This window comes from Streptomyces ovatisporus, from assembly GCF_042653885.1.
Classification (GTDB): Bacteria; Actinomycetota; Actinomycetes; order Streptomycetales; family Streptomycetaceae; genus Streptomyces; species Streptomyces ovatisporus.
The window spans coordinates 57,672-115,104 of record NZ_JBHSFH010000007.1; the positions used below are offsets into that span (position 1 = coordinate 57,672).

The following is a 57,433-nucleotide window of genomic DNA, read 5'->3' on the forward strand; positions in this document are numbered from 1 at the left end:
GTCCGCGTGGTCCGCGCCGTGGAGGCAGCCGCAGACCCGCGGGACGCGGCGTCCGGCCCGGCCGGCGGCACCGGCGGAAGCGCGGGGCGGAACCCGTGAGCCACGGCGCGAGCACCGACATCGAGGCGGTCGAGGCCGCCAACACCGCCCTGTACGACGCGGTGGAACACGCCGACCTCGCCGCGCTGACCGACCTGTGGATGGACGACGGAATCAGCGTCGTCCACCCGGGCTGGCCCACGCTGACCGGCCGCGAAGAGGTGCTGCGCTCGTATGCGCTCATCATGGCCAACACCGACTACGTGCAGTTCTTCCTGACAGACGTGGACGTATCGGTCCACGGGGACACCGCGCTCGTCAGCTGCACCGAGAACATCCTCAGCGGCGGCCCCGCCGAGGACGACGGCTCCGCGGGACCGCTGGTGGGCGGTCTCGTCGTGGCCACCAACGTCTTCCGCCGTGCGGAGGACGGAAGTTGGAAGGTCTGGTCGCACCACGGCTCACCCGTCCTCGTCGAACGCGAGGACGAGGACGACGAGGACGGCCTCGACGACGGGGACGTCCACCTCTGACCTCCGTCCGCTGCCGGCCCGCACTTCCCGGTCCGCACTGCATACGCGTCACCCTGTGTGTGGGCTGTGCCACTCGTTCGCACCAGCCGGGTGGAATCCGCGCGTGACCCGCGACGCTGTCGGGTAGGCACCCGCCCCGGGTCGGCGGTCTTGCGGCTCGCGGGTAGATTCGAGGCGGAATCCGCAGGATGTTCGAGCCGTGACGGCGCATTGTGCGCTCAGGGGCCATGACCAGGACGCAGGACAGGAGGGATTCGCGTGGACCGGGTCTCACTGCGCGGCCTTCGGGTCCGCGGGCATCACGGAGTCTTCGAGCGGGAACGGGAGGAGGGTCAGATCTTCGTCGTGGACGTCGAACTGGGCCTGGACACCCGGCCCGCCGCCGAAGGCGACGATCTGACCAGGACCGTGCATTACGGCGTTCTCGCCGAGGAGATCGTCTCCGTCGTCGAGGGAGACCCCGTCGATTTGATCGAGACCCTCGCCCAGCGGATCGCCGACGTCTGCCTCGCACATACGCCCGTACAGGAAGCAGAGGTGATCGTGCACAAGCCGGACGCACCGATCACCGTGCCCTTCGACGACGTGACCATCACTATCAAGCGGAGCCGCGCATGACGCCGAACAGTGACCCGACCGTACAGCCGGTGCCCGCCTCCGTCGTGCGCCAGGTCGATGCCGCCGACACCACACTCCACAATCCGCAGCCGGCGGTGATCGCCCTCGGCAGCAACGTCGGCAACCGCCTGGAGCGCCTGCAGAGCGCTGTCGACGCGCTCGCCGACACCCCGGGTCTGGCGGTCAAGGCGGTATCGCCCGTCTACGAGACGGAGCCCTGGGGCGTGGAGCCCGGCAGCCAGTCGTCGTACTTCAACGCCGTCGTGCTCGTACGTACGACGCTCCCGCCCGGCTCGCTGCTGGAGCGCGGCCAGGCGATCGAGGAGGCGCTGGAGCGGGTGCGGGACGAGCGCTGGGGACCGCGGACCATCGACGTCGACATCGTCGCCTATCAGGGCGTCGTCTCGGACGATCCCGGCCTGACCCTGCCCCACCCCCGTGTGCACGAGCGCGCCTTCGTCCTCGTGCCGTGGCACGACGTGGATCCGGGCGCCGAGGTACCCGGCCGCGGCACGGTGGCCGAACTCCTGGCCGGGCTGGGACGCGAGGGAGTCGCACCGCGCACGGACCTGGAACTCAGCCTGCCCGAGTAGTCGTTGGGAACCCCGTGAAGGAACTGCGTATCCCTGTCCTGGCAGGTGTCTTCGTCGTCGCCGGGGTACTGGCCTGGGCGGCGGCTCGCCTGTGGAACTCCCTCGGCACCCTGCCCGGCGTCCCCTCCGCCTCGCCGATCGTGCTGGCCGTCATCGCGACGGTCCTGCTGGCCACCGCCCTGTCGCTGCGTTCCAGACTCAAGGCACAGCGCGAGCGGGTGCCCGGCGCCAAGGGCGTCGACCCGATGATGGCGGCGAGGGCCGTCCTCTTCGGCCACGCCAGCGCGCTGGTGGCCGCACTGGTCGCCGGGGTCTACGGCGGGGTCGGCGTCTTCCTGCTGATGGACAGCTCGGAAGCCCCCGCGCGGGAGGACCAGACGGTCTACGCCGGGCTCGCAGTCCTGGCAGGTGCCGCCGTCGTGGCCGCAGCCGTCTTCCTGGAACGGGTCTGCCGCCTCCCCGACGACGATGACGACAACCCCCCGGCCGCCACGGCCGCGTGAGCAGTTCACGGACGGGCCGGCCCCGCCGAGCTGCTTCCCGGCGACCCGCGAGGCGCACGACGGAGCGGGACCAGGCTCAGCGCAGGATCAGGCTCATCGCCTCGGAGCGCGTCGCGGCGTCCCGCAGCTGCCCCCGTACGGCAGAGGTGACGGTCTTCGCACCGGGCTTGCGTATGCCGCGCATGGACATGCACATGTGCTCGCACTCCAGGACGACGATCACGCCGCGCGGTTCCAGTATCCGCATCAGCGACTCGGCGATCTGCGTGGTCAGCCGCTCCTGGACCTGTGGACGCCGCGCGTAGACGTCCACCAGCCGGGCCAGCTTCGACAGCCCGGTGATCTTGCCGTCGACGGACGGGATGTAGCCGACGTGTGCGACGCCGTGGAACGGCACGAGGTGGTGCTCGCACGTGCTGAACACCTCGATGTCCTTGACCAGGACCATCTCGTCGTGGCCCAGGTCGAACGTCGTCGTCAGCACGTGCTCGGGGCGCTGGTGAAGACCGGCGAAGAGCTCCCTGTAGGCACGCGCCACCCGGGCCGGCGTCTCCCTCAGCCCCTCGCGCTCCGGGTCCTCGCCGACCGCGAGCAGAAGTTCACGCACGGCGTCCTGGGCCCGCTTCTCGTCGAAGACGCCTGCCGCGCCCTGGTCCTCTTCACCGAGCATCACCGGGTCGGTCATCTGTCGCCTCGCTCCTGGTACTGGTACAGCAATGAGCCGCGCCCCTCAGGTCGGACAACCCGGGGGGCGCGGCATACATTCCACGGCCCGCTGTGGGCCGTCACACACAGACCGGTCTAGTTCTCCGTGGGGTCCACCGGTTCGACGATGGCGTCCGAATCACGGGGCCCGATCTCCTTGCCGCCGCTCTTCTCGAGACTGGGCGTCGCACCGTTCGCCAGTGCCGGCGAGGAAACCGGAGGCCGCGTGGACGGCGTCCGCCTGGAGGAACCGGTCCATGCGGGACGGCTCGGACGCTTGACCACGGGGGCGAAGACCTCGGCGATCTCCTCCTTGCCGAGCGTCTCCTTCTCCAGCAGCGCGAGCACGAGGTTGTCGAGGACGTCGCGGTTCTCCACCAGGATTTCCCAGGCTTCGTTGTGCGCCGTCTCGATCAGGCTCTTGACCTCCTCGTCCACCAGCCCGGCGACCTCCTCGGAGTAGTCGCGCTGGTGGCCCATCTCCTTGCCCAGGAAGGGCTCGGACTGGTCGGAGCCGAACTTGATCGCGCCGAGCCGCTCGGTCATGCCGTACTGCGTGACCATGGCACGGGCCGTCGCGGTCGCCTTCTCGATGTCGTTGGCCGCGCCCGTCGTCGGGTCGTGGAAGACGAGTTCCTCGGCCGCACGTCCGCCCAGCATGTAGGCGAGCTGGTCGAGCATCTCGTTCCGCGTCGTCGAGTACTTGTCCTCGTCGGGCAGCACCATCGTGTACCCGAGAGCACGGCCTCTGGAGAGAATCGTGATCTTGTGAACGGGGTCGGAGTTCGGCGAGGCCGCCGCCACCAGAGCGTGTCCGCCCTCGTGGTACGCGGTGATCTTCTTCTCCTTGTCGCTCATGATCCGGGTCCGCTTCTGCGGTCCGGCCACGACCCGGTCGATCGCCTCGTCCAGATACTTGTTGTCGATCAGCTTGTGATCGCTGCGCGCGGTGAGCAGCGCGGCCTCGTTCAGCACGTTGCTGAGGTCGGCACCGGTAAAGCCGGGCGTGCGGCGCGCGACGGCACCCAGGTCCACGTCGGGAGCCATCGGCTTGCCCTTCTGGTGGACCTTGAGGATCTCGTGCCTGCCCTGCATGTCCGGACGGTCGACCGCGATCTGCCGGTCGAAGCGGCCCGGACGCAGCAGCGCCGGGTCCAGGATGTCCGGCCGGTTGGTGGCCGCGATCAGGATGACGCCGCCCTTGACGTCGAACCCGTCCATCTCGACCAGCAGTTGGTTCAGCGTCTGCTCGCGCTCGTCGTGACCGCCGCCCATGCCGGCGCCGCGGTGACGGCCGACGGCGTCGATCTCGTCGACGAACACGATCGCCGGAGCGTTCGCCTTGGCCTGCTCGAACAGGTCACGTACCCGGGAGGCGCCCACACCGACGAACATCTCGACGAAGTCGGAACCGGAGATCGAGTAGAAGGGGACCCCCGCCTCACCCGCGACCGCGCGGGCGAGCAGCGTCTTGCCGGTGCCAGGCGGGCCGTAGAGCAGCACGCCCTTGGGGATCTTGGCCCCGACGGCCTGGAACTTGGCCGGCTCCTGCAGGAACTCCTTGATCTCCTGGAGTTCCTCGCACGCCTCGTCCGCCCCCGCGACGTCGGAGAACGTCGTCTTGGGGGTGTCCTTGGTGATCAGCTTGGCCTTGGACTTGCCGAAGTTCATCACCCGGGAGCCGCCGCCCTGCATCTGATTCATCAGGAACAGGAAGACGACGATGATGAGCACGAACGGCAGGAACGAGAGCAGCATCCCGACGAACGGGTTCTGCTGCTGCGGCGCCACCGTGTAGCCCTTGGGGATTTCCCTCTGCTCGTACTTGCTCTGAAGTTTCTTGGCGAGGTCGACACCTTGGTTGTCGATGTAGCTCGCCTTGATCTTGTCGCTGTCTTCGACCTTGGCGCCGTCCTTGAGCTCGAGCTTCACGATCTGCTCATCGCCGGTCGTGAGCTCGGCGGACTTCACCTTGTCCTGGTCGATCGCCTGGACGACCTGTCCCGTGTCCACCGTCTTGTAGCCGCCGGACGAGCCGACGACCTGCATCAACACGACCACGGCGAGGACGGCCAGCACGATCCACATGACCGGCCCGCGGAAGTATCGCTTCACGTCCATCCATACGGAGCGCGCGCGCCCCGTCCCTCCTGCCACAGTGAGTTGAAAACGCTGACCTTCGGACGGTACCTCAGCATTGTCTCAAGGCGCCGCCGAGGACGGCCAACAAGAACCGTCCTGGCTCCTCCAACGGAGCGCGGCCCGGCATGGTTCCCGCCGGGGTCCGCGCGACTCGGCCTCCGTGCGTGCTCAGCCCCCGTAGACGTGCGGCGCGAGCGTCCCGACGAAGGGAAGGTTGCGGTACTTCTCCGCGTAGTCGAGCCCGTAGCCCACGACGAACTCGTTGGGGATGTCGAACCCCGCCCACTTCACGTCGATGTCCACCTTCGCCGCGTCCGGCTTCCGCAGCAGCGTGCAGACGTTCAGCGAAGCCGGCTCGCGCGAACCGAGGTTGGACAGCAGCCACGAGAGCGTCAGCCCGGAGTCGATGATGTCCTCGACGATCAGGACGTGCCTGCCCTTGATGTCGGTGTCGAGGTCCTTCAGGATCCGGACCACACCGGAGGACTGCGTGCCGGCTCCGTAGGAGGACACCGCCATCCAGTCCATGGTGGCCGGGGTCGACACCGCACGCGCCAGGTCCGCCATGACCATCACGGCGCCCTTGAGGACACCGACGAGGAGCAGCTCCCTGCCCGCGTACTCCGCGTCGATCTCCGCGGCCAGCTCCGTGAGCTTCGCGTCGATCTGTTCCTTGGTGATGAGGACCGACTTCAGGTCGGTGCCCATGTCTTTCTCGTCCACCCGTGCCGCTCTCGGTCGAGGTCTCGGCCCACCCTGCCGCCGGCCGGCGACGTCCCCGCGAAGGGAAGGTCAGCCGGTCGGTGCCGGCGGGGTCGGTGAGCAATGCCGAAAGACCAGTCTGCCACCCTGCCTTCCGGCTTCGACACGCCCTGGCAGATTGATGGGCCGCTGGCCCCGCCAGGCTGTGATCAGCCGGTCGACTTCCTCGAGGTGACGTGCGAAGAGCGAGCCCGCCGGCGCACCCGCCGCGATGGCCGCACGGCGCAGCACACGGCGGCGTACGGCGGAGGGCAGCGCGAAGAGCCGGACCGTGTCCAGCTCGACGCCGTCCCAGCCGTCCGTGCCGGGCACGTCGGTGCGTACGGAGCGCTCGGCCTGGAGCGCCCAGCTGTCCAGGGCGTCCGCGTCGTCGCGGGAGAGACGGGCGGTACGGGCGAGTGCCTCGACGACGCCCTTGCCCAAGGCCTTCTCCAGCATGGGCAGGGCTTCGTGACGCACGCGCGAGCGGGTGTAGGCGGGGTCGTCGTTGTGCGGGTCGTCCCAGACCGGGAGCGACTGCGCGAGACAGGCTCTGCGGGTCGTCTGACGGTCGATGGCGAGGAAGGGGCGGCGGTAGCGGTCGCCGGGGCCGGTGACCTCGGCCATGCCCGAGAGCGAGCGCGTCCCGGAACCGCGGGCGAGCCCGAGGAGCACGGTCTCGGCCTGGTCGTCCCTGGTGTGCCCGAGCAGCACGGCTGTGGCACCGCAGCGGTCGGCGGCCTCGTCGAGGGCGGCGTAACGCGCGTCGCGCGCGGCGGCTTCGGGGCCGGTGTTCGTACGTCCGATGGTGACGGCGATGGATTCGACGGGCTTCAGCCGGAGGGCGGTCAGTCGTTCGGTGACTTCCCGCGCGCGGTCCGCCGAGCCGGGCTGCAGGCCGTGGTCGACGGTGACGCCGCCGGCGCGGAGGCCGAGGCGCGGGGCCTCGAAGGCGAGGGCGGAGGCGAGCGCCATGGAGTCGGCGCCGCCGGAGCAGGCGACGAGCACGAGCGGGGGCTCGGGAGGATTCGTGGTGTCGCCGGCCTTTTCGCGGAGAGCAGCTTGTTCGCTGAGTACGTCGTGAAGTGCGCGGCGAACCGCCAGGCGTATTGCAGCAACCGCGGGATGGGGACCCATGTCCGATTCACTTCCTCGAAGAGGTCTTGTCACGCTGAGTGTGTCGATGGTGACAGAGATGGAGGGGTTCCCAGAGCATCGCACGCGGTCCCGTCATTCTCGGTCCCTCGGACGAGTGATTGGCGAAGCTTCCGGGGGTTCGTAAACCTCTCCCCGAGTAGACGGCTGCCCCCCTTGCCCCGCCGTGCGGGCCGCCGATGGCTCTTCGGCACCCGTCCCCCGTCAGGAACGCATCCGCGCGATCCAGTCCGCGGGCTTGCCGATCTCCGCCTTCGTGGGAAGCGTGTTGGGCGAGGTCCAGACGCGGTTGAAGCCGTCCATGCCCAGATCCTCCACCACGGCCCGCACGAAACGCTCCCCCTCGCGGTACTGCCGCAGCTTCGCGTCGAGGCCGAGGAGCTTGCGCAGCGCCTGGTCGAGGCGGCCGGCGCCGGTGGCGCGGCGCTTCTGGAACTTCTCCCGGATCTCCGCGACGGTCGGCACGACCTCGGGGCCGACCCCGTCCATGACGTAGTCCGCGTGCCCCTCCAGAAGGGACATCACCGCAGTGAGACGCCCGAGGATCTCGCGCTGTGCGGGTGTCTGCACCAGTTCGACGATGCTGCCGCGGTCCGTGCCGGCGCCGTCCTCCTCGTCCGTGGCCGGCGTGCGGCTCCCGGTCAGCGACTGCACCGCCTCGCGCAGGCGCTCCAGCAGCGCGGACGGGTCCATGTCGGCCTCGCCGAGGAACGCCTGGATCTCTCCCTGGATGTGGTCCCGGAGCCAGGGGACGGCGGCGAACTGCGTACGGTGCGTCTCCTCGTGCAGGCACACCCAGAGCCGGAAGTCGTGCGGGGCGACCTCCAGTTCGCGCTCGACGTGCACGATGTTGGGGGCGACGAGCAGCAGCCGGCCGCCGCCGTCCGGCCCGCCGGGCAGGTCACGGGTCACGGGCGCGAACGTCTCGTACTGCCCGAGCACCCGGGAGGCGAGGAACGACAGCAGCATGCCGACCTCGACGCCCGTCACCTTGCCGCCGACCGCGCCGAGCACGGCGCCGCCCGGGCCGCTGGTGCGCCGCTCCTGCATCTTGGCCAGCAGCGGCGAGAGGAGCTCTCTGAAGCCGGCGACGTTGGCGCGGACCCAGCCGGGCCGGTCGACGACGAGGACGGGGGTGTCCGATTCCGCGGGACCCTCCGGCTGCATACGGGTGAAGCCCCGCACGTGCTCCTCCGACGCCTTCGCGTGGCGCCGCAACTCGCTCACGACGGCTCGTGCGTCCTCGCGGGTCACTTCGGGACCCGGCCTCACGAGCCGCGTCGCAGTCGTGACCGCGAGATTCCAGTCGACCATCTCCACACCACCGAGGCTCGTCATGGCTTCACGGTACGTTGCGTGGCCGCCGGGCGGGAGGCTGCGCCGGAGCGGTGGGCCGCACCGCCCGTGGCGAGGGGCCGGGACCGGATCAGCCCGCGGAGGGCGAGTCCCGGCAGCCGCAGTCGGCGAGGGCCGAGGCGAGCCCGTCCAGCGTCTCCTGCGCGGCCTTGCCGTCCTTGGTGCCGGAAGCCATGAAGGCGAAGAGCAGGAGCCTGCCGTCGGCGTCGACGACGCTGCCGGCGAGGGCGTTCACGCCGGTCAGGGTCCCGGTCTTCGCCCGTACCAGTCCCGCGCCCGCCTTGCCGCTCCCGCCTGTGTACCTGTCGTCGAGCGTGCCGGTGAAGCGCGCGACGGGCAGGCCCGTCAGGACCGGGCGGAGTTCGGCGTGGCCGGAGTCCGCGGCGCGGACGAGCAGGCTGGTGAGGAGGGCCGGTGAGACCTTGTCGGAGCGGGACAGTCCGCTGCCGTCGGCGAAACGGGAGCCCCCGAGCGGGAGGCCGAGCTTGCCGAGCCGGTCGCGTACGGCCTTGCCGGCGCCTTCGAAGCCGGCCGGTTCGCCGGAGGCGAGCGCGGTCTGGCGCGCGAGCGCCTCGGCGATGTCGTTGTCGCTGTAGGTGAGCATCCGCTCGGCCAGCACGGACAGCGGCGCCGAGCGGTGGACCGCCAGCTCCTTCGCCTTGCGCGGGGCCTTCTCCTCCCCGGGATCGCCCTCGACGTCGGCGCCGTGCTCGCCCAGGGCGTCGGCGAACGCCTCCGCCGCGTCGGACGCGGGATCGGTCGAGCGGGGGGCGGGGCCGTGCAGGGGGCGCTCGGACGTCCCTTCGAGCCGGCCCTCGTCCACCATGAGCGGGGTCACGGGGGCGAGGTTGTCGTTCGCACCGATGGAATGACGTACGGGCCCGCTGTAGCGGGAGGTGTCGTACTTGAGCGAGACCTTGCCGGCGTCCTTCCCGCCCAGCTCGCGGGCCGTGGTGCGTGCCAGGTCGTCGAGTGCGCCGGTGCTGAGCGTCGGGTCGCCGCCGCCGACCAGCACGATCTCGTCCGGGTCGTCGCCGCGCACCACGCGCGTCTCGATCCGGTGGTCGGCGCCGCGTGCCGACAGCGCCGCGGCCGCGGTGGCCAGCTTGACGGTCGAGGCGGGGGTGCCCGCGGTGCGGGGCTTGACGGAGTAGAGCTGCTTCCCGGTGGCTGCGTCGACGACGGAGAGGGCGTGACGCTTGCCCAGTTCGCCGTCCTCGACCAGCGGTTCGAGTGCGTCGGCGAGCGCGTCGGGGCTGGGCGGCGGCGTTCCGGCCCCGCCCGAGCGGGACTTGGCGCCTCCGGCTGCTTCCGGATGCAGTGCCGCGAGTACCTTCGGAGCGTCGGCCAGGGCCGCGCCGCCCGGGTCTTCACCCGTGTGGTTCCCGCCACTTCGGCCTTCCCGGGCCGCGGCCCGGGACCGCTCCGCCGTACGCTGGCCCGAGTCCCACGGTCCTGTCACGGCCACCGCCGTGACCGCGACCGCGAGTCCGAGTGCGGCGGACCCCGCCGCGACTCGCGCGGTCTGCCGCTGATGCGGCGTCGCGGTCCGCCAGTGCTGCCGGATCCGCCGTCCGTACCGCCGGGCACGGGCCCGGGCTCCCCGGTACGCCCGGATCGCGGTGTCACGCACCTCCGCGGCGGTGTCACGCACCTCGATCAGCCCCTTTCGCGACGGTGTACGTGCGTGGGGGACACTTAATCACCAGATACATGTGCTGATCATTGAGGAGCCTCCCTTGGAGTTCGACGTCGTCATCGAGATCCCGAAGGGTTCGCGGAACAAGTACGAGGTGGATCACGAGACCGGACGCATCCGGTTGGACCGACACCTCTTCACCTCGACCGTGTACCCCGCCGACTACGGCTTCGTCGACCACACCCTCGGCGAGGACGGGGACCCGCTCGACGCACTCGTGCTGCTGGACGAGCCGACGTTTCCCGGATGCATCATCAAGTCCCGCGCCATCGGCATGTTCCGCATGACCGACGAGGCCGGCGGTGACGACAAGTTGCTCTGCGTCCCGGCGTCCGATCCTCGTATGGAGCACCTGCGCGACATCCATCACGTGAGCGAGTTCGACAGGCTGGAGATCCAGCACTTCTTCGAGGTCTACAAGGACCTGGAGCCCGGCAAGTCCGTCGAGGGCGCGAACTGGGTCGGCCGCGCCGAAGCGGAAGCCGAGGTCGAAGCGTCCATCAAGCGCCTTGAGGCTCACGGCGACCACTGAAACACCGATTGGTTCCCTCGGCGACACCGCGGAAGCGAGTGGGTGCGTCCCGCAGGGCGGGCGCACCCTCGCCGTTTCGGAACGAACTCGCCGGGGGCGAACCGGAATCCCGCGGACGAGTCGGAGATCCAGCGGAGAAAGAGCCGCGTGGGTCAGAAGCCGCGGGTCCGCTTGGCCGCACGGCGGCCCGGCAGCGGCGTCTCCACACCGGGGCTCTTGATGAACAGCCGCGCGAGTTCACCGCCGAGGTTGACCCCGATCGCGATGGCCAGCGCGAGGGCCGCGGCCCGGGAGAGGTTCAGGAATCCCTCGTCCATCTGGCCCTGGGCGATGTTGAGCAGCCCGAAGTACGTCGCGCTGCCGGGCAGCAGCGGGCCGATCGCCGCGGTGATGTACGGCAGTGAGGACGCGAACTGGTACCGGGACATCAACTGCCCGAACAGGCCCACGAGTCCGGCCGCCACCACCGTCGCCGGCACGGCGTTCACCTCGGCCATGCGCTGCGCGCCGTAGATCAGCCAGGCGACACCGCCGTTGAGGGTGGCCAGCAGGACGGTGTGACGTTCCTGCTGGAGGAGCACGCAGAACGACAGCGCCAGCAGCATCGCCGCGAGCAGCTGCGTCACCGGCGAGACGTCACCGTGCGCACTCTCCGGGGTGAGTTCCGCGCCGAGCTCCGAACCGACGTAGAGGATGACGAGCACGCCGCACACGATGCCCACGATGAGGTAGACGACCTCCAGCAGGCGGGCCGCCGCGGTGATGTAGAAACCGGTCAGCCCGTCGTGCACGGCCGCCACCAGGGCCCGTCCGGGAATCAGGGCGAAGAGGCCACCGGTGATGACGGCCGCGGCCTTCAGCTTGGTCTCGTTCTGATCGTCCATCAGCGCGACGGCCACACCCATCGCCGCGGGCGGCATCGCCGCCGCGGTGAACTGGTAGAACTCCGGCAGCCCGCGCCCCGCGCACATCCACGCGAGCCGGTCGCCGAGCATCGCACCGAGCGCCGCGAGCACGAAGACGAGCCCGTCGCCGCCGACCAGCAGCGAGGCCGCGCCGGAGAGGGAGCCGCTCGCGACCGTCAGCGCGCCCTTGGAGAAGGGGTGCCTGTTACGGCGCATCTCGGCGAGGCGCCGGTAGGACTCCTCGAGGGTGACCTCCCCTTTGGTGATGTCGTCGACGAGCCGGAAGACGGCTGCCAGCCGGGTGTAGTCGGTGCCCCGGCGGCGGACGGTACGGCCGACCGTCACCGGATCGTCGACCAGGGAGGGCTGGTGGGTGATCGAGATGAGGGTGAAGGTCACGGTGGGCTCGCAGCGGTCGAGCCCGTACGCGTGTGCCACCCCGAACATCGCCGCCTCGACGTCCTCGGCGCCCTCGCCACCCGCGAGCAGCAGCTCGCCGATGCGGAGCGTGAGGTCCAGTACGCGCGGGACGGCGGGGCCCGTCTCGGCGTCGTCGGGGCGTCTGGACCGCTCCGGAGCCGGGCGCTCGGCCAGCGGCATGCGGATCATCGTGCGCATCCGGTCCTGCCACGGGACGCCCGGCTTGATCAGGGAGACCTTGGGGATGCCCTCGGGCGGGGTGAAGGCGCTGCTCAACTCGGCAGGCGGAGAGGTCAGGAGACCCTCGGGAACGGCGAATTCGGAGGTGGGGTGCTCACCGTCGGGAGGGGGCGGCAGAGGCACTCCCAGCGGTGGCGTGAACGCGCTGCGCGCGTCCTCGACCAGGGCCTTCGCGTCCTCCGAGCTCTCCCCGTTCTCCGCCGACCGGCCGTTCCGCTTCGGCTCCCCGACCACTTTCTGCCTGCTCCCTCACACGTGCGTTCCGGCCTTCGCCCGATGGTCCGAAGCATAGGGGCGCTTCCGTAACGAGGCCGCGGTCAGGGTGCCCGGGGCGGACGCCCGGCACACGTGCGGGAGCCCGCCCGTGCGGCGGGCCCCCGCGTCTCGTCGGGTGTCCCCGGACGCCGGTATGCGGTCTCGTCCGGTCAGCGGCCCAGCGCCCGGTAGCGGCGGACCGAGAGCACGAAGAACAGCACGGACAGGACGACCGGCCAGCCGACCGCCAGCAGCAAGGCGTGCTCAGTCGCCCAGGAACCGCCGCCTCCCCACACGGGGTTGCCGAACAGCTCCCGCACGGCCTGCGCCGTTGCCGACATCGGATTCCACTCGGCGAGCGCGCCCATCCAGCCCGGCATGGTGTCCGGGGAGGTGAATGCGTTGGAGAGGAACGCGACGGGCCAGATGAGGATCTGCACGGCCTGCACCAGCTCCGGCCTGCCCGCGACCAGGCCCAGGTAGATGCCCGCCCACAGCAGCGAGAAGCGCAGTAGCAGCAGCAGTCCGACCGCGGCGAGCGCCGCGGACCCGGTGCCGTGCCAGCGCCACCCCATCGCGAGACCCACGCCGAGCAGCACCATCAGGCACAGGGCGGAATGCAGCATGTCGAGGACGCTCCGCCCGACGAGCACCGCCGAAGGAGCCATCGGAAGCGAGCGGAAACGGTCGACGACGCCCTTGGTGAGGTCCTGGGTGAGTTCGACCATCGTCGACTCCAGGCCGAAGGCCATGGTCAGCGCGAGCATGCCGGGGACGAGGAACTCGCGGTAGTTCTCGACGCCCATCCCGCCGCCCAGGAAGTACGCGAACATCACCAGCATCAGCACGGGGAAGGCCAGCCCGACGAGCACCTGCACGGGCCGGCGGCGCCAGTGCGAGAGTCCGCGCCGCGTCATCGTCCAGGAGTCGGTCAGCAGGTAGGAACTCATGCGCGCACCTCCGCACGGTCGTCTCCGGCATCGGCATCGGCCCCGCGGGCCCCCTGCGCGCCGGATCCCGCGGAAGATCCCGCTGCGGCGGACGGCCGTTCACCGGTGAGGTGGAGGAAGACCTCGTCCAGGGTGGGACGTCTGAGCGCCACGTCCTCCGCCTCGATCCCGGCCTCGCCCAGGCCCCGCACCGTCTCGGCCAGTGCGCTCATGCGGTTCACCACCGGTGCGCTGACCAGGCGGCGGTAGCGGTCCTGGGTGACGGTCCCCTCCTGGGTGACCCGTCCGTCCCCTGCCGTACCGGCCGTACCGGCGGCCCTGGCCGCCCGCCCGACGACGGCGGCGGCTCCGGCGAGGTCGGCGACGTGGTGCACGACGACGTCGATACGGTCCGCCCCGAGCCGGGACTTGAGCTCGTCCGTGCTGCCCTGGGCCACGACGCGTCCGCTGTCGATCACCGCCACGGAGTCGGCGAGCTGATCGGCCTCCTCCAGGTACTGGGTCGTCAGCAGGACGGTCGCGCCTCCGCCCACGAGGGAGCGGACCGCCTCCCACACCTCGGTGCGCCCGCGGGGGTCGAGACCCGTCGTCGGTTCGTCGAGGAAGAGCACGTCGGGGGCGTGGCCGTCGACGGTGCCCAGCAGTGAGACGGCCAGGTCGAGTCGGCGCCGCATTCCGCCGCTGTACTGCCGGACGGCCTTGCGCCCCGTGTCGTCGAGGCCGAAACGCTCCAGCAGGTCACCGGCCCGCGCGGCGGCCTTCCGCGCGCCGAGGTGGTGGAGCCTGCCGAACATCTCCAGGTTCTCCCGGCCGCTCAACTCCTCGTCGAGTGCCGCATGCTGGCCGAGCAGGCCGATGTGCCGGCGCACCTGGTCCGGCTCGTCCGCCACGTCGAACCCCGCCACGCTCGCCCGTCCGGCGTCGAGCCGCGCGAGGGTGGCGAGGACGCGGACCAGCGTGGTCTTTCCGGCGCCGTTCGGGCCCAGCAGTCCCTGGACCGTGCCGCGCGGCACGGTCAGATCGACTCCCGCGAGGGCCTTCTTGGCGCCGTAGTCCTTGTGCAGCCCCTGGGCCACGATCACATCGTCCGTGTCCATTCCTGTTCCTCTCACGAGGCAGTAATCAAGTTTGACTACGTGCCTCGGCAGGGTAATCGCCCGGAGAGGGCTAGTCAAAGTTGATGAGTGTGCCTACTTCTCCGCGTAGGGATTCCGGGTGCCCGGCGGAAGGACGTTCGGGTCGCGCTCGCCCTCGCCCGCCATGACGTACGCGCCGCTCTCCAGCCGCTCCACGAGGCCGCGCGCCCACTGCGCGCCGCTGTCGGCGTTGTGCACCCAGAGCTTCATGATCTCGCCGATGTGTCCCCACTCCTCCGGGGCGCTCTCGTCCGGCGACCAGTGCTGCGTGACCTCCCGACGCCACTCCTCCAGCGCCTTGATGCGCTGCTCGAGCAGAGCGACGGCCTCCTCGCGCGACAGGTCCACGAGGAAGCCGACGCCGGAGGTCAGCATGTCCTGCTTCTCGTCGATGGCGGTCAGCGCGTGCCGCAGGAGTCTCATGAACTCCGCCTCGCCGGCGTCGGTCAGCTCGTACTCCGTGCGGGGCGGCCCTCCGGCCGTGCTCGGCGCGGTCTCGTGAGCCCGGAGCATGTTCTGCTTCGCCAGCTGCTTGAGCGCGTGGTAGATCGACCCCGGCTTCGCGTTGGACCACTCGTGGGCGCCCCAGAACTCCAGGTCGTTACGGACCATGTAGCCGTGTGCCCGCCCGTGTTGGCGCACCGCGCCCAGCACCAGCAGCCGGATCGCCGACATCGCCCCTCGCCTCCGCCGTCCGCTCTTCGCTCCGCAGCACTCTGCGTCGCCGCAAGCCTAGGCCCTGTCTGACAAATGGCGTCGTCCGCCGCAGGCGGTGCCCGCGACGGATGGTGCGTGCAGCCGCAAGGCGGAGGATCGCCCTCGTAGTGGGCTACTCGGTCGATGCGACAACGCAGCGGATGTGCGTGCCAGTCGTCGCGAGCAAGGCGAGATTTGTCAGACAGGGCCTAGGCTGCGGAAGAGCACGACGGCCGGTCACTGCAGGTGTTCCTGTTCGAACGCCGCCCAGTCCGGTTCCGGCATCGCACCCGTCTCGAAGACGAGGTCGAAGGCGCCCTTCCCGTCGATGCTCTCCCGGATGACGTCCGCGTGACCCGCGTGACGTGCGGTCTCCTCGATCAGGTGCAGCAACGCCCAGCGCCAGGAACGTTTTCCGCCCTCGTCCCACGGGACCTTGGGAGAGTCGAACGTCTCGTCCAGGGACTGCCGCGCCCTTACGGCCTCGTCCGTCTCCCTCGCCACACGGTCGTACAGGCCGAGCAGCGCCTCGACGGTCTCGCCCTCGCCCGGCCGGAAGCTGTCCTCCCACTCCCCCATCGCCGCTGCGAGGTCGTACTCCTCCCCGTCCGCCTGCAGCCGGCGCAGCCAGCCGCGCTCCCCGACCACCACATGCTTCAGGACTCCGGACAGCGACAGGGCGCTGGCCGACGGGACGCTGCGGGCCTGCTCCTCGGTCAGGCCGTGCAGGGCGCGGCGGATGCCGCCGCGCTGGGCGTCCAGGTACGCCAGCAGCGCACCGCGCTCGTCGCCGGGTGTCTCGGGCTTCACCACTACGGGCATGGTCGTCGCCTTCCGCCAGGAGCCGCCGGGTCGGCGTCTCTCGATGACCACACGCTATGAAGCCTTGCGGACAGGAAGTGTCCTCAAGACGGCGGGTCGGGGACGGAAGGCTCGTACGATCTGCGCCTCAGGACTGGAGCGGCGCCGCTGGGCTCAGAACGGGAAGCCGGTGCGGCGGTGCTGAATGGAGATCCACTTCGTCGTGGTGAAGGCGTCGACCGCCTGCTCGCCGTTGAGCCGGCCGAGCCCCGAGTTCTTCTCGCCGCCGAAGGGGACTATCGGCTCGTCGGCCACGGTGGTGTCGTTGATGTGCACCATGCCCGTGTCGATCCGGTGCGCGATCCGCAGGCCGCGTTCGACGTTGCCGGTGTGCACGGCACCACCCAGTCCGTACGGGGTGTCGTTCGCGACCCGGACGGCTTCGTCCTCACCGTCGACCGGGATGACGAGCGCGACCGGCCCGAGGATCTCCACGCGGAGCGCGGGCGAGTCGTCCGGCAGGTCCGTGAGAATCGTCGGCGCGATGACGTTGCCGTTCCTGGCGCCGCGGACGAGCGCGGTCGCACCCTCCGAAAGGCTGCGTTCGATGAGGGTGTTGACCTTCTCCGTCTGTACGGCGTTGATGAGCGGGCCGATGTGGGTCCCGGGGTCGGACGGGTCGCCGACGGTGAGCGCGCTCGCCTTGGCCACGAACTTCTTGGTGAAGGTGTCGAGGACACTGCGGTCGACGATGATGCGGTTCGCCGCCATGCAGGACTGGCCCTGGTGCACGAAGCGGCTGAAGACCGCCGCGTCGACCGCGTAGTCGAGGTCCGCGTCGTCGAGGACGATGAGGGCGCTGTTGCCGCCCAGTTCCAGGACCGTCCGCTTGAAGTGCGACGCGGCGACGGTCGCGACCTGTCGGCCCACGGGCTCCGAGCCGGTGAAGGCGATGACCTTGGGCACCGGGTGCGAGATGAAGGCGTCGCCGATCTCGGCGGTGTCGGTGATCACGACGTTCAGCAGCCCGGGAGGCAGACCGGCCTCCTCCAGCACCTTGGCGACCAGAGAACCGCCGCACACGGGCGAGTGCTGGTGCGGCTTGAGCACGACGCCGTTACCGAGCGCGAGCGCCGGCGTAATCGTCTTCATCGCCAGCAGGAAGGGGAAGTGGAAGGGGGAGACCACGCCGACGACGCCCACCGGGACGCGGTAGACGCGGTTCTCCTTGCCGTCTATCGGCGAGGGGAGGATCCGTCCTTCGGCGCGCAGGGCGAGGTGGATCGACTCCCGCAGGAACTCCTTGGTCTGGTGGAGTTCGATCGCCGTCTTGACGTGCGTACCGCCGACTTCGGTGATCAGCGCCTCGGTGATCTCCTGCTCGTTCTCCTCGATGATGCGGATCGCACGCTCGAAGACCTGACGCCGGGTGTACGGACTGGTCTCGGCCCACTGGCGCTGGTGGTGTTCCGCTGCCCGGTAAGCCCTGTCGATCTCCTCGGCGGTGGCCACCGTGATCGAGGTGAGCTTCTCGTCGTTGAAGGGATCGAAGTCGATGATGTCCCAGGAGCCGCTTCCGGGGCGCCATTCGCCGTCTATGTACTGAAGCGCCAGGTCCGTGAAGTAGGACATGTCATTCCTTCGTGGGGCAGAAACAAGCTGAGCAATGCCACCGCGTCGAGCCGTAGCACAGCACAACCTCGTACTGATAGCCAGTCATCGTACTTGCAACTCAGCCGATTTGGCGGATTCGATTCAGATGATCCCGCGTCCGCGCAGGTGAGAGGCTGTTCTTCACGAGTCTGGCCAACACCTGGTCATAGTGGGCGACTTCATCTTTCTTGTCCAGGTAGAGCGCGCTCGTCAACTGCTCCAGATACACGACATCGTTCAGGTCGGACTCCGGAAAACGCAGCAGCGTGAACGCGCCGCTCTCCGCAGGGTGTCCGCCGAGTTCGAACGGGACGACCTGAACCGTCACATTCGGCGCCTCGGAAACTTCGGCGAGGTGCCGGAGCTGGGCGTCCATGATGGCGTGGCTGCCGAACGGGCGCCGCAATGCCGCCTCGTCCAATATGCACAGGAATTGCGGGGCGTTCTCACCGATGAGCAGTTTCTGGCGCTCGATCCGGAGGGCGACGCGGCGGTCGACCTCTTCCTCGGCGATGTGCTCCCGGTGCCCGGCGGTGACGACCGCGTGAGCATAGTCCTCGGTCTGCAACAGGCCGTGGACGAACTGCACTTCGTAGGTGTTGATGTGCGAGGCGGAGCCTTCGAGGCCGACGTAGGTCTGGAACCAGCCGGGCAGCACGTCGCTGTAGTTGTGCCACCACCCGGCTATGCTCGAATCCCTCGCCAGACCGAGCAGCGGTTCGCGCTCGGCCTCGTCGACCACTCCGTACAGGGTGAGCAGGTCGGCCACATCACGGGCCTTGAAGCTGACCCGGCCCAGTTCCATCCGGCTGATCTTCGATTCGGAAGCACGGATCGAGTAGCCCGCGGCTTCGCGCGTCACACCGCGGGCCTCACGGAGACGACGCAGCTGGGAGCCGAGCAGGATACGTCGCACCATCGACCCGCTCGAGCCACTCGCCCCGATTGCGCCGCCACTCGCACCCATTGCCGGTTGTGTCTCCATTTTGAGAAACCCTTCACCCCTGCCCTGAGGGAAGTGTGCCATCAATGCGCTTCGTTGCGTGCCCGGGTGATTACACACGATCGAAAGTCGTGCGTGCACGTGCATCTGCCCTTGCATCTGCTGTGGGCATTGGCAACCATGGGGATCGCACAAGTGCGCTGCATGTCAGCACAGTTGTGGCATACGGGGTATGGCGAACGAGGAACAGCGAGACCCATCGGGACAGCAAGCCGACCGGATCCACACAGGATCATCACTGCCGCGATAGCCAGGAGTGGCTCGTCATGGGGACCGAAGGATCGACCGTGCTGGAGCCCTTGTGGCGCGGGCTCCCGCAGCTCGACCACTCGACCGTCTCCGGGTCTGCCACCTGCGCGCTGCCACCGCGTTTCGACGCGGTGAAGAGCGCCCGGGACTTCACCCGCGAGACCCTGCAACGCTGGCGGCTGGAGGGTGAGTTCGACACCGTCGCCCTCGTCGTCTCGGAGCTCGTGACCAACGCCCTGCGCCACGGTCTCCCTGCACTGGCCACCTCACCGGAACTGACCTCTCCGGTGAGGCTCGACCTCATGCGCTGGGCGGCGCGGCTGGTGTGCGCCGTACGCGACCCGAGCGGCGCGCCGCCCGAGACGACCACGAACAACTGCACCGAGTATGTGGACTTCACCGCCGAGTCGGGTCGCGGTCTCTGCCTCGTGGAGTCCTTCAGCGACGGCTGGGGCTGGCATCCGCTGACGGGGATGATGCGCGGCAAGGTGGTCTGGGCGCTCTTCCGGATCACGCCGGCGTGAGCACCCCGCGCTGAGCGCGCGCAAGGCGCAGCCTGGCGCAACCGTCCCTTCCCGTCGGCCTGTTCGGGGCACGCGGAAGCCGAGCACCCGAGTGTGCGGGGACGGACTCAACCCTCCGCCGCCCCGCCGGCGTCCTTCGTGACGACCCCGGCGCTGCCCGTGCCGGTGTCAGCGCTGTACGAGTGCCGGTCTCAGCCCTGTACGAGGTGGTCGAACTCGCCGTCCTTGACGCCGAGGAGCATCGCCTCGACCTCGGCGGGCGTGTAGACCAGCGCCGGACCGTCCGGGAAGCGGGAGTTGCGTACTGCTATCTCGCCGCCCGGCAGTTTGGCGAACTCCACACAGGTGCCTTGCGAGTTGCTGTGCCGGCTCTTCTGCCACACGGCCCCGTGCAGGTCCCTGGCGGCCATGCCGTTGTACGGGTGAGGCACTTGGTTCTCCCGGGCTGGTGCGGTGGGGGGTGATCGCACAGTGCGCGGTACGGACACCGTTGTCCTTCAACTGCCTCGGATCATAGCCTCGTTCATGTGCCTATGCATGTGCCGATGCACGTGCACGACCGCCTGTCGCCATGCCATCACAGCCGGTCAAAGCGGGTTGCGGACTGCTGACCGCCCCTCACCCGGAGTCCCGTGCTTCCGCTTCCCCGCGCCCGTCACCGGTCTGCGAGCCCGTCCGCCGCCCCGCCGGGGGCGACGCGGGGAAGCACTCCTTGACTTGAATCGAGCTTCAACTTCTACGGTCGTCCGGTACGCCGCCCACCCGGTACCGGCACCTCAGGAGAGCCCATGAGCATGGAGTCGACAGCGTGGCACGCCCTGTACTCCTCACGCTTCGCCCAGCAGGAGAGACGCCCCGTCTCACGCGCCGCCCTGCTCCGCATCGCGCGCTTCGCCCGCGGCCACCGCCGGCCACTGATCGCGTTCCTCGTCTTCAGCAGCATCCTGGCGCTGCTGACGGTGGCCACCCCGCTGCTCGCCGGCAGGGTCGTCAACGCGATCGAGGACGGTGCCCCGGCACGCACCGTCGCCGTACTCGCGGCCGTGATCGCGGGCATCGCCGTGGCGGAAGCCGCCACGGGACTCCTCACCCGTCGTCTCTCGGCGGGAATCGGCGAGGGCCTCATCTTCGACCTGCGCACCGCCGTCTACGACCATGTGCAGCGGCTCCCCGTGGCGTTCTTCACCCGGACCCGCACCGGCGCTCTCGTCAGCCGCCTCAACAACGACGTCATCGGCGCACAACGCGCGTTCAGCAACACGCTCTCCCAAGTGGTCAGCCAGCTCGTGACGTTGCTGGCGACGCTGGCGGTGATGATGCGGCTGTCGTGGCAGATCACGCTGCTCGCGCTCGTACTGCTGCCGCTGTTCGTGCTTCCCGCGCGGCGAATGGGCGCACGGCTGGCACGGCTGGAGCGTGAACGGGCGGACCACAACGCCGCCATGGGCAACCAGATGACGGAGCGCTTCTCCGCCCCCGGTGCCACGCTCGTCAAGCTGTTCGGACGTCCGCGGGAGGAGTCGGCGGAATTCGCCCGGCGGGCAGGCCGCGTAAGGGACATCGGCGTACGCACGGCCATGGTGCAGCACGTCTTCATCACCTCGCTGACGTTCGTCTCGGCCCTCGCACTGGCGCTCGTCTACGGCCTCGGCGGCTACTACGCCCTGCGCGGCTCCCTCGACTCGGGCGCCGTCGTCTCCCTCGCCCTGCTGCTGACGCGGCTCTACGCGCCGCTGACCGCCCTCGCCGGAGCCAGGGTGGAGGTGATGAGCGCGCTGGTCAGCTTCCAGCGCGTCTTCGAGGTCCTCGACCTGAAGCCGCTCATCGCGGAGAAGCCCGATGCTGCGGCGGTGCAGGACGGCCCGGTCTCCGTCGAGTTCGACGGCGTCCACTTCGCCTATCCGCCCGCCGAGAAGGTGTCACTGGCCTCGCTGGAGGACGTCGCCACACTCGACACCCGCGGCGGCGAGGAAGTGCTGCACGACATCTCCTTCCGGGCCGAACCGGGGCGGATGGTCGCGCTCGTGGGCTCCTCCGGCGCGGGCAAGTCGACCATCGCCGCCCTGGCGCCGCGGCTCTACGACGCCGACAGCGGCACCGTACGCGTGGGCGGCACCGACGTACGCGACCTGAGCGCCGCCTCCCTGCGCCGCACCCTGGGCGTCGTCACCCAGGACGGGCACCTCTTCCACGAGACCATCCGGGCCAACCTGCTGCTGCCGCGTCCCGAGGCCACCGAGGCGGAGGTGTGGGAGGCGCTGCGCCGTGCCCGCCTGCGGGACCTCGTCGCCTCGCTGCCCGACGGCCTGGACACGGTCGTCGGGGAGCGCGGCTACCGCCTCTCCGGCGGCGAGCGCCAGCGGCTGACGATCGCACGGCTGCTGCTGGCCCGGCCCCGGATCGTGATCCTGGACGAGGCGACCGCCCATCTTGACTCCACCTCGGAGGCCGCCGTGCAGGAGGCGCTCGGCGAAGCACTCGCGGGCCGCACATCCCTGGTGATCGCGCACCGGCTGTCGACCGTACGGGCCGCGGATCTCATCCTCGTCCTGGAGAGCGGCCGGATCGTGGAGCGGGGAACCCACGAGGAACTGCTGGCGCTCGGCGGACGCTACGAGCAGCTGTACCGGACGCAGTTCGACCAGTCCCCGTCCGTGCCGGAGCCCGCGGCACCCACCTCCTAGCCGGCCCAGTGCTGCGACCGGGAAGGTCCACCGGCTCGCGACGCCCGGCAACCCTCCCGGCCACAGCACTGACCGCCACCGGGCACTTCACCGGGGCCGGCCGGGAGGTCACCCGGCCGGTCCAGCCCAGCGGGCGTAGCGGGAGGGCCGAGTGCACGCTGAGGAACGGGTCGACGCGCGCGCGGTCCGGCCTCTCCCACGCACCGGCAAGGATGGGACTCACCGTGACCAACCCCCTTGATCAACTGCGCCGCTGCTCGGTCGCCGTCGACATCGGCTCCGCCCGCACCCGTGTACACATCAAGCAGACGGGTCTGGTCGTGGACGAACCGTCGGTCGTCGCCGTGAACACCTTCTCGGGCGCCCTGATCGCCGTGGGTACGGCGGCCGAACGCATGGACGGCAGGACGCCGGGCCACATCCGCGTCGTACGCCCCGTCTGCAACGGCACCGTCGTCGACATCGAGATGGCCCAGCGGATGCTTCGCGCCCTGGTCGGCACGACGGTCCGCCGTGCGTGGCGCCGCCGGGGCGCCATGCAGCGCGCGGCCGTGACCATTCCGCACAACGCGGATCCGCTCGCGCGCAGCGCAGCCGTGGAGACCATGACGGGGGTCGGCGCCAAGCAGGTCGAACTGGTCGACACCCCCACTGCGGCGGGCGTGGGCTGCGGGCTGCCCGTCGAGCAGCCGGAGGCCACGATGATCCTGGTCTGCGGCGCCACCACGACACAGATCGCCGTGCTGTCGCTGGGGGCGATCGTCTCCGCTACGACGGTCCCGCTCGGCGGCGACACCATCCACCACGCCGTGATCCAGCATCTGCGCAACCACCACGAGCTGATCCTGCCGAGCCAGGCCGTACGTCCGCTGCACCTGGCCCTCACCGGCGGGGGCGATCCGGCGGCGGCGACCGAGGTGTGGGGCCGCGACGTGGCCACCGGCATGGCCAGGACCGTGTGCATCAACCCCGACGACGTGCGGGCGGCCATACAGGCTCCGCTGACCGGGCTCTCCGACGCCATCCGTTCCGTCCTGCACAACTGCCCTCCCGACCTTGTCGCGGACCTCGCGGACCGCGGCATGGTGCTGGCGGGCGGAAGTGCCCAGCTGCCCGGGCTCGACGAGCGGCTGCGCACCGGTACCGGGATGCCCGTGCAGATCGCGGACCAGCCCTCGCTCAGCGCGATCAACGGGCTGGCGGCCATGGTGGAGGGGCAGGTGAAACCGCTGGGCGCGGATGTCCACTGAACCGCACCGGTCTCCCCGGCGGTTCCGGCCCTTGCCGGGGGGCTCCGGCTCCGGGATCGCTGCGGTTCGCGGGGCCGCCGGGGCCGCAGGGGCCTCCCGGGCAGGGCCGGACGGGCGTAGCGTCGGAAGCATGTGCAGAAGCATCAAGACCTTGCGCCCCCCGTACACGGAGACCGTGACCTCGGAGGACACCCGAGCGGCAGCACTGCAGTACGTCCGCAAGGTGTCCGGGTTCCGGCAGCCGGCCGCGCACAACGCCGAGGCCTTCGAACTGGCCGTGGAACGCGTGGCCGCTGCGACCGAGGAGCTGCTGGCGTCACTCGTCGTACGCGGCTGACGACAAAGACTTGCCCTGACGGCATGCTGATCAGATAGTCGGGTAGCTGCTCCAGATTCGAGCAAATCCGAGAACTGAAAGGTCCACAGCGTGCCGGATAAACGGGTGGAACGGAACGCGACAGAGGAGCCGCCGGGCGCCTCTGGCGGTCTGAGGGCGTCATCGGCGCCACAGACCGACAGAGTGGTGTTCGGCGTGACAGCCCTGCTGACGCTCGCTTTCATCGTGTGGGGGGCCGTCGCCACAGACTCGCTCGAGAGTGTCTCGTCGACGATGCTCACCAGCACGATGCACAACGGCGGTTGGGCATTCGTGCTCGCCGCTTCGGGATTCGTGGTCTTCTCGCTCTGGCTGGCCTTCAGCCGGTACGGGAAGATCACTCTGGGTAGGGAGGGTGAGCAGCCGGAGTTCCGGACGGTCTCATGGGTCGCGATGATGTTCAGCGCGGGCATGGGCATCGGCCTGATGTTCTACGGCGTCAACGAACCGCTCACGCACTTCGCGACGCCGCCGCCCGGGACGGGAGGCGCCGGAGCGCCCGCGCCCGAGCGTCTGGAAACGGCAATGGCCACGACGCTCTTCCACTGGACGCTGTACCCGTGGGCCATCTACGCGGTCGTCGGCCTGGCCATCGCGTACAGCTGCTTCCGCCGCGGACGGCGGCAGACGATCAGTGCCGTCTTCACCCCGCTCATCGGGGAACGGAACGCCAACGGCGCGTTCGGACGCGTCATCGACATCCTGGCGATCTTCGCCACGCTCTTCGGGTCGGCGGCCTCGCTGGGTCTCGGTGCGCTCCAGATCGGCAGCGGCGTGAAGGAGGTCGACTGGTCCTCCAGCGTCGGCACCCCGATCCTGGTGACCATCATCGCGGTCCTCACCCTGGCGTTCGTGGCCTCCGCGGTCTCCGGCATCGAGAAGGGCATCCAGTGGCTGTCCAACATCAACATGGTGCTGGCCGGCCTGCTGGCCTTCTTCGTCCTCATCGTCGGTCCGACGATCCTCATGCTCAACCTGCTGCCGACGTCCATCGGCTCGTTCATCGGTGAACTGCCGCAGATGGCCGCCCGTACGGACGACACGGCGGGCAAGGGCGTCGCGGACTGGCTGGCCGGCTGGACGGTCTTCTACTGGGCGTGGTGGATCTCCTGGACGCCCTTCGTGGGCATGTTCATCGCCCGCATCAGCCGGGGCCGTACGATCCGCCAGTTCGTCGGCGGCGTCATCCTGGTCCCGAGCGTCGTCAGCCTCGTCTGGTTCGCGATCTTCGGTGGTACGGCGATCAGCCTCGAGCGTGGCGGAGCGAAGATCACGGACGAGTCGACGGCGGAGGGCCAGCTCTTCGCGGTACTGCGCGAGTACCCGATCGCGAGTGTCACCAGCCTTCTGGTGATGATCCTCGTCGGCATCTTCTTCGTCTCCGGTGCCGACGCGGCGTCCATCGTCATGGGGACGCTCTCGCAGAAGGGGACGCTGGAGCCCAGCCGGAACGTCGTCGTCGTCTGGGGTGTGCTGACCGGTGCGGTCGCGGCGATCATGCTGCTGGTCGGAGGTGGCGGAGCCACGGCGCTCAACGGTCTGAAGAACCTGACGATCCTGGTGGCGGTGCCGTTCACGATCGTGATGGTGGGCATGTGCATCGCGCTCACCCGCGACCTGCGGCGTGACCGGGTCATCATCGTCGGCGAGCGTGGCGACGAGGCCGTCGAGACCGCGGTCATCGCAGGTCACGAGAAGTACGGCGGCGACTTCGAGATCCGCATCGGCCCGAGTGAGGGCGACAGCCTGCCGCCTGACGCGGGTCCCGGCCACGGCGACTACGGTCCCGGCTCCGAGGAGGACGGCGAGCCGGCGGACGCGGCTCCCCGCAAGGGCTGATCCGTCTCCGCGTACCCTTCGCGGATTCGCAGCGCCCCGTCACGGCCCGGCCGTGACGGGGCGTTCCCGTGTCCGGCGGGACGCTCCGCGTCAGACGGGGCGCTCCTGTCCGCACGTCCGGCCGCGCTGCCAGGCCCAGAAGAGCTTCTGCGCCAGCAGGGTCAGCGTCCCGGCGAGGAGGATGCCCGCGAGGTTGAGGGCGAGCTGCTGCATCGAGCCGACGGCGTCGGGGACGTCTCCGTAGCTGAGCGCGAGGGCGGCATTGGCCGCCGCCGGCACGGTCGTCACCGAGATCGCGACGCCCACCAGCGCGCCGGACTTGGCGGAGGTGAGGGAGAGGATCCCGCCGACGCCCGCCAGTACGGCCACCACGAACGACATCAGATCGGGATGCCAGACGAACTCGCTGACGGGGTGCGGCTGCCGGTACTGCCGCTCGGAGAAGAGCCCCGCAGCGTCCATGAGAAGGGTGAAGGCTCCGGTCGCGAGCATGGCCACGGGGAAGCCGACCGTCAGTGCGGTCAGCGGACGCCACAGCAGCCGCGCCCTGCGGCGCGCCAGTGCCGTGCACACCCCCGCCAGCGGTCCGAACTCCGGTCCGACGGCCATGGCTCCGACGATCAGGATGGCGCTGTCCAGCATCACACCGCACGCGGCGAGCATCGTGGCCAGGACCAGGAACGCCAGGTACGTCACCGACAGCCGGGACTCCTCGTGCGTCGCATCCGTCAGCGACTCCCACAGCACGGCGTCGACGCCTTCACCCGGGGCGTCCACCTCGGCCTGCTCGGCCCTCGCGGACAGCGACAGGGAGATGTCGTCGACGGTTATCGCGCCGTGGGTGTCCAGGCCGCGCCCTTTCAGCTCGGCGATCAGCCCGTCCGCCGCCTCGCGGGCGACGTCGCACATCACCAGATCCCCCTCGGGATCGCGGGCGGCTCCCGCGAGCACGACGAGGTGGGCGGTGCCGACGGTCGTCCGCAGCAGGGAGACGACGTCCTCCGTGCTTGCCGTCGGGGTGATCACTCGCAGTCGCAGCATGACGGAAGCGTAGAGCCGCCCCGCGCGCACGTTGTGCGGAGGGGGTGCGGCAGGGCATGCCCGGCCAACTCACCGTTCGCGTAACGGAGTTCGCGCTCCAGAAACCCGTACGGACTCCGCCGTGAACACAATGAACACAACGATCATTAAGTTCTTTCGCGCACAGGGGGCGAAACCTCCGCGCACCCCGTGCAGCATGTGGGCCGTCCCCAGCAGGACCTCACACACGGAAGGCGGTGCCCCGCGTGCGCAAGCGCACCCTCATGTCCCTCGTCGGGGCGGCGCTGCTCGTGCTGATCGGCCCCCCGCTGATCACCACGGGCAGTGGTGCCGAGACGGGGACGAACATCCCCGGGCTGCAGTTCATGGTGCCCAACACCCCGGGAGGCGGCTACGACATCACCGCGCGTACGGCCGCCAAGGACGCCGAGGACGCCGGGCTCAACCACAACGTCGAGGTGTACAACCTGCCCGGAGCGGGCGGCACCGTCGGCCTCAGCAGGCTCGTCAACGAGCGCGGCAACGGCAAGCTGGCGATGTCGATGGGCCTCGGCGTGGTCGGAGCCGTACGCACCAACGACTCCCCCTCGACGCTCGCGGACGCGACCCCCATAGCCCGGACCGTCGAGGAGCCGAACATCGTCGTCGTCTCGAAGGACTCCGAGTACACGTCCTTCGAACAGCTGCTCGCCGACTGGAAGAAGAAGCCGGGCAAGCTGCCCGTCGGCGGCGGCTCGTCGGCCGGCGGACCCGACCACCTGGCTCCGATGCTGATGGCGCGGGACGCGGGGATCTCCCCCAAGTCCGTCAACTACGTGCCCTTCGACGGCGGTGGTGAACTGCTCGCCTCGGTGCTCGGCGGCAAGGTCGCCTTCGGCATCTCCGGCATCAGCGAGTACCGGGACCAGATCGAATCCGGTGAGCTGCGGCTGCTCGCCGTCACCGGCAAGGAGCGGATCGAGGGCTTCGACGCCCCGACCCTCAAGGAGGCGGGCATGGACGTGGAGTTCACCAACTGGCGCGGCATCATGGCGCCGCCCGGCCTCTCGGAGACCGAACGCGCCAAGCTCGTCCGCTTCTTCGACGCGCTGCACGACTCTCCGCAGTGGGAGAAGTCGCTCAAGCGGAACGGCTGGGACGACGCCTACCTGACCGGTGAGAAGTACGGCCGCTTCCTGGAGGCGCAGGACGAGCGCGTCCAGTCCGTCCTCAAGGAGGTGGGCGAGGGATGACGACCCCGTCCCCGGCACCCACACCCCCCGGCCGGACGGCGGCGTCCGACACCGCGCCGGACACCCCGGACACGTCGGCTCCCGGCCCGGCGCAAGGCGGTTGGCGTGACCGTCTGCGGGGCCGCTCCGAACTCGGCGTGAGCTTCCTGCTGCTGGCCGTCGGTGTTCTCGTGCTCACCGACACCCTGGGCATGGAGACCGTCGCGAACCAGCGCGGCCCGGTCGGCCCCCGCACCGTCCCCCTGGCGGTCGGTGTCGCGCTGCTGGTGGTGGCCGTCGTCCTCGCTGTCGACGTGCTGCGCGGCGGCCGCGGCGAAGCCGAAGCAGGCGAGGACGTCGACCTGGACGAGCCCGGCGACTGGCGCACCGTCGCCCTGCTCGCCGGGATCTTCCTCGCCACCGCGGCCCTCATCGACCCGCTCGGCTTCCCCATCTCGGGAGCGCTCCTCTTCTGGGGGTCCGCGTACGCACTCGGCAGCCGCAACCTGACGCGCGATCCCCTCATCGCGGCCGTCCTGTCCCTGGCCACCTTCGCGGCCTTCAACACCTTGCTGGGCGTTCCGCTGCCCGGCGGCCCGCTGATGGGGGTGCTCTGACAGATGGAATCCCTCTCCTCCCTGCTCGACGGGTTCGGTACGGCCCTGACCCCGCTCAACCTGCTGTGGGCGGCCGTCGGCGTACTGCTGGGCACAGCGATCGGCGTGCTGCCCGGCATCGGCCCGGCCATGGCGGTCGCACTGCTGCTGCCGGTGACGTACGGGCTCGATCCGATCGGCGCGTTCATCATGTTCGCGGGCATCTACTACGGCGGCATGTTCGGCGGATCCACCACCTCGATCCTGCTCAACACCCCCGGTGAGAGCGCCGCCGTGGTGACCGCCATCGAGGGCAACCCGATGGCCAAGTCCGGACGCGGATCGCAGGCGCTGGCAGCCGCAGCCGTCGGCCACTTCGCGGGCGGCATGATCGGCACGATCCTGCTGGTCGCGCTCGCGCCGACGGTCGCCTCGCTCGCCGTCGACATCGGCGCACCGGACTACTTCGCGATCATGGTGCTGGCCTTCATCGCCGTCACCTCGGTCCTCGGCAGCTCGCGCATCCGCGGGTTCGCGGCACTGCTCATCGGCCTCACCCTCGGCCTCGTCGGCCTGGACCAGATGACGGGCCAGCAGCGGCTCACCTTCGGCAGCCTGCAGCTCTCCGACGGCATCGACGTCGTCATCGTCGCCGTCGGGCTCTTCGCCATCGGCGAGGCGCTGTGGGTCGCGGCTCGGCTGCGCCACACCTCGGGCGAATCCATACCGGTGGGGCGTCCGTGGCTGGACCGGAGCGACCTGCGCCGCACCTGGAAGCCGTGGCTGCGCGGCCCCGCCATCGGCTTCCCCTTCGGGGCGATCCCGGCCGGCGGCGCGGAGATCCCGACCTTCCTCTCGTACGTCACCGAGAAGCGGCTCTCCAAGCACAAGAACGAGTTCGGCAAGGGCGCCATCGAAGGTGTCGCCGGGCCGGAGTCGGCGTCCTCCGCCTCCGCGGCGGGGACGCTCGTCTCCCTGCTGACACTGGGGCTGCCCACGACGGCGGTGGCGGCGGTCATGCTCGCCGCCTTCCAGCAGTACGGGATCCAGCCCGGTCCGCTGCTCTTCGAGCGTGAGCCGGACCTGGTGTGGGGCCTGATCGCCTCCCTCTTCGTCGGGATGGTGCTGCTCCTCGTCCTCAACCTGCCGATGGCGCCGGTGTGGGCGAAGCTGCTGCGCATCCCCCGCCCGTACCTCTACGCGGGGATCCTCTTCTTCGCGGCGGTCGGTGCGTACGCCGTCGGCGGCGAGGCGATCGACATGGTGATCCTGCTGATCATCGGGCTCATCGGGCTCATGATGCGGCGCTTCGGGCTGCCCGTGCTGCCGGCGATCATCGGCGTCATCCTGGGCCCGGCCGCCGAACAGCAGCTGCGGCGGGCGCTGCAGATCAGCGACGGAAGCGTGACCGGGCTGGTCGACACACCCTTCGCCGTGACCGTGTACGTCGTCATCGCCCTGCTGCTGGCGTGGCCGTGGCTGCGGCGGCTCGCGGGGCGCGGGCGCCCGGCGGGCCCGGGAAGCACCGGAGGCCCGGCGGGCCCGTCCGTTCCCGGCGGCTCCGGGGAGAGCGACGGTCATGGAGAGAGCGGCGGCGAGAAGGAGGAGAGCAAGGTCTGAGCGGCGGAGCGGCCGGCCGCTCCGCCTCCCCGCACAGCACTGCGCCCCGCCCGTCCGGCAGAACCGGACCGGCGGGGCGCAGTCGATGTCGCGAGGCCCCCTCGGGAGTAAGCCCGAGTTCAGCGGCGTGCGTGACGCCCGCGGCCGTCGCCGGGACCCTCCGAGCTGCCAGCGCCCGGAACCGACCGCTCCGCCGCTCCTGCGGACTCCTGCGCGCCGCCCGGCCGGGACGCGTCCGGCTCCGCCTTCTTCTTCCTGCGGGCCCGGACGTACTCGACGACGATCGGCATCACGGACAGCACGACGATGCCCACGAGGATCGCCTCGATGTTGTTCCGCACGGCGGCGATCTGCCCCAGCCCGGCACCGAGCAGGGTGACGCCGGCACCCCACAGCACACCGCCGACGACGTTGAAGGTCAGGAAGGAGCGGTACCGCATCCGGCTCACGCCGGCGATGATCGGCGTGAAGGTCCGGACGATCGGCACGAAGCGCGCCAGCACCAGCGACTTGGGGCCGTGCTTCTCGAAGAACTCGTGCGCCTTCTCCACGTTCTCCTGCTTGAAGAAACGGGAGTCGGGGCGGCGGAAGAGCGCCGGCCCCACCTTGCGGCCGAACATGTAGCCGACCTGGTCGCCGATCACTGCGGAGATCACCACAAGCGTGCAGACCAGCCACAGCGGGTAGTGCAGGTACTGATCGGTGGCGACCAGCAGTCCAGCGGTGAACAGAAGCGAATCGCCGGGCAGGAAGAAGCCGATCAGCAGGCCGGACTCCGCGAAGACGATCACGAGGATGCCGATCAGACCGAAGGTCTGGATCAGGTAATCCGGATCGAGCCAACTGGGTCCCAGCGCGAGGGCGGTCACGTCACAGGCTCCTCATCAGGGGCTCACCGCTAGCGCGGCGGTCGGGGCGTACACGGTATCAACGCTTGCGTGCGCCGGAACGCGCCGCCTCCCGGCGGCTCCGGACGACAGCGCCCCGGGCCACCGGCGGGATCGGTCGGCCCTGGGGGCCGGCGGGATCGGTCAGCCCTGGGGGGCCGGCAGCATCTCGTTCCAGTTCGCCCAGTACCCGCCTTGGCCGTCCGGTACCAGGCCGTCGGGCAGGAGCATGTCGCCCGGCGCGCTCATCTGGGAGGACGGGACGTTCGAGTAGTACGGAGCCGACTCCCTGCGGTGCTTGCCGCCCTGCCGTCCGCTGGTCTCCTCCGGCTGCACGAACAGGCGCCCCTGTGTGGAGAGATACTGCGCGCGGGCAGTCAACCTCCGCAGGTCGGTGCCGAGTTCGAGCGCGAGGATCTCCAGGTCCACGCCGGACTGCCAGCCGTCGACGAGCACCGCGTCCTGCACGGGCGACCAGCCGAGGTGGTCGGGCATCTGCGACTGGTCGTACATCTGCATGTGCTCGTGCGGCTGTTGGTACTGCTCCTGCACGGCGTGGTGGTACTGGTCCTGCACGGCGTGATGGTGCTGGGCCTGCTGGTACTGCTGTGCCTGCGCGTGCTGCTGGTGCTGCGCCTGTGCGTGCTGAGCGGCCTGCGCCTGCTGCTGAGCCTGCGCGTGCCCGTACATCTGCGCGGGGTCGTGGGCCGGAACCGCGTCGGGGACCTGCGGGGGCGGCTGCGCGTGCCCACCGGCATGGCCGGGGACGCCGTGGCCGGTACGGACCTGCGGCGTCTCCTGCGTCCGCACGGCGTCGTCGGGCGCGCCGGGCTGCTGGAGATGGGGCGGCATGAGCAGTTCGTCGGCGAGGCTGCGGGCGTCGTCACGGCCCACGGTGCGGCGGGCGATGCGTACTTCGCGCTCGTGCAGGCCCAGCATCTCGGCCACTGCCTTGTCGTTCCCCACCACCACGGCGAACGCCGCGAGTGAACGGACCCGGCTCGTCTGCGCGTCGTCGAGTGTGGTCTGCGCTGCCCGTACCTCTTCATCGCTCTGGCAGAAGGCTCTCGCCAACACCGTGTGCCGTTCCCACAGCTCCCGAGGCTCCATGCGACCCCCGCGTCCTCTCAGTCAATATGTACTGAATTCACAGTCCAAATCATGCAATCCGTATCTTCGAGGTACTCAATCTAGTGGCGCCGGGGGCGGAGAACGCGGTGCCGTGGCGGGCGTCCGGGCGTTTCCCCAGGTTTCCCCCTGGGTACACAAGTACGGCTCCGCGCACGGCCGTCGGACCGTCACCTCGGGGGCTTTCACTCGTAGGTGCCCGATCGGCGGCTGACCCGTATCGGTGGGCAACCGGGCCCCGACGTACGCCCGTACATGCGGGAGCGAGCTCAACTCCACCCGCGGCCACGTGAGTTGCGGTCCTCCGGTCCGGCCCTGCACCGCCTCCCCGGCCCCGTCACCGCCTCAGCCGGCCGTCCACACGGCCGAGTTCGAACGAATGGCCGTGAACGCGCTCGCCCCTGCGCGGGGAGATGGAGCACCGGTCCCCGCCGTCCGCTCGGCCGATGTGCGTATCGCCCGATGGAAGTACACGGGTTCACGGAAGGGGACGTGCGACATCCGTTGTGCGGGCCGGTTCCCGAGTCCGCGCGGCCGCCCTCCCCGGCTCCGCCCCACGCTCGGCGCCGACGTCTCGCACGCGTCCGGGAACGAGGGCTTCCCGTGGTGGACGGGCCGGTCGGCCCCGCAGGTCCCCGGTTACTGGGCCGGACGGTCCGGGCCGTCCGGCTGCCCGGGGCGACCACATGACCGGTGGCAGGGCGCAGCCCTCGCGCGACCGTGGAAGTGGAGCCAACCGGCGAGAGGAGACCGTCATGGGCACCTTGACCACCAGGGACGGATGCGAGATCTACTACAAGGACTGGGGTTCGGGACGCCCTGTCGTCTTCAGCCACGGCTGGCCGCTGACGGCGGACGTCTGGGACCCGCAGATGTTCTTCGCCGCCTCGCACGGATACCGCGTCATCGCGCACGACAGGCGAGGTCACGGCCGCTCGTCCGACGTGTGGAGCGGCCACGACATGGACACCTACGCAGACGACCTCTCCCAGCTGATCGACACCCTCAACCTCAGCAACGCCACGCTCGTCGGCCACTCGACGGGAGGCGGGGAAGTGACGCGCTACCTGGGGCGGCACGGGACGGCACGGGTGTCACAGGCCGTGCTCCTGAGCGCCATTCCCCCGCTCATGCTCAAGACGGACCACAACCCGGAGGGCTCGCCGATCGAGGTCTTCGACGAGATACGCGAGGGCCTGCGCAAGGACCGCTCGCAGTTCTACCAGGACCTCAGCGGACCCTTCTACGGCGCCAACCGCTCCGGTTCGGACGTCTCCGAGGGCACGCGTGACGCCTTCTGGATGATGAGCATGACGGTGGGCCTGAAGGCGGCGTACGACTGCGTCAAGGCCTTCTCCGAGACCGACTTCACCGACGACCTGACGAGGATCGACGTCCCCTTCCTCATCGCGCAGGGCGACGACGACCAGATCGTCCCCCTCCAGGCCGCCTCCCCGAAGACGGCCGAGCTCGTCAAGGACCCGACCCTGAAGATCTACCCGGGCTACCCGCACGGGCTGTACGGCAGCCACCACGACACCTTCAACAACGACCTGCTGGAATTCCTGGAGCGCTGAACAGCCGAGCCGGGTCGGCTGCCGAGCCGGGCGCACCGGGACCGGCCGGCGGCCAGGCGGACGGGGCGGTCGCTGGAGGGGTACCGGTGGGCGGGCGCTGGAGGGGTACCGGTCAGCGGATGCCCTTCCGGTCCCCGCGCCCGCCCTCGCCGTGACGGCCGCGAGCCTCCTTCTCCGAGGACTCGGGCTGCCCGGCCTCGGCCCGCGCCCGCAGCCGGTGGGCCTTCTTCCGGATCTCCCCCAGCTTGTCGTACAGCGCTGGGCCCGGACAGTCGGTGGTGTAGGCGTCCACGTGCCCCGATATGACGTGGAGCTCGGCCTTCCTGCCCTTGTCGAAGCGGCTCGCGTCACTCGACGAGGTCATGCGTGTACGTCCCAGTGGATCCGAGCCCCGCTGAAGCTTCCAGGCGGCGAGCGCCGCGATCGAATCGACCATCGGTTCCGGCACCCTCTGCCCCTCCCGGAACGTGCCGACCGCGGCGATGCCGATGCTGTGGGCGTTGAAACCCTTGGTGTGCGCACCCTCGACGGAACGGGTCAGTCCGCCTGCACGCCCCTCGTAGACCTTGCCGCAGCGGTCGACGATGAAGTTGTAGCCCAGGTCGTCCCAGCCACGCTGTATGTGGTCCTTCTCCAGCATCCGCAGCAGGCGCGGCACGTCGGAACACTCGTAGTCGTTCGGCTGGTTGGTGTGGTGGATGAAGACACTGCGGACCCCGCCGAGGGGCGAGGCGCTTTCGCGCACCATCTCCTCGTCCGCGTTCCAGCCGCTGCGCGGAACCACCTCCGGGCGGGGCACGCCCGGGAACGTGCCCGCGCGCTCGGGGCCCTGACGTCGGGGCGAGTACGCGGCCTCCCGCACCGGCTCGTCCCACGTCACGAGGAAGGCCACCGGCAGAAGGCCCACGACCACGAGTCGTGAGCGCCATCTGGGCTTCGGCTTGCGGTGCCGCATAGAGACACGGTGCGCCGACGCGTCCCGGTCGCACAGGTGACCGTATCCGTTCAGGTGAACGCGACGAACTCCCGGACGGGACGGCCGGCCCTCCCCGCCGCCGGTTACGCCAGCGTGCGGACGACCACGGACGCCGCTTCCGCGATCAGCCTGTCGTCGTGGTCCGCGTCCTCGTCGCTGCGGTTCGACATGATCGCCACGACGACGGGAGCGGCACCACCGGGGGGCCATACGACGGCGATGTCGTTGCGGACGCCGTAGCCGCTGCCGGACCCGGTCTTGTCGCCGACCACCCACCCGTCGGGCACTCCCGCCCGAATGAGCTCGTCACCGGTGGTGTTGCGCCGCAGCCAGTCCGTGAGCTGGGCGCGCTCTCGCTTTCGGAGCACGTCCCCCAGTGCGTAGGCGCGCAGGTTCCCGGCCATCGCCCGCGGCGTGCTCGTGTCCCGCGTGGAACCCGGTGCCCATCTGCTGAGCTCCGGCTCGCGGCGCTCCATCCGGGTCACGTCGTCGCCCAGCTCTTCGAGTGCGGCGTCGAGGCCCTTCGGTCCGCCGAGCACGTCGAAGAGCAGGTTGGCCGCGGTGTTGTCGCTGTAGCGGACGGCGGCGTCGCACAGTGCGCGGAGACTCATGCCCGTCTCGACGTGCTTCTCGGTGACGGGAGAGTTGGCGACCAGATCGTCCCGGGAGTACTCGATCACGCGGTCCATCCCGCCCAGGGAGTACTTCCGCAGCACCGCACCGGCGGCCAGTGCCTTGAAGGTCGAGGCGTAGGCGAAGCGCTCGCCGTCGTTGTACGCCACCTCCTCCCCGCTGCCCGTGTCGACTGCGTAGACCCCCAGTCGCGCGTCGAACTCGCCCTCCAGCCGCTCGATTGCGCGGGCGACCGGCTTCGCGTCCGCGGCCCGCCCCGTTGGCGCCGCGGACGGCGGCGAGGCCTCCGCGGACGGCGGCGAAGGCGTGGCACCGCCGTCCTCGCCGCAGGCCGCGAGCGGCACGAGAGCGAGCACGGCGAGCGCAGCGGTGAGGGCCCGCCTGATGCGTGAGGACCGGGCCGGAACGGTCGGCCTGGTCGGAATGTTCGGCTCGGCCGGAATGTTCGGCTCAGCCGGAATGTTCGGCTCGGTCGGGATGAGCGGCTCGGTCGGCATGGCCGGAAACCTCCGTCTCGGGTGACGGGGCCACCCTCGCCGCACTACGGGTATGCGGTCCAATACGCTCGCGTGCTGTTTCATGCCGATCCGGCATAGAGTCGGCTCGTGGATCTGGTCGCAGCGAGTCGTGCCTTCGTCAGCGTCAGTGAGCACGGCAGTTTCACGGTCGGAGCGGCCGCGGCCCGGATGTCGCAGCCGGTGGCCAGCCGCCGCGTCGCAGCCCTGGAAGAACGCTTCGGTGAGCAGCTGTTCGAGCGGACGTCACGCCGGGCCGTCCTCACGCCCTTCGGCAGGGACTTGCTGCCGACGGCCCGACAGCTCGTCCGGGCGGCGGACCTGCTCCTGCACGAGGCGGACGCCGTCAAGCGGAAGCCGAGACGCCTCGCGGTGCCGGGTGTCTGCTCAATCGCGGGCCGCGCCCGGCTCGTGGCCGATGCACGGGAGCAGGGCGTCACGCTCGACCTCCGCGCCGCGGACCCGGCGCAGCGCCGGGAGCTCCTCCACTCGCAGCAGGTACGCGCCGCCCTGCTGGCCGTGCCGACGGACGAGGCGAAGTGGTCCGTGCCGCTCGGGCTCGCCGGAGCACAGCAGCCGGACGTGAAGCGCGTCCACCTCGAGACGCTCCGGCTGTCCCGCCTCTCCCCGGGCCCGGCCCGCCGCGTCTGGATCCAGCCGGAGGACGACGTACCGCACATCCGCGACCCGCTGACCCGGCTGCGCGACGCGCTGGGGCTGCGTCCGGCACAGCTCGCGGCCGCAGCCGATCTGACGTCCGCCGCAGCGGAAGTCCTCAGCTCTCACGACCTGTTGCTCTGTTCCCCCGCGCAGGCCCTGGAACTCGGCCTGGACTGGCGGCCCGTCGGCGAGGTCTCCCTGCACCGCGGGTACGCGCTGGCCGCCGCCGGCCACGGCAACCCTCAGCACCTGGAGGCGCGCCTGGACGCCGCCATCGCCCGCTGTCTGGACGCAGGCGTCCGCACGGGCACCCCCGGAGGGACGGAATGAACACCGAGGCCCTGATCGGCGACGCGCGAAGGCAGCTGCGCGACGGCGGCCTGCACGCGTGCCTGCTCGTACGTGACCTTCACACGGGAGACGAACTGGGGATCGAGCCGGACACCGTCCTGCCGGCCGCCTCCCTGGTCAAGGTCCCGCTCGCGCTGGCGACGGCGGAGCGCATCAGGCGCACCGAGCTCGACGGGGCGGCGGTGCTCGACGTGCAGCCCGGCCGCATCACCACTCCCGGGCCCGCCGGGCTCAGCCGCTTCCGCCATCCGGCCCGTGTCGCTGTCGACGACCTGCTCTACCTGAGCACGTGCGTGAGCGACGGGACGGCCGCCGACGCACTGTTCGGCCTCACGCCTCCCGCCCAGGTCGCCGGCATCCTCCGGGAGCTCGGCCTCCGCGGCATCACCGTCCGGCACACCATGGGTGAGCTGGCCGACACCCCCGTCGAACGGTTCGAGGCATCCCAGGCACATCTCGCCCACGCCCTCGCCATCGACGCGGGCACCGGCGGCCGCGGACACCGCGTGCCTCAGCTGGACACCACCCGCGCGAACACCGGCAGCGCACGCGCCTTCGTCGAGCTCCTCCAGGCCCTGTGGAGGCCCTCGAAGGTCGACCCCGACGTGGCCGGACGCGTGCGCACCCTCATGGCCGCCAACCTGCTGCGGCACCGGCTCACCCCGGACTTCAGCTCCGACGCCGCCACCTGGTCGTCCAAGACCGGCACCCTCCTCAACCTCCGTCACGAGATCGGCGTCGTCGAGCATTCCGACGGGCAGAGCTACGCGATCGCCGTCCTGACCGAATCCCTGGTACCGGCCGTCACCCAGCCCGGAGCGGACGCCCTCATGGCGCAGGTGGCCCGGCGGCTCCGTGACCACCTCCGGCAGCTGTAGCGGATCGCGGTCGCCGTCCTCGTCCGTGGCGCCGGGGCGCGTATCGGACGCGGGCCCGGCACAGCGCCCGCAGCGCAGAACTCCCTTGTCTGCGGCATCCGTTGCCATTGAGATCCGGACCGCGATCCGGTTGGCTTGCCTCGTCGTGAGTGCCGATGACAACCGAATCGAGTCCGGATCATGGGGAATCGGAGATCTCGGAGAGTTCCGGCGGGCATCGTGGCCGCCGGTGTCGTGGCAGGTGGCGCGATGGTCTACAGACGCCACCGGCAGCGGAACGTGGTGGTCACTCTGTACAGCGAACCTCACTACAGGGGTGCGCGGCAGACCTTCACGTACGACCAGAAGGCCTACGCACTGGGCAGGACCCGGCTGCCCCGGGTCGGCTCGATCCGGGTGGAGCGTACCGACGCCTCCTTCCGGAGGGGACCGGACACGGTCGGCTCCTTCGTGGCGATGGCTGTGAAGGGGGACCGGGAGACCCGGGCAGAGGCCCTGGGCTGGCTTCCCCTGGCTCTGGTCAGGATGGCCGACCCGAGCTCATGGCAGCGCGAGTACGACCCTGCCGGAAGCAGACAGTCCTGGGTCCACCTGTGGGCGGAGCGTCCGACGAGCCCGCCACCGCCCTGCGACGACAGGACGGCCCCCGGCAAGGAGCCATGGCGCAACTTCCTGGAGAGCACCCCCGATGTCGGGGCATGGAGCACCCGAGTCCGCTACATCGAGGCCGGCGTCCGCAATCCCCACCGGGACGACGAGGCGAGCCCGGTGCCGCCCGGGTGGGCGCCGGGGCACGCGCTGCCCCTGGAGATCGTGGAGTAGGGGGCAGCATCGGAGGCTGACTCCGGTCACAGCGCCCCACCGGCCCCACCGGCCCCACCGGCCCCACCGGCCTCACCGGCCTCAGCGTTCGCACCGGCCGCACGGCGAGCACGGTGGTGCGGTTCGCGAAGGCCGTCGCCCTCGAAGGTTGCACGGAGCAGCCGACCGGGCCCTGATCGAGTCCCGACCGTGACGCCATCGCGACAGGCATCCCGCAACCCATGCACCGTCCCCTCCCGTCCAATCGGCGATAACGACAGCCCGCGCACCACCCCAGGGGGACGTCTCATGAACGATGCAGCACCACCCGCTACGCGGAACCGACGCAGTCCCGGCCGGCTTCCACACCGGTCACTCGCGCTGCTCACGGCGGGAATGCTCGCCGTGGCGCTGGCCGTGGCGGGCTGCAGCAGCAGTGGCGACGACTCCACGAGCGCGACGAGCGAGCAGCCCGCGAGCCAGGCGCCCGAGAACGGCGAGGCAGGCGCCGCCGAGACGGCCGACCGCGCCTCCGGATCGAAATCCGACGACCGCCCGGGCGAGCAGCACGGCTCGGCCGAGGAGGAACCGCCGAAGATCGCACCGGACCACGTCGTCCGCAAGGCGCGGCTCACGGTCCGCGTCAAGGACGTGCCGTCCGCACTCGACGACGCCCGGACCGCGGTGGAGGACTCAGGCGGCTACGTCGGGGACGAGACCACCGACCGTGACGTCCAGGGCCACGAGCGGTCGCACCTGACACTCCGGGTGCCGCAGGAGAAGTACGCGGACGTCCTGGAGGAGCTCTCGGACAGCGGAAAGCTCATCGAACGCAAGGTGTCGGCCGACGACGTCACCGACGAGGTGGTGGACGTCAAGAGCCGGATCGCCTCGCAGAAGTCGAGCGTCGAACGGGTGCGGGAGCTGATGGACAAGGCCACAGAGCTCTCCGACATCGTCTCCCTGGAAGGCGAGCTGAGCAGTCGTCAGGCGGCGCTGGAATCGCTTCAGGCCCGGCAGGCATCGCTGAAGGACCGTACTTCCCTGGCCACCATCACGCTCGTGCTCTCGGAGACCGAGGTGAAGAAGAAGGAGAAGGACGACGAGACGGGGTTCACGGACGCGCTGGACGGCGGCTGGGAGGCGTTCATCACGACGATGCGCTGGATAGCGGTCGTGATCGGAGCCACGCTGCCGTTCCTGGCCGCACTGGCGCTGCTGCTGGTGGCCTGGCGGCTGCTACGCAACCGGCTGCCGCAGCAGGTGCGCCGCTCTCCGCGGTCCGCGACACTTCCGGCCGGTGCGGCCGGCAGCCACCCACCGGCTCCGGCAGAGGCACCGGCGAAGGCGAACGAGAAGGAGCGCGAGAAGCGAGCCGACTGAGCACGAAGCGACTGAGCAAACGGCCGCCCTGCGTGGTTAGTGTTTTTCTTGCCGCGCGTCGGACCGCTCCGAAGCACAGGTGCCGGGCAGCCCGAAACTGCGTGGACGGCTGGCATTTGCCCTGTCTAAGGTGCGCAGTGCAGCGACCGCACAACTGATTCGACAACGGGGGATTTCTTCAAATGGTGAAACGCAAGACGGCGATCATCGGCGCCATGGTTTCCGGGGTCGCACTGAGCCTCACGCTCGTTTCTCCTGCCGGAGCCAACGGCTATGTGGAGACGAAGAAATGGGGCGACCTGAAGGCTGGTGCGGGGCAGGCCACCTTCTTCAGCAAGGGTGAAACCGTCCAGATCGTCGACCGTTTCGCTGACGGTCGCGGTGTCCTGGTCTACGTCGGCGGACGCACTCTGACCAACAGGACGGGCGGCACGAAGAACTACAACCTCTCCTTCCCGGAGGGGAAGAGGATCAAGTTCAACATCTGTCTGGTGAATGGTTCGGACTTCGAAGACGGAACCTGTGCCTACTCGACGGTGAAGGCGTGAGCCGGTTCTCTGAGGGCGTTCGGCGACACCCGGAACGGGACTGACCTCGGACGGGTTCTGAACCAGGCACCGACGTCGCGGTTCGGCCCGGTCCATGCGTCGCTGAAACAGCAGAACGGCCCCGGAGGTTCGCCTCCCGGGGCCGTTCTCATGAGCACGCATGCCTGCATCCCTCGTCCACTGGCCCGTACCTCATGCGCCAGGCCCGGCGCCGGCCTCGCACGGCTCAAGACCCGGTGGCGATGGTGCTGAGGGAGGCCGCGTTCGGGCGCGCGAGCGCCGGGACAGCAGGCATCCGGTCAGCGCGGCGGCGAGCCCGGCCAGCCCGGCCGCCGCGAAGCCGCCCGCCGGTACGGACAGGTCGATCGCTCCCCCCACGATCGGGGCTCCGAGTGCGAAGCCTGCGCTCTGCGCCGAGAATTGAAGGCCCGTCGCCTCGCCACGCACGCCGGCGGGGGCGAGCCGGCTCACCGCGTCGGCCACCGCGGAGAGAGCCGGCGCGGCGAGCAGCCCCGCACCGACAACGGCCACGCACAGCCAGCGCCAATCGGGGGCCAGCCCCGCGGGAATGGTCGCCAGCCCGAGCAGACCGAGCGGCAGCCACGTGGGCAGCGGCCGGGAGAGCGCGCCGTACACCAGCCCGCCGACGATGGAGGCCGATCCGTACACAGCCACGATCACGGCGGCCCAGGACACCTGGCCGGCTTCTTCGAGGGTGGCGACGATGGCCAGGTCGGTGCCACTGAGCAGCATCGTGGTGCCGAACGCCATCACCAGCACGGCGATCATGCCCGGACCCAGCCACTCCCTGCGACGGGGCCGGCCGACCGCGTCGGCACCCGCCTCGTCCTCGGCGCGCAGCGGCGGGTCGAGCAGGGCGATCCCGGCTCCGCCGGCCACGATCACGGCGCCGACGCTCCATGGCACCACGCCCGGGGACACCTTCGCCGCACAAAGGATCACGATCGGCGGACCCACCATGTACGACAACTCGCCCTGCACCGATTCCAGCGCGAACGCGGCCCGCCGCTGTCCCGTCGTCGTCGTCACGGCGATCGCCTGCCTGGTCACCGACTGGGCCGGCACCATCAGCAGACCCCCCGCGAAGGCAGCGCCCAGCAGGATTCCGTAGGGCAGGAACGGAATGCTCAGCCAGAACACGAGCTGCGCCACGACGGTTGCCAGCAGCACGGTACGCAGGCCCCGCCCGTCGATCATGCGGCCGAGCAGCGGCCCGCCCAGCGCCAGTCCGGCGGTCAGAGTCGCCGCGACACCACCCGCTGCGACGTAGCTCATGTCCAGGCCCAGCACGACGTACATCATCAGCGCCATCACGGAAGACGTGATCGCGGTACGGGCGAGCAGTGAAACGCCCAGCAGCGATGCCATCCCCGGCACGGCGAGCACCTGTCGGTATCCGGTCACCTGCGTGACGCTAGATCACCTGTCACGCCATAGGTAGCGGTTGATTTGCTGGAGCGGGCATAATGAAAATTTATGGCCAGGGAACTCGAGACCGCGTTGCTGCGGTCGTTCGTCACCGCCGTGCGCTCCGGCAGCATCAGCCGCGCCGCGACCGCGCTCGGACAGACCCAGCCGGCGCTCAGCCAGCAGTTGCGGAGGCTCGAGAGCGCCGTCGGCCGTCCGCTGCTTCATCGGTCGCCGTCCGGCGTCTCGCCGACCCGGGCGGGTGAGGAGCTCCTGCCGTACGCCGAACGCATTCTCTCGCTGTGTGCGCAGGCACTCACCGAAACCGGACGCGCGCTCACCGGCCACTGTCGTGTCGGGTTGCTCGAAGACCTCGCCGCGTCCCAGCTTTCGCAGGCCCTCGCCGACCTCGCCCGGCTCCACCCCGGCGCGACGCTGGAAGTGCTCAGCCTGCCCAGCGCTGCGATGCGGGAGGCCTACGATGCGGGCCGCGTCCAACTCGTGCTCGATCATGTGCTGGACGTTCCGGGGCCGCCGCGCTGGACCGTACGCCGCCCGCTGGTCTGGGCGGTCGGCCAGGGTGTGGACGTGGCTGCCGACCCGCTGCCGATGGTGCTGTTCTCGAACCCCTGCTTCTGGCGTACTTCAGTGCTGGAAACGCTCGAACGTGCCGAGCGGCGCTGGCGGGTGGCGTTCGAAAGCAACAGCCTCGTCGGTGTGCTCGCCGCGGTACGGGCGGGACTCGGGGTCGCGGCGCTCATGCCCGCGAACCTCGAACCGGTCATGGCCTGCCACGACGCGGACGCCCTGCCCACCCTGCCGGACGTCGAACTCGGTCTCGCACGGTACCCGCGGACTGAGGGCGATCTGCTGATCGATGCCGTGGAGACCGCGCTACGACGCATGATCTGAGGCCCGGCGAGGCCCGAGTGAGGTCCGCGCCCGAAGCCTCGAACGAGCAGTCAGTTCGGCTACCAAGATCAAAGAGGCGCCCCTCCCGTACCCGGAAGGGGCCTCGCACCTGCGAGCCGCCTGGGGGAGCCGAGCCCGCCGACCTCGGCCTCAGAAGCATCAGAAGCTGGACTGTGGGCGTGATTCGCAGGCTGTGCGGCAGCGGCAACCAGTGCCGGCACCCACCGCGTCGACCATGGCATGACCGCCACCACCCGAACCGAGCCTCCTCCCTACCCCCACTGCGGCCATGGGGCCGATTCGGAGGACCCTGTGGGATGCCGGGGCCACCGTGTCCCACGCCCACAACGCGACGACAATGCGGCCGAGGCAGCCCTGTACGGCGCCTGCCTGGCGCACCTCGACGAGAGAGAACGTGGCAACTGTCTGGCGTCTCTCCGCCCTGGCAGCAATCTGGACCACCGCGGCACAACCTTCAACTCTGCTCTGCTGGAAGACTTGTTGGACGCTGTGCGCGATTCCACCGACCAGCGGCCGCGGTTCGGTGCGGTCCGCTTGAGCGGGGCGACGTTCGAGGGCGACGCCGCCTTCAACAACGCGACGTTCATGGGCCGCGCCGGATTCGACGGGGCGACGTTCAAGGGCCGCGCCGTGTTCAACAGCGCGACGTTCAAGAGCGAGGCCCGGTTCCGCGACGCGACGTTCATGGGCGACGCCCGATTCGACGGGGCTACGTTCGAGAGCGACACCCGGTTCGACAGAGCGCGGTTCACGGGCGTCACCCTGTTCGTCCGTGCGGTGTTCGAGGGCGACGCCGTGTTCGACGAGGGGATACTCAACGGCGCCGCCTTCAACAGCGCGACGTTCAAGGGTTGCGCCGGGTTCGACGGTGCGAGGTTCAAGGACGGCGGCAGTTTCGACAGGGCGTCGTTCGAGAGCGCTTCGTCGTTCGGACCGCTGGCGTGCCAAGGAACCCTGAGTCTCGCAGCAGCGGTGTTCTCTGCAGCAGTGATTGTGGAGATCGCGGCCGGCAGAGTCGACTGTCACCGCACCCGCTGGGCCTCCACAGCCTCGTTACGGCTGCGGCATGCGGTAGTGGACCTCAGCGACGCGGTGCTGGAATTCCCAGTCAGCGTCACCGCCCACCACCCCCCATTCCTCACCACCGGGGGTTCTCCTCTTGATGAATCCGGGCTCGCCGAAGCGCCAGTGCGTGTGGAGTCCCTACGCGGGGTGGACGCCGCACACCTGGTGCTGACCGATCTGAATCTGTCCGAGAGTCGCTTTTGCGGCACGGTCCACTTGGATCAGCTGCGGCTGGAGGGCCGCTGCCCGTTCCCCCTGCCCAATCCTCCCGGCATCCACTGGCGCCGCGGGCTGCCGATACGGCATACACAACGCCTCCTCCTGGCCGAGGAACAGCACTGGCGCCACAGCAGGCCCCGCGCAGTGCCGGGATGGCTGCCGGCTCCGCCCGGCGTCGAAATCGTCAAGCCGCCCGCGCTCGCCGCCCTCTACCGCGCGCTGCGCAAATCCCAAGAGGACTCCCGCAACGAGCCCGGCGCCGCCGACTTCTACTACGGCGAAATGGAGATGAGACGCGCCGACCCCACCATCGCCCCCGCCGAGCGCGGCCTGCTCAACCTCTACTGGGCACTGTCCGGCTACGGCCTCCGCGCCGCCCGCGCCGTGGGCTGGCTGCTGTGCGCGATGACCGCCACCGTGCTGCTGATGGTCGGTTTCGGACTGCCCGACACCCCCGCCCAGCCGTACCCGCCCGGCGCCGGCGTCATCGGCAAACAGAACCCTCGACTGCACGCCGACTTCCCCGACCGCTTCACCACCGCCCGTGCCCAGAAGGCCGCCGATGTCGTCATCAACTCCGTGGTCTTCCGTTCGAGCGGCCAATCCCTCACCACTGTCGGCCGCTACACCGAGATGGCCTCCCGCTTCACCGAGCCCATCCTGCTCGCCCTGGCCCTCCTCGCCGTCCGCGGACGCGTCAAGCGCTGACCACCGGTGCCAACAGCGCTGCCCGAGTGCCGTGGCACGGTGCATCACGTGCAACACCCGGTGCCGGGACCTCTGTTCTCCCTGCTCATCGGCGTCCTGGCAGCCATCTGGCGGCCCGGAGCGCGTCCCGCTTCGGCGTGCTGCATGAGATCGATGCGCAGTAACATCGCACAACATCCAACGAGGAAAGGCGAACTCACGTGGTGGACATGAAAGCGGCTGCGCGCAAGGTCTTCGATGCATACGACCTCGACGGCGACGGGCAGATAACTGCCAAGGAATATCAGCAGGTCGTCGCCGAGCTGCGCGGCGAGCACCTCACCGACGAGCAGGCGCAGCAATTCATCGACGTGCTCGACACGGATGGCGACGGCACGATGTCGTTCGAGGAGTTCTGGGCCCCGATGCAGGGCGGCACGGACTGACCACGCGCGTTCCGGTCACCCCGCGCGCGGCGCCGGGGCGGTGGCGGAGGCCCACTTCAGCAGCATCGCCGACCTTACGGTGAGTCCTTGCGAGCTGCGTATCGGTGGGTGTCCGCGCACCGGAGCGAGAGGGAATCGGCCCTGCCATAAGGCCGTTGGACCGTCCTGACGCAGTCGTCGGCGTCGCACCGGCACCGTAGGGGGAACGTGTCCACGTGCCGGTCGCTGCTGCGGGGCGCACACACCGCCACGGATCACTCTTCCTGCATCGCGCCATCCACCAGCGCCCTGGCGTTCTTGACGCCTGCCAGACGTGCGAAGCCGAGAGCATATTCCCGCAGGTTGGCTTGTACGACGCGGAGTTCTGCCCGGCAGTCGGCGCCCTCCGGCCAGTCCGATTCGGGCCGGTCGGGATCCTCCTGCTCGAATGCCTTCAGCCGAGGGTGCCAAGTGGACAGGAACGGCCTCAGCTCACGGTTGAGCATGGTGATGGCGAGGGACTCCACCGTCTGCTCACCCGTGACCTGAGCGGAGGGACGCGCGGACTTCAATGCCTCCCGAGCGGTGCCGAACAGGCCGTACAGCGACGTGAGGGCTTCCCTCAGCAGGCCCTCGTCATGGGCCAGCGGCTGGGTCGACACCCGGGTGACGGTCTCGACGAACAGCCGCCAAGCCACCTGCTTGGCCTCGTTGTTCACGACGAAGGTCAACTCGCTGAGCTGCGGCACCGTGACACGCACCTCGGTCAGCCTGGCAGCACGCCCGTACACCTGAAAGGCCAGCACACTGACTGCGCCGGCGAAGGCCCCGGTGACAACGAACAGATTGCGTCCTGACAGTTGGGTGACCCCGAAGACGACCAGTCCCGCCACGGCACCTATGAGCACAGAGATGCAGATTCGCGCGGCGGGAGTACGGAGTCGCCGGGCCACCGGATGCCACCGCTTCATCATTCCCCCAGACATCCCCTGTTTCACTGAGCACCAATTTAGCGGAAGCGGGGCGGTACCCCCTTTCGCGGCCTGCTGCGCCGGTGGGCTCGTACGGCTTCAATGGGCGTGTTACGTATGGCAGTTGGCAAGGGTAGTGGGCGGCACGAACACGCAGAGGGGCACGGGGGGGACGCCATGAGTGATGCCGTTGAACAGGTTGAGGCGCGAGCCGCGTTATCGGGCGGTGTGAAGCAGCGCGACGCCTTCATCTCGTACAGCCAGAGCAAGAACGCGCCACTCGCGAAAGCGCTTCAGCGAGGCCTGGAACGGCTGGCCGTCTCGCGCTTCCGACCCATGCGGATGAGCGTGTTCCGCGACGTCATCAGCCTGCCGGCAAGCCATGACCTGTGGCAGTCGATCCAGCGGGAACTCGCACGCTCCCGCTATCTCATCCTGCTCGCCTCCCCAGAGGCCGCCTCCTCCCCCTGGGTAGCCAAGGAAGTCGACTACTGGCTGCGCGAGCGCGACACAGAGCACCTGTTGATCGCCGTCGCAAGCGGTGAGATCGCGTGGGACGACGAGGCCGACGACTTCGACTGGCGGAAGACCACGTCCCTGCCACCCAACTTGGGGGGCCACTTCACGTCCGCGCCGCTCTGGGTGGATCTCCGGGAGATCGACGAACGAGGCCATCGCTCCCTGCGTTACCCGCCGTTCCGTGCCGCGGTCGCCACCCTCGCCTCGCCGCTGCACGGTCGCCCCAAGGAAGAGCTGGAGCACGACGACTTCCGCCAGCTCCGGTTCGTCAAACGGCTGAGCTGGTCGGGCGTCGCCCTGCTCGTGACGCTGCTCCTCCTCGCGGTCTACGGCTTCTTCGACGCCAGCAGACAGCGCGACGAGGCCCTGGCCCAGGCCCGTATCTCCGCCTCACAGGCGCTCGCCGCCCGCTCCGGGCAGCTGCTCGAGACCAGTCCCAACCAGGCGGCGCAGTACGCCCTTTACGCCCAGGAGACCCGTTCCACCCCGGAGTCCCGACGCGCCCTGGCCCAGGCTGTGGCCGCCGCGCCGTACGCCAAGCGGCGGCTGCGGGCGGACGCCGACTCCGTAACGGGCAAGGAGGGTGCGTCCCGCCCGGCATTCACGGACGTCGTCCTCAGCGCGGACGGTACGACCGCCGCGTACCGCTCTGCGTTCGACCAGACCCGGCGCGTACGCCTCTACGACGTGCGCTCCGCCCGGCAGTCGCGCGTGCTGCGAGCCGAGGGCACCCCCAGGGCGCTGAGCCGCGACGGCCGCGTCCTCGCCACGGAGGTCTACCTCAACCGGGTTCAGCTGTGGGACACCCGGACCGGCAAACTCTTGCGCACGATGGCCACGGGGCACACAGAGAACCTTCCCCACGTCGGGCACGGACTCTCGGCCCTCGCCCTCTCGCCCGACGGACGGTGGGTGGCGGCCTCGCACTACACCCCCGAGGGCAAGGCGTTCGTGGTCGTGTGGAGCGCGTCCGACGGGCACGAGATCACCCGGCTTCAGGTGAGCGACGGCCGGGTGGGGCTCGGCTTCTCCGCGGAAGGCTCCCGGATGACCCTGGTCGACAGGGACCGTGAGGAGGTCCGGGAGTTCCTGACGGACTCGGCGCGCTGGAAGGCAGTCCGGTCCCTGCCCGGAATGCCCGGCAGCACCGCGGAAGCCTTGAAACACAGCGAGGTCCTGCTGTTCGACGGGGCGCGCAAAGTCCTCACCCGGACGTCCAAGCGTGCCGAAGTGTGGGACTTGGAACAGCGCCGCCGCATCGCCGCCCGGTCCCTGGGACCTTACGAGGACATGACGGTCGCCGAGGACAAGGGGACCTTCGTGGTGGGCGGGCAGGACGGCACGGTCCAGCTTTACGACGCCACGCTGCGACCCCGTACGACACTGGGCCGGCTGGTCCGGCCGGCCAGCACCATTGCCATGTCGGCCGACGGCACCCAGGTGGCCGTCGCCTCGTACGGCGGCGAGTTCAACTTATTCACCACTGGGACCCGACGAGGGCAGCAAGTCCCCCTGGACAACAAGGAGTTCACTTACGGGGACCTGACCCCCGACGGACGGATGGCGATGCACCGGACCGAGGACCGCACCGAGTTCTGGGATCCCGGCACCGGACGCCGGCTCGGCGGGATTCCGTACGCCAACCTGTCGGTGGACCTGGACGATACGGCTTACACGCTCAGTGGGGACAAGCGGTACGTCGGCATGCAGAGTCTGGAAGGCGTCGAGGACAAAGGGCGGTTCGACATCTGGGACCTGCGCACCGGCAAGCGCACGGACTGCGGCGTGGATGGCGACGGAGCCTCGGGCGTGTTCTTCCTCCCAGGAGACCGGTACGTGGTCGGAGACTGGAACGGCGCAGTCCAAGTACTCGACACCCGGACCTGCACCCGCCGCACAGTAACCAAGGGCTTCGGCAACCTCGCCCTGAGCGGGGACCGCAGAACCCTGGTTCTGCTGACCGACGATGGTGTCGACACCTGGCGCTGGGACGGTGAGCACACCTTCAAGCACGTGGCGCACACCACCCTGCCGACAGAGGGCAAAGCCGGGCCCATGACCATGAGCGTCGACCACGAGGGAGAACAGGCGGCCCTCTCCGGAGCCGAAAGCCATGTGTACGTCGTACGGCTCGACTCCGGCCGACGCGTGCGCGCAACTGGGACGATGCCGCACGACACCGATGACGTGGCGTTCAGCCGGGACGGCAGTCTGCTGTTCCAGGGCTTCATGAACGAGAACACCCAGGGTGTACGTGTCCTGGACGCGGGCAGCGGCGATCAGCTCGACGTCTGGACCACGGACCCCCCGGCCGGCTCCGTACAGCCCGATGAGGACATGCAGGTCGTCCCCGGCTCCGGCAACGACATCCTCACCCTCGGCCCCGACCACGAAATCGTCCGCCGCACGGTCGGCGTGGAGGCGTGGCACGACTTGCTGTGCGGCCTGGTGAGCCAGCCTCTGCCCGCCCGGGAACGGGACCGTTATCTGAACGGCCTGGAGGTGGGGGCGCCCTGCCGCTGAGGGACGCGAGGTTGTCGGCACATGGGCGAGCGCGTGGGCTTGCGCTAGTTGGCCGTCGACGGTCGGTCAACGGCTGTAGGGAGTCCATGCCGAGTTGGCGTTTCTGGATCAGTGCTCGGGTCTTGTCGCGGCCCAGATCGGGTAGTTGGGCCGCGGGTGCCCCGCGGTACCGTGCTGCGGGTGAGCGTGCGACGCACATCGCGGGCCTGCCGCCGGGCGTCGGCGGAGCCGACGACGTGGACGCTCACATGCCCTGCTTCTTCGGCCGAGACCCGGACGGGAACGTCGTCAACATGCTGAGCCTGCGGTGAGCAGTGACCTGATGGTCGTCGGTGCCGGCATCGTCGGCGCCTCGGTGGCCTACCACGCCGCGCAGGCCGGTGCCGTCGTGACCCTCGTCGACGCCGGGCGGCCCGGCGCCGGCGTGACGGCGGACTCGTTCGCCTGGATCGGGCGCGGGCCGTCCAGCGTACGCACCGGTCCGGCCGCCGCGCTGCGGGCGACCGCGACGGAGGAGTACCGCCGGCTCGAGGCCGAGCTGCCGGGGCTCCCGGTGACCTGGTCCGGCTCTCTGTCCTGGGGCGCGGTGGACGGCGCACCGGAGGCGGGGCCCGGGCAGGAGATTGTGGACGCGGCCACCGTGGCGACGCTCGAACCCACCCTGCGGCAGCCCCCGGAGTGGGCCGTCTGGGCACCCGGTGACGGCGCCGTCGACCCAGTGGGCGTGACCGAGCGGCTAGTCGAGGGTGCCCGCGCCCACGGCGCCAGGGTGCGTCCGGACACCCCCGTCACCGCGGTCCGCCGGGACGCCGCGGGCCGGGTTGCCGGAGTCGAGACGGCCGCAGGGCCCCTCCCCGGTGCGACTGTGGTGCTCGCGGCAGGGGTGGCCACGGCCGCGCTGGGCGCGCCGCTCGGTATACGCGTCCCGGTCGGCCCGTCCCCGGCGACGCTCTTCCAGTTCCGCGCTCCGGCCGGTCTGGTCCGCACCGTGGTCAACAACCGGGACTTCGATCTCCGGCAGGTCGCCGCGAACCGGCTACTCGCCGCCGCAGACTCGCCCGAACGGACTCTCGCCGCCGTCCGGTCCACCTTCCGCGGCGCCGAGAACGTCGAGCTGCTCGGCACCCGGGTCGGCGTACGCCCCATGCCGGCCGACGGCGAGCCGATCGTCGGCCCGGTCGCCGATGTGCCCGGCCTCTACGTGGCCGTGCTGCACTCCGCGGTGACCCTCGCCCCGGCCGTGGGCCGCCTGGTCGCGCGGGAGTTGGTCGACGGCGCGGTGGAGCCGGCGCTGGCGGGCTGCCGTCTCGACCGCTTCTAGGACGCGACTCTCACAGCGCTCACGCACAAGCCCTGAGGAGGACGCACCCTCAACGGCCTGAGCGCCACGAGACAGAGAAAAGCCCAGGCCACTGGGTATGTGACCTGGGCTTCAGTTGAGCCGCCTGGGGGAGTCGAACCCCCGACCTACGCATTACGAGTGCGTCGCTCTGGCCAACTGAGCTAAGGCGGCGTGCTGCCCGCGACCCAAGAGCCCGGTGCGGGCGCAGCGCGGACAAGTTTACACAGGTTCCAGGGGTGCTCCGTACGGGGTATCCGGGCCCGCGGCCGGCGGCCCGCCGACCCGGTGGACGGCCGCCGCGCCACCCTGCCACCGCACTGCTACGGCCCTGCTACCGCCCTACGAGCAGCGCTTGCCGTCCTTCGGCGCCTTCCCCTTCAGCAGGTATGCGTCGACCGTGTCGTTGATGCACGCGCCGCCCCGCAGGTACGCGGTGTGCCCGTCCCCCTCGTAGGTCAGGAGGCGGGCCGAGTCGAGCTGCCCCGCGAGGCCCTGCGCCCACGCGTAGGGGGTGGCCGGGTCGCGGGTGGTGCCGATGACGAGGATCGGGTCAGCGCCCTCGGCGGCGATGCGGTGCGATTCACCGGTGGCCTTCTCGGGCCAGTAGCCGCAGTTGAGGGCGGCCCAGGCGAAGCCGCGGCCGAAGACCGGAGAGGCCTTCTCGAACGAGGGGACGGCCTTCTTCACCGCGTCCGGAGAGTCGAACGCCGCAGGGAGGTCGAGGCAGTTGACGGCGGGGTTGGCGTACATGATGTTGCCGTAGTGGCCCTCGGGGTCACGCTCGTAGTACTCGTCGGCCATGGCGAGCAGTTGGGCGCCGTCGCCCTTGTTCGCCGTCGTCAGGGCGTCGCGCAGCTGCGGCCAGGAGCCCTCGTCGTACATGGCGCGGATGACGCCGGTCGTGGCGAGCGATTCGGTGAGTTCGCGCGGCTCGCCCGTGGGCAGTGGGTCGGCGTCGACCTTCTTGAAGAAGGCGCTGAGCTTCCGGCCTGCGTCCTTGACGCTCTTCGTGCCGAGCGGGCAGTCGGGCTGGTCGACGCAGTCCGCCGCGAACTCCTTGAAGGCCGTCTCGAAGCCTCCCGTCTGGTCGCGGTTGAGCTGCAGCATCGACAGGGACGGGTCCAGGGCACCGTCGAACACGAGCCTGCCGGAGCGCTGCGGGTAGAGCCCCGCGTAGTAGGCCCCCAGATACGTCCCGTACGAGGCGCCCACGTAGTTCAGCTTCTTGTCGCCGAGGAGGGCGCGCAGCACGTCCATGTCCCGAGCCGCCTCGACGGTCGAGACGTGGGCGAGCAGTTCGCCTTCGCGCTTCTTGCAGCCGGCCGAGAACTTCTTGTAGGCGCCGACGAGGCGATTCGTCTCGGCCTTGTCGTCGGGCGTCTGGTCGGTCTGCGTGTAGCTGTCCATCTCCTTGTCGGTCAGGCACCTGACCGGTTCGCTGGCGGCCACACCGCGCGGGTCGAGTCCGACGAGGTCGTACTTCTGGCGCACGGGCGCCGGGTAGCCGACCGCTGCCGCCTGCTGTACGTACTCGATGGCGGAGCCGCCCGGGCCGCCCGGGTTGACCAGCAGCGAGCCGATCGGCTTGCCCTTCCCGCTCTTCTTGCGGGCGACGGCGAGGTCCAGATCGTCGGCGGGATCGGGCTTGTCGTAGTCGAGCGGCGCCTTCATCCTGGCGCACTGGAAACCGTCTCCGTCGCCGCAGTCACGCCACGTGAGCTTCTGCTCGTAGTACGGCTTGAGATCGGCCGGGACGGCGGCGGGAAGCGGCTTCAGGGGCTCGGCACTGTCGAGGCCGTTGGCCCGGTCGCTGCTCGCCGACGAGGGTGCGCCCTCGGGAGCGTCCGATCCGCTCGAGTCGGAAGAGCAGCCGCTCATCACCAGCATGACGGCCGTCGCGAGTACGGCAGATGTGGTGCTCAGCCCGCGCCTGGTGTCCATGGACCATCCCTCGGTTAGCGTCGGTCTCGGCAGCCGGAGACAGCGGTCCGGCGATTGAGGGCGAGCGTATCCGTGCGCGGTGCCGGGGGTGTTCCCGCAAGGGTTCCCGCTGCTCGAATCGGGTGACCGGGCGACGCTGTCAGCCCAGGGCGCCCGGCCCGCCCCGCTCCCTCTCCCTCCAACGCACCTCCAACGGCTGCGCCCGCTCCGTCGGCCGGGTAGCTCGAACCGCCGCGGTCAGCCTTCGCGCAGCGTCATCGCCATCGCCTCGACGGCCAGCAGAGGCGCGACGTTCCGCTCGAGCGCCTCACGGCACGCAAGCACGGCCTCGATGCGCCGGAGCGTCTGCTCCGGCTGCGAGCCGGCGGCGAGTTCCGCCACCGCGGCTCCCGCCTCCTCATTCGACAGGGCCAGGCCGGAACCCAACTGCCGTGCCAGGACGTCCCGGTAGAAGCCGGTGAGGTCGGTCAGAGCCAGGTCGAGCGAATCACGCTGGGTTCGGGTTGCCCGCCGCTTCTGCCTGTCCTGGAGGTCCTTCATCACGCCCGCCGTGCCGCGCGGCAGCCGGCTCTTGCCCTCAGCGCCGAGAGCCGCCCGCAGTTCTTCGGTCTCCCGCTCGTCGAGCTCCTCGGAGACCTCCTTGGCGTCGTCGGCCGCCGCGTCGATCAGCTCCTGGGCCGCCTTCAGCGCACCGCCGACGTCCGCCACCCGCCGCGGCATCTGCAGCACCGCCGCCCTGCGCCTGCGGGCGCGGTCGTCGGTGGCGAGGCGACGGGCCCGTCCGATGTGGCCCTGGGTGGCACGGGCCGCGTAGGCCGCCATCTCGGGTTCGATGCCGTCCCGCCGCATCAGCAGGTCGGCGACGGCGTCGACGGGAGGCGTGCGCAGGGCGAGGTGCCGGCAGCGCGAGCGGATGGTCGGCAGTACGTCCTCCGTCGAGGGGGCGCAGAGCAGCCAGACCGTGCGTGGCGCGGGCTCTTCGACTGCCTTGAGCAGCACGTTGCCCGCTCCTTCGGTGAGCCGGTCCGCGTCTTCGAGGACGATCACCTGCCAGCGGCCGCCCGCCGGGGACATCTGCGCTCTGCGCACCTGTTCGCGCGTCTCCTTGACGCCGATGCTGAGCAGGTCGGTGCGGATCACTTCGACGTCGGCGTGAGTGCCCACCAGGGCCGTGTGACAGCCGTCGCAGAAACCGCAGCCGGGCGCGCCGCCGAGCGCGCGGTCCGGGCTCACGCACTGGAGCGCGGCGGCGAAGGCGCGTGCAGCCGTCGAACGGCCCGAACCGGGCGGACCGGTGAAGAGCCAGGCGTGCGTCATCGACGAGCCGGACAGCTCGGCCGTGCCCTTGCCGGCTGCCTCGGCGGTGACGTACGCGTCGGCGTCGCGGGCTGCGGCGCTGAGCTGCGCCGTGACCCGTTCCTGGCCGACCACGTCGTCCCAGACCGCCATCGCTGCCGTCCCTCCCTGACTGTCGGCTGCGCGGAAGCGCCGCCGCCACCGCCGACACTGCTGCCGCCGCCGACCGTGCGGCCGTCCGTCCGCCATCAGCCGGACGCGCACGAAGGGCGGCCTGCGTGTTTCGCGTCGGACCATTGTGGTCCACGGGACCGACAGCCGTGTCCGGCGCTCCACGACCGTACCGGCCGAAGTGCGCGCAGAACCGGCCGAAGAGCGCGCAGACTTCGGAAGCCGGAGCGCGCGGAAGGCGCCGCGCCCCGCCACCCCGAGTGCCCCCTCCGGCCCGCTCCGGCCCAGTCCAGCCCACTCCGGCCCGGCCCCCGGGAGCGTCCGGTTACTTGCCGCCGCGACGCCGCTTCCGGCCGCTGTCCTCCTCGTCGTCCTCACCGGTGCCCAGCAACTCGTCCGCGAGCGACGGCACGTCGTCGAGCGGAGTCTCCTCTGCCCAGTCGGGACGTGGCCGCGACGACCGCCGCGCATCCGGCTCGGCGGGAGGCGAGGGCATCTCCCTCGTACGCTCCTCGTCGGCGTGCACACGCGGCAGCTGCGTCGTCTCCTCGTCCTGCCTGCCCGGCGAGCCCTGCCGCCCCGGCTGCGAGGTGTCCCGCAGCAGCGGGGCCTGCGGAGGAGTCCCGGGCAGCACCTGCGTACGCTCGGCCTCCCGCTCCTCGGCCGCCTCCCCGGGCTGCGGAAGCTTCGCGGTGTTGCCGTCCGAGCCGTCCGGGTCCGACCCCGTCTCCCGCGACCGCGACTGCTCCGCCCGCTGAAGCGCTTCCTCCGCCTTGCGCTGCTTCTCCTGGCGGCGTTCCTCGGCCTGGGCCCGCAGCCGCGCCTCCTCCTCGGCGAGACGCCGCTGACGGGCGATCTCCTCCGCCCGGGCGCGCTCCTCGGCCTCCCGCCGCTGACGCTCCTCCTGGGCGATCCGACGGGCCTCCACGGCGCGCTGCCGGGCCTCCTCGGCCCGGCGGGCCTCGGCACGCTGCCTCTCGAGTTCGGCCTCGCGCTGCTTGCGCTCCTCCTCCTCGGCCCTCAACCGGGCCATCTGCTCCTGGCGTTCACGTTCCTGGCGCTCTTCCTCAGCCTTGCGGGCGGCCTCTTCCTCCGCCCTGCGGCGCGCGTCCTCCTCGGCTGCCTTACGGGCCTCCTCGCCGGCCTTCACCTCGGCCTCGGAGAGGGGCAGCACCTGGTCGAGCCGGTGGCGTACGACCGTCGTGATCGCGTCCGGCGTCTGCGACGCGTCGACGACCAGATAGCGCGCCGGGTCGGCCGCGGCCATGGTGAGGAAACCGGAACGGACCTTGTCGTGGAACTCCGCGGATTCGGACTCCAGCCGGTCCGGCGCTTCGGTGAACCGTTCCCGCGCCGTCTCCGGCGAGACGTCCAGCAGCACGGTCAGGTGCGGTACGAGCCCGCCCGTCGCCCAGCGCGAGATGCGTGCGATCTCGGTCGGCGAGAGGTCGCGTCCCGCGCCCTGGTAGGCGACGGACGAGTCGATGTAGCGGTCGGAGATGACGATGGCGCCTCGCTCCAGGGCGGGACGCACCACCGTGTCGACGTGCTCGGCGCGGTCCGCCGCGTACAGCAGCGCCTCGGAACGGTGCGACAGTCCGGACTCGGAGACGTCGAGCAATATCGAGCGCAGCCGCTTCCCGACCGGGGTGGCGCCCGGCTCCTTCGTGACGACGACTTCGTGGCCCTTGGCCCGGATCCACTCGGCCAGGACGTCCACCTGCGTGGACTTCCCCGCTCCGTCGCCGCCTTCGAGCGCGATGAAGAAACCGCTCCCGGCCGGCGCCTCCTTGGGGTGGCCGCCGCCCAGCGCTTCGAGCAGGTCCCGTCGGAGAGTGACGCCCTGCCGGTCGTCCGTACGGCCGAGCACGAGGGCGGCTACGGGCAGCAGCAGCGCGCCGACGAGCATCAGCGTGAAGGCCGCGCCGCCGTGGTCGAAGACGAACTCGCCGCTGCCCACCCGGTGCGGGCCGATGAAGCCGGACGCCACAGGCGCGGCCAGGGCGCCCAGGGCGATCGCGATGCGGACGACGGTCTGCAGGTGCTCCGTCATACGGGACCGGTGGCTCAGCCCCGAGACGGGCCGGATGTCCTCCGTCTCCTGGTCCAGGAGCACGTGGCCCGACTGGGCGGCGATCCCGGCCGAGAAGCCGGAGATCAGCATCAGCACTATGCCGGTCGTGGCGTCCGTGACGAGCCCCGCCGCGAGCAGGGCGATGCCGGTGACGGCGATGGCCAGCGCGAGCAGCCGGCGGCGCGAGAAGCCCGGCAGGATGCGGGGCGCGAGGCGGATGCCCGCGGCCGTTCCGCCGGTGAGCGCGAAGACCTGGAGACCGAAGCTGACAGGGCCGCCGTCGAGATCCGCGGCCTGCAGCGCCGCCACCGCGACGGCACAGGAGATCGCCCAGGCGATCGCGGAGCAGGCCAGCACCAGCAGCGGAATCGCACCCGTGCGTCCCTTGTCCGGGCCGGGCTTCTCCTGCCCGGCCGCGGCTGCGCGGGGACGGCGCAGGCCCTCGAGCGGGCTGCGGGGGCGGGGGGTTCCCGAGTCGGGCAGTTCGAGGAAGTACACGACGGAGACCGCCGCCGCGAAGAGTCCCGCCGCGACGTACGCCCCGAGGGCCGCCTGGTGCGTGTCGAACCACTCGAAGGCCGAGCTGAGCAGCTTGCTGACGAGGGTGACCACGACCAGCGTGATGGCGGCGGCGGGCAGCGAGAGGAAGGTGCTGCGGAGCCAGAGCCTGCGCAGCGCGTCGTGATGGTCCGGCAGCGGCCGTACGGCGGAGCCCTCCGGCGGAGGTGCGGGCAGCAGTGCGGGGGCGGCGCTGTCCTTCGCGACGGTCCAGAAGCGTTCGGCGACGCCGAGCACGAAGGTGGTGATCAGGATCAGCGCGAAGGCGTCCCCCGGCGTCCAGTCGACCCACATGGGCGCCACGATCAGAGCGAGAGCGCGCAGCACATCGGTGCCGAACATCGTCCAGCGCCGGTCGAGAACGCCCTTGCCGGGCGCCATGAGCGCGGAGAGGGGCCCCAGCAGCACGGCGCCGAAGAGCAGCGTGGCCAGCAGTCGCGCACCGAAGACGGCCGTGATCACCAGGGCCATGCCGCGGTATCCGCCGCCGAAGACGGCTTCACCCCCCGCCGCCTGTACGGTCGCCGCCTGCAGGGCCAGCAGCAACAGCACCAGCAGGGCCAGCGCGTCTCCGATCCCACCAGTCAACTGGGCGCTCCACAGCCGCCGCAGCGGTCCGAATCGCAACAGCGCGCCCACGGCGCGCTCGCGGGATTCCGCGGCGAGTGCGTCGTCAGGGGCGTCAGAGGTGGGGTTCACGCCCGATGGCTGATCTGCTCGCGTCATGGCGGTCAGGGTATAGGGCGCCGCCGACGGCGTGTGGGGCCGCCCGAACAAACGGGCGGGACCTGCGCTTTGATGGCCGGCGGCCCTACTCGGTCGTGGTGTCGGAGGATGCGGAGCCCTTCGCCGCGGTCTTCGCGGTGGACTTCTTGGCCG

At 70.3% G+C, this 57,433-nt stretch carries 50 protein-coding genes and 1 tRNA gene (2 of these 51 only partly in view); 25 read left to right on the plus strand and 26 right to left on the minus strand.

The features are described from left to right. The 5 genes from folP to ACFPA8_RS14100 all read left to right on the plus strand — a co-directional run. Positions 1-99, plus strand: the final stretch of a protein-coding gene (folP, locus tag ACFPA8_RS14080) for a dihydropteroate synthase (RefSeq protein ID WP_386447796.1). It extends 825 nt beyond the left edge of the window; only the last 99 of its 924 coding nucleotides appear in the window; the start codon falls outside the window, past its left edge; its stop codon occupies positions 97-99. After that, positions 96-572: a nuclear transport factor 2 family protein gene (locus tag ACFPA8_RS14085; protein ID WP_386447799.1), complete on the plus strand. Its 477-nt coding sequence runs from the start codon at positions 96-98 to the stop codon at positions 570-572. Before folP ends, ACFPA8_RS14085 begins: the two co-directional genes overlap by 4 nt. Positions 573-830: 258 nt before the next feature. Continuing rightward, the gene (folB, locus tag ACFPA8_RS14090) at positions 831-1,190 is read left to right on the plus strand and encodes a dihydroneopterin aldolase (RefSeq protein ID WP_386447802.1); all 360 of its coding nucleotides are present in this window, start codon (positions 831-833) and stop codon (positions 1,188-1,190) included. Continuing rightward, a complete protein-coding gene (gene folK, locus ACFPA8_RS14095) occupies positions 1,187-1,783 on the plus strand; it encodes a 2-amino-4-hydroxy-6-hydroxymethyldihydropteridine diphosphokinase (RefSeq protein WP_386447805.1) in 597 nt (198 codons plus the stop codon). The genes folB and folK overlap by 4 nt, the downstream gene beginning before the upstream one ends. 14 nt (positions 1,784-1,797) lie before the next feature. Next, positions 1,798-2,286, plus strand: coding sequence for a DUF3180 domain-containing protein (locus tag ACFPA8_RS14100; RefSeq protein ID WP_386447808.1), 489 nt, complete (start codon positions 1,798-1,800; stop codon positions 2,284-2,286). A 76-nt stretch (positions 2,287-2,362) separates the two neighbouring features. On the opposite strand, the gene folE is transcribed toward ACFPA8_RS14100, so the two are convergent. The 6 genes from folE to dacB all read right to left on the minus strand — a co-directional run bounded on the left by folE (position 2,363) and on the right by dacB (position 10,039). Continuing rightward, positions 2,363-2,971, minus strand: a complete 609-nt coding sequence (folE, locus tag ACFPA8_RS14105) for a GTP cyclohydrolase I FolE (RefSeq protein WP_386447811.1) — start codon at positions 2,969-2,971, stop codon at positions 2,363-2,365. Between the two features lie 116 nt (positions 2,972-3,087). Then, positions 3,088-5,112 carry an ATP-dependent zinc metalloprotease FtsH gene (gene ftsH / locus ACFPA8_RS14110; protein WP_386447814.1) on the minus strand — a complete coding sequence of 675 codons (2,025 nt, stop codon included), beginning with the start codon at positions 5,110-5,112 and terminating at the stop codon, positions 3,088-3,090. Positions 5,113-5,301: 189 nt separating this feature from the next. After that, entirely contained in the window at positions 5,302-5,841 is a 540-nt protein-coding gene (gene hpt / locus ACFPA8_RS14115; RefSeq protein WP_386447817.1) for a hypoxanthine phosphoribosyltransferase, read from the minus strand. Positions 5,842-5,925: 84 nt separating this feature from the next. After that, entirely contained in the window at positions 5,926-7,011 is a 1,086-nt protein-coding gene (tilS, locus tag ACFPA8_RS14120; protein ID WP_386447820.1) for a tRNA lysidine(34) synthetase TilS, read from the minus strand. Positions 7,012-7,233: 222 nt separating this feature from the next. Next, positions 7,234-8,367 (minus strand): zinc-dependent metalloprotease, encoded by a 1,134-nt coding sequence (locus ACFPA8_RS14125; RefSeq protein ID WP_386447823.1) that lies wholly within the window; start codon positions 8,365-8,367, stop codon positions 7,234-7,236. Positions 8,368-8,455: 88 nt separating this feature from the next. After that, positions 8,456-10,039, minus strand: a complete 1,584-nt coding sequence (gene dacB, locus ACFPA8_RS14130; RefSeq protein WP_386447826.1) for a D-alanyl-D-alanine carboxypeptidase/D-alanyl-D-alanine endopeptidase — start codon at positions 10,037-10,039, stop codon at positions 8,456-8,458. A gap of 85 nt (positions 10,040-10,124) precedes the next feature. Between dacB and ACFPA8_RS14135 the strand changes: the two genes are divergently transcribed. Next, positions 10,125-10,616: an inorganic diphosphatase gene (locus ACFPA8_RS14135; protein WP_028432807.1), complete on the plus strand. Its 492-nt coding sequence runs from the start codon at positions 10,125-10,127 to the stop codon at positions 10,614-10,616. Positions 10,617-10,768: 152 nt separating this feature from the next. Here ACFPA8_RS14135 and ACFPA8_RS14140 read toward each other — a convergent pair whose 3' ends face one another. From ACFPA8_RS14140 to ACFPA8_RS14170, 7 genes are all read right to left on the minus strand, one after another. Further along, on the minus strand, positions 10,769-12,415 hold the full coding sequence (locus ACFPA8_RS14140; RefSeq protein ID WP_386447830.1) for a threonine/serine exporter family protein: 1,647 nt from the start codon (positions 12,413-12,415) through the stop codon (positions 10,769-10,771). A gap of 191 nt (positions 12,416-12,606) precedes the next feature. Further along, a complete protein-coding gene (locus ACFPA8_RS14145) occupies positions 12,607-13,386 on the minus strand; it encodes an ABC transporter permease (protein ID WP_386447833.1) in 780 nt (259 codons plus the stop codon). Then, positions 13,383-14,483 carry an ATP-binding cassette domain-containing protein gene (locus ACFPA8_RS14150; protein ID WP_386447836.1) on the minus strand — a complete coding sequence of 367 codons (1,101 nt, stop codon included), beginning with the start codon at positions 14,481-14,483 and terminating at the stop codon, positions 13,383-13,385. The genes ACFPA8_RS14145 and ACFPA8_RS14150 overlap by 4 nt, the downstream gene beginning before the upstream one ends. Before the next feature lie 93 nt (positions 14,484-14,576). Further along, complete coding sequence (locus ACFPA8_RS14155; RefSeq protein ID WP_386447838.1) at positions 14,577-15,197, minus strand: PadR family transcriptional regulator; 621 nt, start codon at positions 15,195-15,197, stop codon at positions 14,577-14,579. A gap of 258 nt (positions 15,198-15,455) precedes the next feature. Then, positions 15,456-16,040 carry a DinB family protein gene (locus ACFPA8_RS14160; RefSeq protein ID WP_386447841.1) on the minus strand — a complete coding sequence of 195 codons (585 nt, stop codon included), beginning with the start codon at positions 16,038-16,040 and terminating at the stop codon, positions 15,456-15,458. 153 nt (positions 16,041-16,193) lie between these two features. Further along, a complete protein-coding gene (locus ACFPA8_RS14165) occupies positions 16,194-17,651 on the minus strand; it encodes an aldehyde dehydrogenase family protein (protein WP_386447844.1) in 1,458 nt (485 codons plus the stop codon). Positions 17,652-17,751: 100 nt separating this feature from the next. Beyond that, positions 17,752-18,618, minus strand: coding sequence for a helix-turn-helix domain-containing protein (locus ACFPA8_RS14170; protein ID WP_386449432.1), 867 nt, complete (start codon positions 18,616-18,618; stop codon positions 17,752-17,754). A 323-nt stretch (positions 18,619-18,941) separates the two neighbouring features. Here ACFPA8_RS14170 and ACFPA8_RS14175 point away from each other — a divergent pair, with 323 nt between their 5' ends. Next, entirely contained in the window at positions 18,942-19,448 is a 507-nt protein-coding gene (locus tag ACFPA8_RS14175) for an ATP-binding protein (RefSeq protein ID WP_386447847.1), read from the plus strand. A 191-nt stretch (positions 19,449-19,639) separates the two neighbouring features. Here the strand turns inward: ACFPA8_RS14175 and ACFPA8_RS14180 are convergent, their stop codons facing one another. Next, on the minus strand, positions 19,640-19,879 hold the full coding sequence (locus ACFPA8_RS14180) for a DUF397 domain-containing protein (RefSeq protein ID WP_386447850.1): 240 nt from the start codon (positions 19,877-19,879) through the stop codon (positions 19,640-19,642). Positions 19,880-20,236: 357 nt separating this feature from the next. Here ACFPA8_RS14180 and ACFPA8_RS14185 point away from each other — a divergent pair, with 357 nt between their 5' ends. The 4 genes from ACFPA8_RS14185 to ACFPA8_RS14200 all read left to right on the plus strand — a co-directional run bounded on the left by ACFPA8_RS14185 (position 20,237) and on the right by ACFPA8_RS14200 (position 25,597). Then, on the plus strand, positions 20,237-22,132 hold the full coding sequence (locus tag ACFPA8_RS14185) for an ABC transporter ATP-binding protein (RefSeq protein ID WP_386447853.1): 1,896 nt from the start codon (positions 20,237-20,239) through the stop codon (positions 22,130-22,132). Between the two features lie 224 nt (positions 22,133-22,356). Further along, positions 22,357-23,382: a rod shape-determining protein gene (locus ACFPA8_RS14190; RefSeq protein WP_386447855.1), complete on the plus strand. Its 1,026-nt coding sequence runs from the start codon at positions 22,357-22,359 to the stop codon at positions 23,380-23,382. A gap of 130 nt (positions 23,383-23,512) precedes the next feature. After that, positions 23,513-23,719, plus strand: a complete 207-nt coding sequence (locus tag ACFPA8_RS14195; RefSeq protein WP_386447858.1) for a DUF2277 domain-containing protein — start codon at positions 23,513-23,515, stop codon at positions 23,717-23,719. A gap of 90 nt (positions 23,720-23,809) precedes the next feature. Further along, positions 23,810-25,597, plus strand: coding sequence for a BCCT family transporter (locus tag ACFPA8_RS14200; RefSeq protein ID WP_386447861.1), 1,788 nt, complete (start codon positions 23,810-23,812; stop codon positions 25,595-25,597). 90 nt (positions 25,598-25,687) lie between these two features. Here the strand turns inward: ACFPA8_RS14200 and ACFPA8_RS14205 are convergent, their stop codons facing one another. Further along, on the minus strand, positions 25,688-26,638 hold the full coding sequence (locus ACFPA8_RS14205; protein WP_386447864.1) for a DUF389 domain-containing protein: 951 nt from the start codon (positions 26,636-26,638) through the stop codon (positions 25,688-25,690). Between the two features lie 245 nt (positions 26,639-26,883). Here ACFPA8_RS14205 and ACFPA8_RS14210 point away from each other — a divergent pair, with 245 nt between their 5' ends. From ACFPA8_RS14210 to ACFPA8_RS14220, 3 genes are read left to right on the plus strand one after another with little or no spacing between them, the layout of a single operon-like run. Beyond that, a complete protein-coding gene (locus ACFPA8_RS14210; RefSeq protein WP_386447867.1) occupies positions 26,884-27,870 on the plus strand; it encodes a Bug family tripartite tricarboxylate transporter substrate binding protein in 987 nt (328 codons plus the stop codon). Further along, on the plus strand, positions 27,867-28,466 hold the full coding sequence (locus ACFPA8_RS14215; RefSeq protein WP_386447870.1) for a tripartite tricarboxylate transporter TctB family protein: 600 nt from the start codon (positions 27,867-27,869) through the stop codon (positions 28,464-28,466). The genes ACFPA8_RS14210 and ACFPA8_RS14215 overlap by 4 nt, the downstream gene beginning before the upstream one ends. Positions 28,467-28,469: 3 nt before the next feature. Further along, positions 28,470-30,065: a tripartite tricarboxylate transporter permease gene (locus ACFPA8_RS14220; protein ID WP_386447873.1), complete on the plus strand. Its 1,596-nt coding sequence runs from the start codon at positions 28,470-28,472 to the stop codon at positions 30,063-30,065. Between the two features lie 119 nt (positions 30,066-30,184). Here the strand turns inward: ACFPA8_RS14220 and ACFPA8_RS14225 are convergent, their stop codons facing one another. Both ACFPA8_RS14225 and ACFPA8_RS14230 read right to left on the minus strand, forming a co-directional pair. Next, positions 30,185-30,934 (minus strand): DedA family protein, encoded by a 750-nt coding sequence (locus ACFPA8_RS14225; RefSeq protein ID WP_386447876.1) that lies wholly within the window; start codon positions 30,932-30,934, stop codon positions 30,185-30,187. 162 nt (positions 30,935-31,096) lie between these two features. Then, positions 31,097-32,062, minus strand: a complete 966-nt coding sequence (locus ACFPA8_RS14230; RefSeq protein WP_386447879.1) for a hypothetical protein — start codon at positions 32,060-32,062, stop codon at positions 31,097-31,099. Positions 32,063-32,835: 773 nt separating this feature from the next. Here ACFPA8_RS14230 and ACFPA8_RS14235 point away from each other — a divergent pair. Next, positions 32,836-33,657 carry an alpha/beta fold hydrolase gene (locus ACFPA8_RS14235; RefSeq protein WP_386447882.1) on the plus strand — a complete coding sequence of 274 codons (822 nt, stop codon included), beginning with the start codon at positions 32,836-32,838 and terminating at the stop codon, positions 33,655-33,657. 112 nt (positions 33,658-33,769) lie between these two features. On the opposite strand, the gene ACFPA8_RS14240 is transcribed toward ACFPA8_RS14235, so the two are convergent. Together ACFPA8_RS14240 and bla are read right to left on the minus strand one after the other, a co-directional pair. Then, positions 33,770-34,612, minus strand: coding sequence for a peptidoglycan recognition protein family protein (locus tag ACFPA8_RS14240; RefSeq protein WP_386447885.1), 843 nt, complete (start codon positions 34,610-34,612; stop codon positions 33,770-33,772). Between the two features lie 104 nt (positions 34,613-34,716). Next, a complete protein-coding gene (gene bla, locus ACFPA8_RS14245) occupies positions 34,717-35,763 on the minus strand; it encodes a class A beta-lactamase (RefSeq protein ID WP_386447887.1) in 1,047 nt (348 codons plus the stop codon). 108 nt (positions 35,764-35,871) lie between these two features. Between bla and ACFPA8_RS14250 the strand changes: the two genes are divergently transcribed. The 5 genes from ACFPA8_RS14250 (at position 35,872) to ACFPA8_RS14270 (ending at position 40,402) form a co-directional block, all read left to right on the plus strand. After that, positions 35,872-36,771, plus strand: a complete 900-nt coding sequence (locus tag ACFPA8_RS14250; protein ID WP_386447890.1) for a LysR family transcriptional regulator — start codon at positions 35,872-35,874, stop codon at positions 36,769-36,771. Then, a complete protein-coding gene (locus ACFPA8_RS14255; protein WP_386447893.1) occupies positions 36,768-37,670 on the plus strand; it encodes a serine hydrolase in 903 nt (300 codons plus the stop codon). Before ACFPA8_RS14250 ends, ACFPA8_RS14255 begins: the two co-directional genes overlap by 4 nt. Positions 37,671-37,919: 249 nt before the next feature. Then, positions 37,920-38,492 (plus strand): hypothetical protein, encoded by a 573-nt coding sequence (locus ACFPA8_RS14260; RefSeq protein ID WP_386447896.1) that lies wholly within the window; start codon positions 37,920-37,922, stop codon positions 38,490-38,492. Between the two features lie 288 nt (positions 38,493-38,780). Beyond that, positions 38,781-39,854, plus strand: coding sequence for a DUF4349 domain-containing protein (locus ACFPA8_RS14265; RefSeq protein WP_386447898.1), 1,074 nt, complete (start codon positions 38,781-38,783; stop codon positions 39,852-39,854). A 182-nt stretch (positions 39,855-40,036) separates the two neighbouring features. Continuing rightward, complete coding sequence (locus tag ACFPA8_RS14270) at positions 40,037-40,402, plus strand: hypothetical protein (protein ID WP_386447901.1); 366 nt, start codon at positions 40,037-40,039, stop codon at positions 40,400-40,402. Positions 40,403-40,594: 192 nt separating this feature from the next. Here ACFPA8_RS14270 and ACFPA8_RS14275 read toward each other — a convergent pair whose 3' ends face one another. Next, entirely contained in the window at positions 40,595-41,827 is a 1,233-nt protein-coding gene (locus ACFPA8_RS14275; RefSeq protein WP_386447904.1) for an MFS transporter, read from the minus strand. Positions 41,828-41,899: 72 nt separating this feature from the next. Between ACFPA8_RS14275 and ACFPA8_RS14280 the strand changes: the two genes are divergently transcribed. From ACFPA8_RS14280 to ACFPA8_RS14290, 3 genes are all read left to right on the plus strand, one after another. After that, positions 41,900-42,742, plus strand: a complete 843-nt coding sequence (locus ACFPA8_RS14280) for a LysR family transcriptional regulator (protein ID WP_386447906.1) — start codon at positions 41,900-41,902, stop codon at positions 42,740-42,742. Positions 42,743-43,297: 555 nt separating this feature from the next. Continuing rightward, the gene (locus tag ACFPA8_RS14285) at positions 43,298-44,755 is read left to right on the plus strand and encodes a pentapeptide repeat-containing protein (RefSeq protein ID WP_386447909.1); all 1,458 of its coding nucleotides are present in this window, start codon (positions 43,298-43,300) and stop codon (positions 44,753-44,755) included. Between the two features lie 209 nt (positions 44,756-44,964). After that, complete coding sequence (locus tag ACFPA8_RS14290) at positions 44,965-45,180, plus strand: EF-hand domain-containing protein (RefSeq protein ID WP_386449434.1); 216 nt, start codon at positions 44,965-44,967, stop codon at positions 45,178-45,180. A gap of 254 nt (positions 45,181-45,434) precedes the next feature. Here ACFPA8_RS14290 and ACFPA8_RS14295 read toward each other — a convergent pair whose 3' ends face one another. Continuing rightward, positions 45,435-46,052, minus strand: coding sequence for a hypothetical protein (locus ACFPA8_RS14295; protein ID WP_386447911.1), 618 nt, complete (start codon positions 46,050-46,052; stop codon positions 45,435-45,437). Positions 46,053-46,307: 255 nt separating this feature from the next. On the opposite strand from ACFPA8_RS14295, the gene ACFPA8_RS14300 reads away from it, so the two are divergent. Both ACFPA8_RS14300 and ACFPA8_RS14305 read left to right on the plus strand, forming a co-directional pair. After that, positions 46,308-49,172, plus strand: a complete 2,865-nt coding sequence (locus tag ACFPA8_RS14300) for a toll/interleukin-1 receptor domain-containing protein (RefSeq protein WP_386447914.1) — start codon at positions 46,308-46,310, stop codon at positions 49,170-49,172. A 307-nt stretch (positions 49,173-49,479) separates the two neighbouring features. Then, positions 49,480-50,493: an NAD(P)/FAD-dependent oxidoreductase gene (locus ACFPA8_RS14305; protein ID WP_386447916.1), complete on the plus strand. Its 1,014-nt coding sequence runs from the start codon at positions 49,480-49,482 to the stop codon at positions 50,491-50,493. A gap of 118 nt (positions 50,494-50,611) precedes the next feature. Here the strand turns inward: ACFPA8_RS14305 and ACFPA8_RS14310 are convergent. The 5 genes from ACFPA8_RS14310 to topA form a co-directional block, all read right to left on the minus strand. After that, positions 50,612-50,685, minus strand: a tRNA-Thr gene (locus ACFPA8_RS14310). Between the two features lie 168 nt (positions 50,686-50,853). Further along, entirely contained in the window at positions 50,854-52,455 is a 1,602-nt protein-coding gene (locus tag ACFPA8_RS14315; protein ID WP_386447918.1) for an alpha/beta hydrolase, read from the minus strand. A gap of 237 nt (positions 52,456-52,692) precedes the next feature. Beyond that, a complete protein-coding gene (locus ACFPA8_RS14320) occupies positions 52,693-53,904 on the minus strand; it encodes a DNA polymerase III subunit delta' (RefSeq protein ID WP_386447920.1) in 1,212 nt (403 codons plus the stop codon). Positions 53,905-54,247: 343 nt separating this feature from the next. After that, positions 54,248-57,280: a dTMP kinase gene (gene tmk / locus ACFPA8_RS14325; protein ID WP_386447923.1), complete on the minus strand. Its 3,033-nt coding sequence runs from the start codon at positions 57,278-57,280 to the stop codon at positions 54,248-54,250. An 85-nt stretch (positions 57,281-57,365) separates the two neighbouring features. Then, on the minus strand, positions 57,366-57,433 hold the final stretch of the coding sequence (gene topA / locus ACFPA8_RS14330; protein ID WP_386449435.1) for a type I DNA topoisomerase. 2,797 nt of this gene lie beyond the right edge of the window; 68 of the gene's 2,865 nt are visible here — the last part of the coding sequence; its start codon lies off the right edge, out of view; its stop codon occupies positions 57,366-57,368.

Coding starts and splice junctions, on each gene's coding strand:
- folK (WP_386447805.1), top strand. CDS start 1,187: ATGACGCCGAACAGTGACCCGACCGTACAGCCGGTGCCCGCCTCCGTC.
- folE (WP_386447811.1), bottom strand. CDS start 2,971: ATGACCGACCCGGTGATGCTCGGTGAAGAGGACCAGGGCGCGGCAGGC.
- ftsH (WP_386447814.1), bottom strand. CDS start 5,112: ATGGACGTGAAGCGATACTTCCGCGGGCCGGTCATGTGGATCGTGCTG.
- hpt (WP_386447817.1), bottom strand. CDS start 5,841: ATGGGCACCGACCTGAAGTCGGTCCTCATCACCAAGGAACAGATCGAC.
- tilS (WP_386447820.1), bottom strand. CDS start 7,011: ATGGGTCCCCATCCCGCGGTTGCTGCAATACGCCTGGCGGTTCGCCGC.
- ACFPA8_RS14125 (WP_386447823.1), bottom strand. CDS start 8,367: ATGACGAGCCTCGGTGGTGTGGAGATGGTCGACTGGAATCTCGCGGTC.
- ACFPA8_RS14145 (WP_386447833.1), bottom strand. CDS start 13,386: ATGAGTTCCTACCTGCTGACCGACTCCTGGACGATGACGCGGCGCGGA.
- ACFPA8_RS14150 (WP_386447836.1), bottom strand. CDS start 14,483: ATGGACACGGACGATGTGATCGTGGCCCAGGGGCTGCACAAGGACTAC.
- ACFPA8_RS14155 (WP_386447838.1), bottom strand. CDS start 15,197: ATGTCGGCGATCCGGCTGCTGGTGCTGGGCGCGGTGCGCCAACACGGG.
- ACFPA8_RS14160 (WP_386447841.1), bottom strand. CDS start 16,040: ATGCCCGTAGTGGTGAAGCCCGAGACACCCGGCGACGAGCGCGGTGCG.
- ACFPA8_RS14165 (WP_386447844.1), bottom strand. CDS start 17,651: ATGTCCTACTTCACGGACCTGGCGCTTCAGTACATAGACGGCGAATGG.
- ACFPA8_RS14175 (WP_386447847.1), top strand. CDS start 18,942: ATGGGGACCGAAGGATCGACCGTGCTGGAGCCCTTGTGGCGCGGGCTC.
- ACFPA8_RS14185 (WP_386447853.1), top strand. CDS start 20,237: ATGAGCATGGAGTCGACAGCGTGGCACGCCCTGTACTCCTCACGCTTC.
- ACFPA8_RS14195 (WP_386447858.1), top strand. CDS start 23,513: ATGTGCAGAAGCATCAAGACCTTGCGCCCCCCGTACACGGAGACCGTG.
- ACFPA8_RS14205 (WP_386447864.1), bottom strand. CDS start 26,638: ATGCTGCGACTGCGAGTGATCACCCCGACGGCAAGCACGGAGGACGTC.
- ACFPA8_RS14215 (WP_386447870.1), top strand. CDS start 27,867: ATGACGACCCCGTCCCCGGCACCCACACCCCCCGGCCGGACGGCGGCG.
- ACFPA8_RS14220 (WP_386447873.1), top strand. CDS start 28,470: ATGGAATCCCTCTCCTCCCTGCTCGACGGGTTCGGTACGGCCCTGACC.
- ACFPA8_RS14230 (WP_386447879.1), bottom strand. CDS start 32,062: ATGGAGCCTCGGGAGCTGTGGGAACGGCACACGGTGTTGGCGAGAGCC.
- ACFPA8_RS14235 (WP_386447882.1), top strand. CDS start 32,836: ATGGGCACCTTGACCACCAGGGACGGATGCGAGATCTACTACAAGGAC.
- ACFPA8_RS14240 (WP_386447885.1), bottom strand. CDS start 34,612: ATGCGGCACCGCAAGCCGAAGCCCAGATGGCGCTCACGACTCGTGGTC.
- bla (WP_386447887.1), bottom strand. CDS start 35,763: ATGCCGACCGAGCCGCTCATCCCGACCGAGCCGAACATTCCGGCTGAG.
- ACFPA8_RS14255 (WP_386447893.1), top strand. CDS start 36,768: ATGAACACCGAGGCCCTGATCGGCGACGCGCGAAGGCAGCTGCGCGAC.
- ACFPA8_RS14260 (WP_386447896.1), top strand. CDS start 37,920: ATGGTCTACAGACGCCACCGGCAGCGGAACGTGGTGGTCACTCTGTAC.
- ACFPA8_RS14265 (WP_386447898.1), top strand. CDS start 38,781: ATGAACGATGCAGCACCACCCGCTACGCGGAACCGACGCAGTCCCGGC.
- ACFPA8_RS14270 (WP_386447901.1), top strand. CDS start 40,037: ATGGTGAAACGCAAGACGGCGATCATCGGCGCCATGGTTTCCGGGGTC.
- ACFPA8_RS14280 (WP_386447906.1), top strand. CDS start 41,900: ATGGCCAGGGAACTCGAGACCGCGTTGCTGCGGTCGTTCGTCACCGCC.
- ACFPA8_RS14290 (WP_386449434.1), top strand. CDS start 44,965: ATGAAAGCGGCTGCGCGCAAGGTCTTCGATGCATACGACCTCGACGGC.
- ACFPA8_RS14300 (WP_386447914.1), top strand. CDS start 46,308: ATGAGTGATGCCGTTGAACAGGTTGAGGCGCGAGCCGCGTTATCGGGC.
- ACFPA8_RS14315 (WP_386447918.1), bottom strand. CDS start 52,455: ATGGACACCAGGCGCGGGCTGAGCACCACATCTGCCGTACTCGCGACG.
- ACFPA8_RS14320 (WP_386447920.1), bottom strand. CDS start 53,904: ATGGCGGTCTGGGACGACGTGGTCGGCCAGGAACGGGTCACGGCGCAG.
- tmk (WP_386447923.1), bottom strand. CDS start 57,280: ATGACGCGAGCAGATCAGCCATCGGGCGTGAACCCCACCTCTGACGCC.